At 61.7% G+C, this 56,758-nt stretch carries 58 protein-coding genes (2 of these 58 only partly in view); 52 read left to right on the forward strand and 6 right to left on the reverse strand.

What is annotated here, in order from left to right; genetic code table 11:
- The 50 genes from C9990_RS08600 to yegS all read left to right on the forward strand — a co-directional run.
- Window positions 1-589 carry the 3' portion of a flagellar basal body rod protein FlgF gene (locus C9990_RS08600; protein WP_065909780.1) on the forward strand. It extends 152 nt beyond the left edge of the window, so the window shows 589 of its 741 coding nt (coding positions 153-741); its start codon lies beyond the left edge, outside the window; its stop codon occupies window positions 587-589.
- A 60-nt stretch (window positions 590-649) separates the two neighbouring features.
- Entirely contained in the window at window positions 650-1,435 is a 786-nt protein-coding gene (flgG, locus tag C9990_RS08605) for a flagellar basal-body rod protein FlgG (protein ID WP_005790105.1), read from the forward strand.
- Between the two features lie 53 nt (window positions 1,436-1,488).
- Window positions 1,489-2,184, forward strand: a complete 696-nt coding sequence (gene flgH / locus C9990_RS08610) for a flagellar basal body L-ring protein FlgH (protein ID WP_106803031.1) — start codon at window positions 1,489-1,491, stop codon at window positions 2,182-2,184.
- A 27-nt stretch (window positions 2,185-2,211) separates the two neighbouring features.
- Entirely contained in the window at window positions 2,212-3,300 is a 1,089-nt protein-coding gene (locus C9990_RS08615; protein ID WP_106805614.1) for a flagellar basal body P-ring protein FlgI, read from the forward strand.
- Between the two features lie 4 nt (window positions 3,301-3,304).
- Complete coding sequence (flgJ, locus tag C9990_RS08620; RefSeq protein ID WP_065909782.1) at window positions 3,305-4,570, forward strand: flagellar assembly peptidoglycan hydrolase FlgJ; 1,266 nt, start codon at window positions 3,305-3,307, stop codon at window positions 4,568-4,570.
- Between the two features lie 10 nt (window positions 4,571-4,580).
- On the forward strand, window positions 4,581-6,635 hold the full coding sequence (gene flgK, locus C9990_RS08625) for a flagellar hook-associated protein FlgK (RefSeq protein ID WP_106803032.1): 2,055 nt from the start codon (window positions 4,581-4,583) through the stop codon (window positions 6,633-6,635).
- Between the two features lie 14 nt (window positions 6,636-6,649).
- On the forward strand, window positions 6,650-8,281 hold the full coding sequence (locus C9990_RS08630) for a flagellar hook-associated protein 3 (RefSeq protein ID WP_106803033.1): 1,632 nt from the start codon (window positions 6,650-6,652) through the stop codon (window positions 8,279-8,281).
- A 275-nt stretch (window positions 8,282-8,556) separates the two neighbouring features.
- Window positions 8,557-9,486, forward strand: a complete 930-nt coding sequence (locus C9990_RS08635; RefSeq protein WP_106803034.1) for a ketoacyl-ACP synthase III — start codon at window positions 8,557-8,559, stop codon at window positions 9,484-9,486.
- A 264-nt stretch (window positions 9,487-9,750) separates the two neighbouring features.
- Window positions 9,751-11,226, forward strand: a complete 1,476-nt coding sequence (locus C9990_RS08640; RefSeq protein ID WP_065909790.1) for a flagellin — start codon at window positions 9,751-9,753, stop codon at window positions 11,224-11,226.
- 74 nt (window positions 11,227-11,300) lie between these two features.
- A complete protein-coding gene (locus tag C9990_RS08645; protein WP_065909792.1) occupies window positions 11,301-11,651 on the forward strand; it encodes a flagellar protein FlaG in 351 nt (116 codons plus the stop codon).
- A gap of 80 nt (window positions 11,652-11,731) precedes the next feature.
- Entirely contained in the window at window positions 11,732-13,135 is a 1,404-nt protein-coding gene (gene fliD, locus C9990_RS08650; protein ID WP_065909793.1) for a flagellar filament capping protein FliD, read from the forward strand.
- Window positions 13,136-13,276: 141 nt separating this feature from the next.
- Window positions 13,277-13,681 (forward strand): flagellar export chaperone FliS, encoded by a 405-nt coding sequence (gene fliS, locus C9990_RS08655; protein WP_065909795.1) that lies wholly within the window; start codon window positions 13,277-13,279, stop codon window positions 13,679-13,681.
- A gap of 41 nt (window positions 13,682-13,722) precedes the next feature.
- Entirely contained in the window at window positions 13,723-14,019 is a 297-nt protein-coding gene (gene fliT, locus C9990_RS08660; RefSeq protein ID WP_028617332.1) for a flagellar protein FliT, read from the forward strand.
- A gap of 171 nt (window positions 14,020-14,190) precedes the next feature.
- Window positions 14,191-15,666 carry a sigma-54 dependent transcriptional regulator gene (locus C9990_RS08665; protein ID WP_065909797.1) on the forward strand — a complete coding sequence of 492 codons (1,476 nt, stop codon included), beginning with the start codon at window positions 14,191-14,193 and terminating at the stop codon, window positions 15,664-15,666.
- A gap of 110 nt (window positions 15,667-15,776) precedes the next feature.
- Entirely contained in the window at window positions 15,777-16,988 is a 1,212-nt protein-coding gene (locus C9990_RS08670) for a PAS domain-containing sensor histidine kinase (RefSeq protein ID WP_106805615.1), read from the forward strand.
- Window positions 16,989-16,994: 6 nt separating this feature from the next.
- The gene (locus C9990_RS08675) at window positions 16,995-18,371 is read left to right on the forward strand and encodes a sigma-54 dependent transcriptional regulator (protein WP_065909799.1); all 1,377 of its coding nucleotides are present in this window, start codon (window positions 16,995-16,997) and stop codon (window positions 18,369-18,371) included.
- Between the two features lie 132 nt (window positions 18,372-18,503).
- Window positions 18,504-18,833, forward strand: coding sequence for a flagellar hook-basal body complex protein FliE (gene fliE, locus C9990_RS08680; protein WP_065909800.1), 330 nt, complete (start codon window positions 18,504-18,506; stop codon window positions 18,831-18,833).
- 16 nt (window positions 18,834-18,849) lie between these two features.
- Entirely contained in the window at window positions 18,850-20,628 is a 1,779-nt protein-coding gene (fliF, locus tag C9990_RS08685; RefSeq protein ID WP_065909802.1) for a flagellar basal-body MS-ring/collar protein FliF, read from the forward strand.
- Entirely contained in the window at window positions 20,621-21,640 is a 1,020-nt protein-coding gene (fliG, locus tag C9990_RS08690) for a flagellar motor switch protein FliG (RefSeq protein WP_010208743.1), read from the forward strand. Before fliF ends, fliG begins: the two co-directional genes overlap by 8 nt.
- Before the next feature lie 10 nt (window positions 21,641-21,650).
- Window positions 21,651-22,415 (forward strand): flagellar assembly protein FliH, encoded by a 765-nt coding sequence (fliH, locus tag C9990_RS08695; protein ID WP_106803035.1) that lies wholly within the window; start codon window positions 21,651-21,653, stop codon window positions 22,413-22,415.
- On the forward strand, window positions 22,405-23,763 hold the full coding sequence (fliI, locus tag C9990_RS08700) for a flagellar protein export ATPase FliI (RefSeq protein ID WP_065909805.1): 1,359 nt from the start codon (window positions 22,405-22,407) through the stop codon (window positions 23,761-23,763). The genes fliH and fliI overlap by 11 nt, the downstream gene beginning before the upstream one ends.
- Window positions 23,764-23,766: 3 nt before the next feature.
- On the forward strand, window positions 23,767-24,216 hold the full coding sequence (gene fliJ / locus C9990_RS08705) for a flagellar export protein FliJ (RefSeq protein WP_065909807.1): 450 nt from the start codon (window positions 23,767-23,769) through the stop codon (window positions 24,214-24,216).
- Window positions 24,217-24,387: 171 nt separating this feature from the next.
- On the forward strand, window positions 24,388-24,693 hold the full coding sequence (locus tag C9990_RS08710; protein ID WP_106803036.1) for an STAS domain-containing protein: 306 nt from the start codon (window positions 24,388-24,390) through the stop codon (window positions 24,691-24,693).
- Entirely contained in the window at window positions 24,690-26,408 is a 1,719-nt protein-coding gene (locus C9990_RS08715) for a fused response regulator/phosphatase (RefSeq protein WP_065909809.1), read from the forward strand. The genes C9990_RS08710 and C9990_RS08715 overlap by 4 nt, the downstream gene beginning before the upstream one ends.
- A gap of 30 nt (window positions 26,409-26,438) precedes the next feature.
- Window positions 26,439-26,783, forward strand: coding sequence for an Hpt domain-containing protein (locus C9990_RS08720; RefSeq protein WP_065909810.1), 345 nt, complete (start codon window positions 26,439-26,441; stop codon window positions 26,781-26,783).
- A 145-nt stretch (window positions 26,784-26,928) separates the two neighbouring features.
- On the forward strand, window positions 26,929-28,269 hold the full coding sequence (locus tag C9990_RS08725; RefSeq protein WP_106803037.1) for a flagellar hook-length control protein FliK: 1,341 nt from the start codon (window positions 26,929-26,931) through the stop codon (window positions 28,267-28,269).
- 223 nt (window positions 28,270-28,492) lie between these two features.
- Window positions 28,493-28,993 carry a flagellar basal body-associated protein FliL gene (gene fliL, locus C9990_RS08730; protein ID WP_065909816.1) on the forward strand — a complete coding sequence of 167 codons (501 nt, stop codon included), beginning with the start codon at window positions 28,493-28,495 and terminating at the stop codon, window positions 28,991-28,993.
- A 9-nt stretch (window positions 28,994-29,002) separates the two neighbouring features.
- Window positions 29,003-29,971 carry a flagellar motor switch protein FliM gene (gene fliM / locus C9990_RS08735; protein ID WP_065909818.1) on the forward strand — a complete coding sequence of 323 codons (969 nt, stop codon included), beginning with the start codon at window positions 29,003-29,005 and terminating at the stop codon, window positions 29,969-29,971.
- 39 nt (window positions 29,972-30,010) lie between these two features.
- Window positions 30,011-30,478: a flagellar motor switch protein FliN gene (fliN, locus tag C9990_RS08740; RefSeq protein WP_003214557.1), complete on the forward strand. Its 468-nt coding sequence runs from the start codon at window positions 30,011-30,013 to the stop codon at window positions 30,476-30,478.
- Between the two features lies 1 nt (window position 30,479).
- The gene (fliO, locus tag C9990_RS08745; protein WP_065909820.1) at window positions 30,480-30,920 is read left to right on the forward strand and encodes a flagellar biosynthetic protein FliO; all 441 of its coding nucleotides are present in this window, start codon (window positions 30,480-30,482) and stop codon (window positions 30,918-30,920) included.
- Window positions 30,920-31,663 (forward strand): flagellar type III secretion system pore protein FliP, encoded by a 744-nt coding sequence (gene fliP, locus C9990_RS08750; protein ID WP_016976565.1) that lies wholly within the window; start codon window positions 30,920-30,922, stop codon window positions 31,661-31,663. The genes fliO and fliP overlap by 1 nt, the downstream gene beginning before the upstream one ends.
- 4 nt (window positions 31,664-31,667) lie before the next feature.
- Window positions 31,668-31,937: a flagellar biosynthesis protein FliQ gene (gene fliQ / locus C9990_RS08755; protein WP_003214552.1), complete on the forward strand. Its 270-nt coding sequence runs from the start codon at window positions 31,668-31,670 to the stop codon at window positions 31,935-31,937.
- Between the two features lie 4 nt (window positions 31,938-31,941).
- Window positions 31,942-32,727 (forward strand): flagellar biosynthetic protein FliR, encoded by a 786-nt coding sequence (gene fliR, locus C9990_RS08760; RefSeq protein WP_065909822.1) that lies wholly within the window; start codon window positions 31,942-31,944, stop codon window positions 32,725-32,727.
- 3 nt (window positions 32,728-32,730) lie between these two features.
- Entirely contained in the window at window positions 32,731-33,867 is a 1,137-nt protein-coding gene (gene flhB, locus C9990_RS08765; protein ID WP_065909824.1) for a flagellar biosynthesis protein FlhB, read from the forward strand.
- A gap of 387 nt (window positions 33,868-34,254) precedes the next feature.
- Complete coding sequence (locus tag C9990_RS08770; protein ID WP_065909826.1) at window positions 34,255-34,455, forward strand: DNA-binding protein; 201 nt, start codon at window positions 34,255-34,257, stop codon at window positions 34,453-34,455.
- A 271-nt stretch (window positions 34,456-34,726) separates the two neighbouring features.
- On the forward strand, window positions 34,727-36,841 hold the full coding sequence (gene flhA, locus C9990_RS08775; RefSeq protein WP_216864328.1) for a flagellar biosynthesis protein FlhA: 2,115 nt from the start codon (window positions 34,727-34,729) through the stop codon (window positions 36,839-36,841).
- 12 nt (window positions 36,842-36,853) lie between these two features.
- Window positions 36,854-38,170 carry a flagellar biosynthesis protein FlhF gene (gene flhF / locus C9990_RS08780; protein WP_065909827.1) on the forward strand — a complete coding sequence of 439 codons (1,317 nt, stop codon included), beginning with the start codon at window positions 36,854-36,856 and terminating at the stop codon, window positions 38,168-38,170.
- 106 nt (window positions 38,171-38,276) lie between these two features.
- Window positions 38,277-39,110, forward strand: coding sequence for a flagellar synthesis regulator FleN (gene fleN, locus C9990_RS08785; protein WP_003192912.1), 834 nt, complete (start codon window positions 38,277-38,279; stop codon window positions 39,108-39,110).
- Window positions 39,107-39,847 (forward strand): RNA polymerase sigma factor FliA, encoded by a 741-nt coding sequence (gene fliA / locus C9990_RS08790; RefSeq protein ID WP_065909829.1) that lies wholly within the window; start codon window positions 39,107-39,109, stop codon window positions 39,845-39,847. Before fleN ends, fliA begins: the two co-directional genes overlap by 4 nt.
- Window positions 39,848-40,017: 170 nt before the next feature.
- Window positions 40,018-40,392 carry a chemotaxis response regulator CheY gene (locus C9990_RS08795; protein WP_015885173.1) on the forward strand — a complete coding sequence of 125 codons (375 nt, stop codon included), beginning with the start codon at window positions 40,018-40,020 and terminating at the stop codon, window positions 40,390-40,392.
- Window positions 40,393-40,410: 18 nt separating this feature from the next.
- Complete coding sequence (locus tag C9990_RS08800; protein ID WP_065909831.1) at window positions 40,411-41,199, forward strand: protein phosphatase CheZ; 789 nt, start codon at window positions 40,411-40,413, stop codon at window positions 41,197-41,199.
- A gap of 11 nt (window positions 41,200-41,210) precedes the next feature.
- The gene (locus tag C9990_RS08805) at window positions 41,211-43,418 is read left to right on the forward strand and encodes a chemotaxis protein CheA (RefSeq protein ID WP_106803038.1); all 2,208 of its coding nucleotides are present in this window, start codon (window positions 41,211-41,213) and stop codon (window positions 43,416-43,418) included.
- Window positions 43,419-43,465: 47 nt separating this feature from the next.
- Window positions 43,466-44,596, forward strand: a complete 1,131-nt coding sequence (locus C9990_RS08810) for a chemotaxis response regulator protein-glutamate methylesterase (protein WP_106803039.1) — start codon at window positions 43,466-43,468, stop codon at window positions 44,594-44,596.
- On the forward strand, window positions 44,596-45,336 hold the full coding sequence (locus C9990_RS08815; RefSeq protein ID WP_010208778.1) for a flagellar motor protein: 741 nt from the start codon (window positions 44,596-44,598) through the stop codon (window positions 45,334-45,336). Before C9990_RS08810 ends, C9990_RS08815 begins: the two co-directional genes overlap by 1 nt.
- A gap of 63 nt (window positions 45,337-45,399) precedes the next feature.
- The gene (gene motD / locus C9990_RS08820; protein ID WP_065909838.1) at window positions 45,400-46,287 is read left to right on the forward strand and encodes a flagellar motor protein MotD; all 888 of its coding nucleotides are present in this window, start codon (window positions 45,400-45,402) and stop codon (window positions 46,285-46,287) included.
- Between the two features lie 51 nt (window positions 46,288-46,338).
- On the forward strand, window positions 46,339-47,127 hold the full coding sequence (locus C9990_RS08825; RefSeq protein WP_014719332.1) for a ParA family protein: 789 nt from the start codon (window positions 46,339-46,341) through the stop codon (window positions 47,125-47,127).
- Window positions 47,127-47,942 (forward strand): CheW domain-containing protein, encoded by an 816-nt coding sequence (locus C9990_RS08830; RefSeq protein ID WP_106803040.1) that lies wholly within the window; start codon window positions 47,127-47,129, stop codon window positions 47,940-47,942. Before C9990_RS08825 ends, C9990_RS08830 begins: the two co-directional genes overlap by 1 nt.
- Window positions 47,943-48,022: 80 nt before the next feature.
- Entirely contained in the window at window positions 48,023-48,505 is a 483-nt protein-coding gene (locus C9990_RS08835) for a chemotaxis protein CheW (protein WP_010564003.1), read from the forward strand.
- Entirely contained in the window at window positions 48,506-48,898 is a 393-nt protein-coding gene (locus tag C9990_RS08840) for a DUF2802 domain-containing protein (protein ID WP_065909843.1), read from the forward strand.
- A gap of 870 nt (window positions 48,899-49,768) precedes the next feature.
- Window positions 49,769-50,689, forward strand: a complete 921-nt coding sequence (yegS, locus tag C9990_RS08850; RefSeq protein ID WP_106803041.1) for a lipid kinase YegS — start codon at window positions 49,769-49,771, stop codon at window positions 50,687-50,689.
- Here the strand turns inward: yegS and C9990_RS08855 are convergent.
- The 3 genes from C9990_RS08855 to C9990_RS08865 all read right to left on the reverse strand — a co-directional run bounded on the left by C9990_RS08855 (window position 50,648) and on the right by C9990_RS08865 (window position 52,984).
- Window positions 50,648-51,307 (reverse strand): response regulator transcription factor, encoded by a 660-nt coding sequence (locus tag C9990_RS08855; protein WP_106803042.1) that lies wholly within the window; start codon window positions 51,305-51,307, stop codon window positions 50,648-50,650. The genes yegS and C9990_RS08855 overlap by 42 nt on opposite strands.
- Entirely contained in the window at window positions 51,304-52,197 is an 894-nt protein-coding gene (locus C9990_RS08860) for a sensor histidine kinase (RefSeq protein WP_106803043.1), read from the reverse strand. Before C9990_RS08860 ends, C9990_RS08855 begins: the two co-directional genes overlap by 4 nt.
- A gap of 337 nt (window positions 52,198-52,534) precedes the next feature.
- Window positions 52,535-52,984, reverse strand: a complete 450-nt coding sequence (locus C9990_RS08865) for a hypothetical protein (RefSeq protein ID WP_177343940.1) — start codon at window positions 52,982-52,984, stop codon at window positions 52,535-52,537.
- Between the two features lie 551 nt (window positions 52,985-53,535).
- Between C9990_RS08865 and C9990_RS08870 the strand changes: the two genes are divergently transcribed.
- Both C9990_RS08870 and C9990_RS08875 read left to right on the forward strand, forming a co-directional pair.
- The gene (locus tag C9990_RS08870) at window positions 53,536-54,471 is read left to right on the forward strand and encodes a chemotaxis protein CheV (RefSeq protein ID WP_065903528.1); all 936 of its coding nucleotides are present in this window, start codon (window positions 53,536-53,538) and stop codon (window positions 54,469-54,471) included.
- 39 nt (window positions 54,472-54,510) lie between these two features.
- Window positions 54,511-55,317 carry an MOSC domain-containing protein gene (locus C9990_RS08875; protein ID WP_106803044.1) on the forward strand — a complete coding sequence of 269 codons (807 nt, stop codon included), beginning with the start codon at window positions 54,511-54,513 and terminating at the stop codon, window positions 55,315-55,317.
- Between the two features lie 65 nt (window positions 55,318-55,382).
- On the opposite strand, the gene C9990_RS08880 is transcribed toward C9990_RS08875, so the two are convergent.
- The 3 genes from C9990_RS08880 to C9990_RS08890 form a co-directional block, all read right to left on the reverse strand.
- Window positions 55,383-55,667, reverse strand: coding sequence for a pyrimidine/purine nucleoside phosphorylase (locus C9990_RS08880; RefSeq protein WP_058424671.1), 285 nt, complete (start codon window positions 55,665-55,667; stop codon window positions 55,383-55,385).
- A gap of 152 nt (window positions 55,668-55,819) precedes the next feature.
- Window positions 55,820-56,362, reverse strand: a complete 543-nt coding sequence (locus C9990_RS08885; protein WP_065903525.1) for an exonuclease domain-containing protein — start codon at window positions 56,360-56,362, stop codon at window positions 55,820-55,822.
- A gap of 74 nt (window positions 56,363-56,436) precedes the next feature.
- On the reverse strand, window positions 56,437-56,758 hold the end of the coding sequence (locus C9990_RS08890; protein ID WP_106803045.1) for an acetyl/propionyl/methylcrotonyl-CoA carboxylase subunit alpha. The gene runs 1,601 nt beyond the window's last position; only the last 322 of its 1,923 coding nucleotides appear in the window; its start codon lies off the right edge, out of view; its stop codon occupies window positions 56,437-56,439.

The following is a 56,758-nucleotide window of genomic DNA, read 5'->3' on the forward strand; positions in this document are numbered from 1 at the left end:
TCCGGCGCGCGCCTTTGCCATGACCGAGCGCCCAGCCACCGACTTCAGCCCCGGCGCGATGATCGAAACCGGTCGCGACCTTGATGTGGCCGTCAACGGCAACGGCTGGTTGGCCGTGCAGACCCCGGATGGCAGCGAAGCCTACGTGCGCAGCGCCAGCATGAACGTCGATGCATTGGGCGTGCTGCGGGCCGGCAACGGTATGCCGGTGATGGGCAATGGTGGTCCGATCGCCGTGCCGCCGCAGCAAAAAATCGAAGTGGGTTCCGACGGCACCATCAGCATCCGCGCCATGGGCGAAGGCCCGCGTGTGATGGCTGAAGTGGACCGCATCAAGCTGGTCCAGCCGGACCTCAAGAATATGAATAAAGGCCTGGACGGCACTATCCACACCAAGGACGGCCAGCCGGCCCAGGCCGACGCGAACGTGACCCTGACCTCGGGTTTCCTGCAGGCGAGCAACGTGAATGCGGTGGAAGAAATGACCGCAGTGCTGGCGCTTTCCAAGCAGTTCGAGCTGCACATCAAGATGATGAACAGCGCTAAAGAAGACGATCAGGCCATGACTCGCGTCATGCAGATGAGCTGATAACAGCCCTAACTAATTTGTGATGCGGCGCCAACAAACAGGCGCACGAAGGAGAACAGCATGCTTCCGGCTCTATGGGTTGCCAAAACAGGCCTGTCCGCCCAGGACACCAACCTGACCACCATTTCCAACAACTTGGCCAACGTGTCGACTACGGGTTTCAAACGTGACCGTGCCGAGTTCCAGGACTTGCTCTATCAGATCAAGAAACAGCCGGGCGCCCAGTCGACCCAGGACAGCGAACTGCCGTCGGGCCTGCAACTGGGTACTGGTGTGCAGATCGTCGGCACCCAGAAGAACTTCAGCGCCGGTAACCTGCAGCAGACCGGCCAACCGCTGGACATGGCCATCAACGGCCGTGGCTTCTTCCAGATCCTGCAGCCGGATGGCACTACTTCCTACACCCGTGACGGTACTTTCCACCTGGATTCCAACGGCCAGATCGTGACGGCCAACGGTTTTGCCCTGGAGCCGGCTGTGGTCGTCCCAGCGGATGCCAAGACCTTCACCGTCGGCAACGACGGCACCGTGTCGATCACCGTCGCCGGCAACCCGGCGTCGCAAGTAATCGGCAACCTGCAGACCGCCGACTTCATCAACCCGGCCGGCCTGCAGGCCATGGGTAACAACCTGTTCCTGGAAACCGCCTCCAGCGGCGCGCCGCAAATCGGCACCCCTGGCCTCAACGGTTTCGGCACCACGCTGCAAAGCACCCTGGAAACTTCCAACGTGAGCACGGTTGAGGAGATGGTCAACATGATCACCACCCAGCGCGCCTACGAGATGAACTCCAAGGTGATTTCCACCGCCGACCAGATGCTTTCGTTCGTAACGCAGAATCTGTAATCAAGTCTATGGGGCGCTCTTCAGGGCGCCTGCAACACCGTGAGGTAAGGGTCATGAATCGCTATGTTTTCGTTCTGGCATTGAGTGGGATTGCCGTGCTCGCGGGCTGTGTCGCCCCGACGCCAAAACCCAATGACCCGTACTACGCGCCGGTGTTGCCACGCACGCCGCTGCCGGCGGCGGCCAACAATGGCTCGATCTACCAGGCCGGTTTCGAACAGAACCTGTACAGCGACCGCAAGGCGTTCCGCGTGGGTGACATCATCACCATCACCCTGAACGAGAAGACCCAGGCCAGCAAGAATGCCAACTCGCAGATCGGCAAGACCAGCAAGACCAGCATCGGCCTGACTTCGCTGTTCGGCGGCGTGCCCAACACCAACAACCCGTTGGGCAGCGGTGACCTGAGCCTTGACGCCGGCTACAGCGGCGACCGTGCCACCAACGGCAAGAGCGCGGCAGGGCAGGGCAACAGCCTGACCGGCTCGATCACCGTGACCGTGGCTGACGTGTTGCCCAACGGCATCATCGCCGTACGGGGTGAAAAGTGGATGACCCTCAACACCGGCGATGAGCTGGTGCGCATCGCCGGCATGGTCCGCGCCGATGATATTTCCACCGACAACACCGTGCCGTCGACGCGGATTGCCGATGCGCGCATTACCTACTCGGGTACGGGTTCGTTTGCTGATGCGAGTCAGCCGGGCTGGTTCGACCGTTTCTTCCTTAGCCCGCTGTTCCCTTTCTAGGTGGCCACTTTGAAACTCAAACAGCTGATGGCGGCGGCACTCCTGCTGTCCCTGAGCGCCGTCGCCCAGGCCGAACGCCTGAAGGACATCGCCAGTATTTCCGGCGTGCGTTCCAACCAGTTGATCGGCTACGGCCTGGTGGTGGGGCTCAATGGCACGGGTGACCAGACCACCCAGACCCCGTTCACCTTGCAGACCTTCAACAACATGCTCTCGCAGTTCGGCATCAAGGTGCCGGCGGGCTCGGGCAACGTGCAGCTCAAGAACGTCGCCGCCGTATCGATCAGTGCCGACTTGCCTGCGTTTTCCAAGCCGGGCCAGGTGGTAGACATCACCGTGTCGTCCATCGGTAACTCGAAAAGCCTGCGTGGCGGCACCCTGTTGATGACGCCCCTGAAGGGTATCGACGGCAACGTCTACGCCATCGCCCAGGGCAACCTGGTGGTCGGCGGTTTTGATGCCGAAGGTCGCGACGGTTCGAAGATTACCGTCAACGTGCCGTCGGCCGGGCGTATTCCCGGGGGCGCCACGGTCGAGCGGACCGTGCCGAGTGGTTTCAACCAGGGCAACAGCCTGACCCTGAACCTCAATCGCTCCGACTTCACCACCGCCAAGCGCGTGGTCGACAAGATCAACGACATGCTCGGCCCTGGCGTGGCCCAGGCCATCGACGGCGGCTCGATCCGCGTCACCGCGCCGCTCGACCCAAGCCAGCGCGTCGACTACCTGTCGATCCTGGAAAACCTGGAAGTTGATCCGGGCCAGGCCGTGGCCAAGGTCATCATCAACTCGCGGACCGGCACCATTGTGATCGGCCAGAACGTCAAGGTCTCGCCAGCGGCAGTGACCCACGGCAGCCTGACCGTGACCATCACCGAAGACCCGATTGTCAGCCAGCCTGGCCCGTTGTCCAACGGCCAGACCGCAGTGGTACCGCGTTCGCGCGTCAACGCCCTGCAAGAAGCCAAGCCGATGTTCAAGTTCGGCCCCGGCACCACCCTGGATGAGATTGTCCGCGCGGTGAACCAGGTGGGCGCAGCCCCCGGCGACTTGATGGCGATCCTCGAAGCACTGAAACAGGCCGGCGCCTTGCAAGCCGACCTGATCGTGATCTGAGGCCATGGCCATGGATATGCGCAAGAGCGGGATCAGCAGCACGGCGGACTCGGGGTCCTACTCCGACCTGAACCGGCTTAACCAGCTCAAGGTCGGTGACGACAAGAACAGCGAAGGCAACATGCGCAAAGTGGCGCAGGAGTTCGAGTCGCTGTTCTTGAGCGAGATGCTCAAGTCGATGCGCTCGGCCACTGAAGCGCTGGGCAAGGACAACCCGCTGAACACCCCGGCGGCCAAGCAGTATCAGGAAATGTACGACCAGCAACTGGCGGTCTCGATGTCCCGCGAGGGCGGCGGTATCGGCCTGGCCGACGTGCTGATGCGCCAGATGCAGAAAAACAAGCCGGTGGACGCCCAGGCGGCCACCTTGCAGGGCCCGGCGGCAGCCGAGCCGGTGAAGAAAGCCGCAGTGCCGACCGAGATTGCCGCCGGCACCCAGGCCGAAGGTCCGCTGGGCCGTTCCAATGGCCAGCGCCCACTCTGGGCTTACCGCGTGGCGGTCCCCGAAGGCGCCAGCGCGCATGCCAACGATATGGAACTGATGAACCAGCGCCGTATCGCCTTGCCGAGCAAACTGACCGATCGCCTGCTGGCCGGCATCGTGCCGAGCACCGACGCAACCACCGTGGCCCAGGCCGCGCCGCTGCGTAACAGCGCGGCTGCCGACAACGTGATCAACAGCAGCGCACGCACCTTTGCCGTGCCCAGCGGGCGCATGCAGGTGTACGGCCGCGCCGTCGCCCAGCCACCGTTGGCGCCGGCGAAGAAGGCCTTCAGCTCGCAGGATGAATTTGTCGCGACCATGTTGCCGATGGCCAAGGCGGCCGCCGCGCGTATTGGCGTCGACCCCAAATACCTGGTGGCCCAGGCCGCCCTGGAAACCGGCTGGGGCAAGTCGGTGATGCGCGCCGAAGATGGCAGCAGCAGCCACAACCTGTTCGGCATCAAGGCCGGCCAGAGTTGGCAGGGCGGCCAGGCGCGCGCAATCACCAGCGAGTTTCGGGATGGGGCGATGGTCAAGGAGACGGCACAGTTCCGTTCCTACAATTCCTACCAGGACAGCTTCCATGACCTGGTGACATTGCTGCAAAGCAATGATCGCTATAAAGAAGTTGTGAAGTCGGCCGACAACCCGGAACAGTTTGTACGCGAGTTGCAAAAAGCCGGATACGCAACCGATCCGGACTACGCCAGCAAGATTTCGCAGATCGCCAAAACGATGAATAGCTACCAGAACTACGCTGCCGCTGGCGCAACCACACATTTATAAGGTCTGAACCATGAGTTTGCTCAGTATCGGGATGTCAGGGCTTAACGCCGCTCAAGGATCGTTGTCGGTCTTGAGTAATAACATTGCCAACGCCAATACCGCGGGCTATTCGCGTCAGCAGACCACCCAGAGCGCCAATGCGTCGAACCCGTACGGCGGCGTGTTCATCGGCAGCGGCACGACCCTGGCTGACGTGCGTCGGGTGTACAACGAGTACCTGGACACCGCCTACCAGAACAGCACCGCGCTCAATAGCGATGCCGCGGCGTACCTGGACCAGGTCAGTGCCGTCGACAAGACGCTGTCGGACAAGACCACCGGCATGTCGGCCGTGCTCAGTTCGTTCTTCGCTGCCGTGCAGACGGCGTCGGCCAACCCCAACGATACGTCGGCCCGCCAGATTCTGCTCACCAACGCCCAGACCTTGAGCAACCGGTTCAACTCGATCTCCAACCAGTTGGGCCAGCAGAAAGAAACCATCAACAGCCAGCTGACCTCGATGGCCGACCAGGTCAATCAGCTGACGTCGTCGATTGCTTCCCTGAACAAGCAGATCAACCAGGTCCAGGGCTCGTCGAACACCACGCCGGCCAACCTGCTGGATGCGCGTGCCGAGGCCGTGCGCTCGCTGAACGAGTTGATTGGCGTGACCGCCAGCGAGAAAAACGGCGTGTTCAGTGTCAGCACCGGCAGCGGTCAATCGCTGGTGCTGGGTGACCAGTCCAACACGATTTCTGCAGTACCGAGCAAAGGCGACACCAGCCAATACACGATCCAGCTCAACATGGCCGGGAACACCGCCGTCGACCTGGGCAACGTGATCAGCGGCGGCAGCATCGGCGGCCTGTTGCGCTATCGCAGCGACGTGCTGATGCCGGCGATCAACGACCTGGGTCGGATTGCCATCGTCACCGCCGACGCGATCAACAGCCAGTTGGGCCAGGGCGTGGACCTCAACGGTGAATTCGGCGCCTCGATGTTCAAGGACATCAACAACGCAGCGTCCGTCGCCCTGCGCAGCCAGGCGGCACAAGGCAACACGGGTGACGCTAGCCTGGGCGTGACGATTGCGGACAGCAGCAAGCTGACCAATTTCGACTACAAGGTCTCGTTCAACGATGGCACCAACCTCAACAAGGTCACCGTGCTGCGTTCCGACGGCAAGGCCATGGGTACCTACGATCTGAGCGCCACGCCGCCGCCGGTAATCGACGGGGTTACCCTGACGATCAAGAACGGCGCGGCCGGGGTAAAAGAGGGTGACAGCTTCAAGGTCAGCCCGACCGCCAACGGCGCCAAGGAAATCGGCACCGTGCTGACCGACCCGAGCAAGATCGCGTTTGCCGCGCCGTTGCAGGGCGAGGCCGGCAAGAGCAACCAGGGCACCGGCACGTTCACGCCACCGACCCTGACGGTGCCCATCGACATCGAGGGCGGGGCTGACGCCGCGCAGCTGCGCGTCGGGATCGCCAACTCGATGCCGGTGAAAATGGTATTCGGCGACAAAGCCGCCGATGGCACCCAGAGCTACACCCTGAGTAACGCCAAGGGTGAGCCTATCGGCACGGGCACTATCGTTCCGGGCCAAGCCAACAAGATCACTATCAATGTGCCGATGCGCGATGCCAGCGGCACATTGCTCGTCCCGGCCAAGAGCTTCAGCTTCGACACCACCGTGGCCGGTTCGCCGACCAGCGGTGACAGCACCTCGTTCTCGTTCAATGCCACCGGCAAGTCCGACAACCGCAACGCCCAGGCGCTGATCGGTCTGCAGACCAAGGCGACCGTCGGTGTTGGGGCGGATGGCAGTGGCGGGCTCAGCCTGGTGGGGGCCAACAGCAAGTTGGTGTCGACCGTCGGCGCCAAGGCCGCTGCGGCCACCACCGACACCACGGCTACCACCGCGCTGTTGACGGCCAACAAGAACGCACGCAACTCGGTGTCCCAGGTCAACCTGGACGAAGAGGCGGGCGACATGATCAAGTTCCAGCAGTACTACACCGCGTCGTCGCAGATCATCAAGGCTGCGCAAGAAACCTTCAGTACGCTGATCAATAGTCTTTAAGGGAGCCTGGGACGATGCGCATTTCTACACAGCAGTACTTCGACACCAGTGCCACGCGCTATACGGATAACTACTCCAGCGTGGTCAAGGCGCAGCAGCAGGCGAGCTCCGGCGTGCGTGTGCAAACCGCCGCGGATGATCCCGTTGCCGCCCAGCGCCTGCTGATGCTGCAACAGCAGAAAGACATGCTGGCCCAGTTCAGCGGCAATATCACCAGCATTCAAAATACGCTGACCAACGAAGAAAGCGTCCTGACTGCGATCAGTAACACGATCCAGGCCGGTAGCCAGCTGGCACTGCGCGCCGGTGGCGTGACCAGTGATGCCGACCGCAAGTCGATTGCGGTCGAGGTGGGCGCGCTTGAAGATCAACTGCTGGGCTTGCTCAACAGCAAGGATTCGGCGGGCAACTACCTGTTCTCGGGCTCCAAGACCGATACACCGCCGTACTCGCGCAACAACGATGGCACTTATAGCTATCAGGGCGACGAAAACGAGCTGAGCCTGCAAGTCTCCGAGACGCTCAACGTGCGCACCGGCGACACCGGCAAGACCATCCTCGAAGGGGCGGTCAACACCAGTCGTACCCAGTCCAATTACCTCGCACCTGCGACTGCGCCTGTGCCGCCGGCGATTTCGCCGCCGCTGGTGGATGATCACAAGGTCGCGATTTCGGCGGGCCTGGTGGGTTCGGGCATCGACTACACCAAGCAGTTCGCCGATGGCCAGCCGTACAAGGTGACCTTTACCAGCAGCACCCAGTACGTGGTGACGGACAAGGACAACAACAACATTACCTCGCAGCTGCCAGGTAATGGTACGTTCGATTCAACCAAGGAAGGCAGTGCCAGCATCAACATCCGTGGGGTGAAGTTCGATATCACCGTCGACCTCACCGATACCGCCACCGGGCCTGACGCCGATGCGCTGGTCGCCGGGCGCGAATTCAGCCTGAGCGCCAAGCCGGACGCCTTCAACACCTCGCGGACCCCGAGCAACACCTCCTCGGCGCAATTGACCAATGGCCAGGTCAGTAGCGCGGCCGGCTACGCCAGCACCTTTCCGAACAGCGGCGTGTTGATCAAGTTCGATGACACCGACGCGACGGCATATAAAGTCTATGCCCAGCCGTACACCGCCAACAGCAAGTCGATTGGCGAGGGCGTGATCAACGCCGGCACTCCACCGGCTCCGAACACGATCACTGCGGCGGGGGTCACCTTCGAGGTGAGCGGCACGCCGAATGTGGGCGATCAGTTCTCGATCGGCAACAGCACCCAGAAAACCCAGAACGCCCTCGACACCCTGGGCCAACTCCGCCAGGCCCTGCAACAGCCGGCAGACGGTATCCCGGGCGCGCGGGTCAAGCTCCAGGACGCCTTGAATGCGGCGGTCGCCAACCTCACCAGTTCGTCCGACCAGGTCGACAACGTGCGCGGTTCCATCGGCGCGCGGCAGAACGCGCTGACGGTGCAGGCCAGCGAAAACACCAGCGTCGGCCTGGCCAATACCAGCACCATGAGTGCGCTGGCCAACGTCGACATGGGCGAGGCGGCGATCAACCTGACCTTGCAGCAAACCATGCTGGAAGCCTCGCAACTGGCGTTTGTGAAAGTCTCGCAGTTGAGCCTGTTCAACAAGATGTAAGCGCTGGCATGTCAAGCGGCCCAGCCTGGAAACAGGCTGGGCCGTTGTCGTTTCTGGGATTTAATTGTTTGAAGGTTTTGCATAAAGCACACAAAATTGAGTGACCTGTGAGTCATAAAGCGCATCTTCACTGTATCGTGTGAAAAGGATAAGTCGTCACAGGGTCCGTGCGGGGCGGCTTTCAGCGAGATTTTTATGGGGTTATCCCCTTTATTGTCAGCACCCCAGGCGTGGTCCGGGGGTGTTCTCCAGCTATTTAGTATTGGGAAGCCACAATGATTGGCATAAAAAGCATCGCCAGTTACGTGCCGGCAGACGGGATCGATAACTACGCCCAGGGTGCCAAATTCGCCAAGGATGAAGAGTTCATCATTGGCAAGATCGGTTCGGCCTTCCTGCCACGCAAGGAAGCGGCGCAGGAAACCTCTGACCTGTGTGTCGAGGCGGTCAACGCTTTGTTTGCCAACAACCCGGATTTGAAGCGCGAGTCCATCGACGCGCTGATCGTCGTCACCCAGAACGGCGACGAAGAGGGCCTGCCCCACACTGCCGCCATCGTCCAGGACAAACTGGGCCTGCCGACTCACGTCGCCGCCTTCGATATCTCCCTGGGCTGCTCTGGCTATGTCTACGGCATCTACGCGATGAAGGGCTTCATGGAAGCCGCTGGCCTGAAAAACGGCCTGCTGGTCACCGCCGACCCGTATTCGAAGATCGTCGACCCGGAAGACCGCAACACCACCATGCTGTTCGGCGACGCCGCCACCGCTACCTGGATGGGCGAAGACGCACCGTGGTTGCTCGGCAAGTCCAAGTTCGGCACCGACGGTTCCGGCGCGCCGCACCTGAAGGTCAGCGATGGCGTGTTCTTCATGAATGGTCGCCAGGTGTTCAACTTTGCCTTGCTCAAGGTGCCGGCGCATTTGCACGAGTTGCTCGATGAGTCGCAGCTCAAGGCCGATGACATCGATGCATTCTGTATTCACCAGGGCAGTGCGGCGATTGTCGACGCCGTGGCGCGTCGTTTCGAAGATGCGCCGGTGGACAAGTTCATCAAGGACATGGTCGAGACCGGTAACACCGTGTCGTCGAGCATTCCGCTGCTGTTGGAAAAGCACGTGATGGACGCTACCTGGAAACGCGTGGCCATCAGCGGTTTCGGGGTAGGCCTGTCGTGGGGTTCGGCGATTCTCTATCGCCCGTGACGCTTTAATAGCGACAAACAAAAACGCCGATGATCGAAAGATCATCGGCGTTTTTTATTTGGCGCCAGAAAAGCCAATGTTTGTTGGGTTTTGCGCAGGCGTAAACCCTTGAATTGCAAGGGATGGCACGGCGCCAGTAAAAAAATCAAAAAAAATCCTCAAGCAACTGCCCACCACGACGATAACTATTACGTAGGTTCTCAGGCCACACCCGGCGGTTGCCAGGGCCGGAAGCCGCAGTATCCATCCAACGAGGATTTCGTCATGGCTTTAACAGTAAACACCAACATTGCTTCGATCACTACTCAGGGCAACCTGAACAAAGCTGGCGGCGCCCTGGCCACTTCCATGCAGCGCCTGTCTTCCGGCCTGCGTATCAACAGCGCTAAAGACGACGCTGCCGGCCTGCAGATCGCTAACCGCCTGACCAGCCAAATCAACGGCCTGGGCCAAGCAGTAAAAAACGTGAACGACGGTATCTCCATCGCTCAGACCGCTGAAGGCGCGATGCAGGCTTCGACCGACATCCTGCAGAAAATGCGTACCCTGGCTCTGTCCTCCGCTACTGGCTCCCTCAGCGCTGACGACCGTAAGTCGAACAACGACGAATACCAGGCTCTGACTTCGGAACTGACCCGTATCTCCAACACCACCACCTTCGGTGGCCAGAAGTTGCTGGACGGTTCGTACGGTACCAAAGCTATCCAGGTTGGCGCCAACGCCAACGAAACCATCAACCTGAGCCTGGAAAACGTTGCGGCCAACAAAATTGGTTCTCAGCAGGTTAAAAGTTCTGACGTTGCTATCACCGAGAAAGGTTTGGCTGCAGGCGACATTACTGTAACAGGTAACGGCCAGACCAAAACCGTAAGCTACCTTGAAGGCGCTTCCGCAAAAAGCATCGCTGCCCAGCTCAATGGTTCGATCGGTGGCCTGACTGCAAGCGCCAGCACCGAAGTCAAACTGAAGGTTGATACCACTAAGACCACTGGTGCTACACCTCCTGCTTCTGCCAACTTCAAGCTCACCGTTGGTGATGGCAAAGAAGTAAGCTTCATCGGTGTTACTGATAACGCCAGCCTGGCTGACCAGCTGAAATCCAACTCCGCTAAACTGGGTATCAGCGTCAACTACGATGAAGTTAACGACACCCTGGAAATCAAATCCGATTCTGGCGAGAACCTGGTATTTGGTGCTGGTACCGGCGCTGACGCTGTTTCGGTTAACGCCAAAAACGGTAAGGGTGAGTACACGTTCGATACCGCTACTCCACCTGCTGAGAAGTTCACTGCCCTGTCTGCTACCGTAGCATCTACCGTTACCGGTCAGGTATCGCTTGATTCGGCTAAAGGCTACTCCCTGGCTGCCGGTACTGCTGATGGTGTAACTGGTCTGTTCGGTAAAGCCAGCGTTGTGGCAGAGAAGACCACCATCTCTGACACCACCGTGACCGACGCTTCTTCTGCCCAGAACGCCCTGGCTGTAATCGACAAGGCCATCGGCACCATCGACAGCGTTCGTTCGGGCCTGGGTGCTACCCAGAACCGTCTGACTACCACTGCAGACAACCTGCAGAACATTCAGAAGAACTCCACCGCTGCACGTTCCACCGTTCAGGACGTCGACTTCGCTTCCGAAACCGCCGAACTGACCAAGCAACAAACCCTGCAGTCGGCTTCCACCGCGATCCTGTCGCAGGCTAACCAGCTGCCATCCGCTGTACTGAAACTGCTTCAGTAATCCCAGCGCTTGGTAACTAACGGAAGGGCGCGTCTACGTGCCCTTCCGTTTTTTCGGTTTAGAGGAGATTGGACATGGACATGAGTGTAAAGCTGAACCAGTCTTATCCGCCGGTTGCACCTCAGAGCGCGCCTGTTCAGGTGGCAGCCGACAAAAGCACCACCCAAGTCCAGGAAGCCCCCGCCATCGGCAAACAGCCTGAGCGTGCGGACCTGGAAAAAGCGGTAACCGATATTCGCGAATTCGTACAAGCTGCCCAGCGCAGCCTGGATTTTTCCATTGATGACACGACTCACCGTGTGGTGGTCAAGGTCATCAATACCGACAATGGTGAAGTGATTCGCCAGATTCCGTCGGAAACGGCATTGAAACTGGCACAGAGCCTCTCCAGCGCAAGCCACGTGTTGTTTGACGACAAGGCTTGAGCTGGCATGAAACTTGTTGCTGAGTTGTCTTGAGGCGTAATAAGTCAAGATAACGGCAGCCACCGAACAGGAGATAGATGATGGCGGGTTCAACGGTAAGTGGTATCGGTTCGAACATCGATACGCAAGCGATCGTGACATCCTTGGTCAACGCCGAAAAGGTGCCCAAGCAGACGCAGATCAATACCGCGTCCCAGAAGGCGACCACCACGCTGTCTTCGATCGGCAAGATTCAGGCGGCGCTGGATGCGTTTCGTGGTGCGCTGGATACTATGACGGCGAGTTCCAGTTTCACGGGTTTGACCGGTTCGTCTTCGGATGAAAAAGTTGCGACCATGACGGCGAGCAACACGGCTTCCAACGGCAGCTTTCGGTTGATTGTCAGTCAGCTTGCCCAGGCCTCGAAGCTGTCGACCCAAAACTTCAAGGGCGGCACATCGACGGTGGTGAATACCACTGACAAGCCGACGACATTGACTATCAGCCAGTCCGGCAAGAACTACGACGTCAGTATCCCCGTTGGCGCAACCTTGCAGCAGGTGCGTGACTCGATCAATACCCAGTTCGGCACATCGGGTTTGAGTGCGAACATCCAGACCGACTCCAACGGCTCGCGGTTGATCCTGACCTCGACCACCATGGGCACGGGATCGGACCTGAAGTTGTCGGGTAATTCGGGATTGGACACTGGCTCGACGGTCGTTGATAAACCATTGGATGCGCTGTACACCATTGACGGCGTTGCGTCTGTTTCCAAAACCAACAACATCGAAGGCGCGTTGAGCGGTGTGAATATCAAGTTGGTATCGGTTTCGGCGCTCAAGACTGCGGGGGATACCAGTACAAACCCTGAGCGAAACGCGACCCTCATCACCGTCAGCACCAACAACACCGCGCTCAAGTCTGGGGTCAAGGGTTTCATCGACACCTACAACGCCCTGATCACCGCCATGAACGCCGAAACAAAGGTCACCACCAACCTCGATGGCAGCACCACGGGGGCGACCCTGACGGGCGACTCCACCATGCGTTCGCTCCAGGCGGCGATTCGTAATGAGTTCAACGCGCTGTCGGGCACTGGTCAGTTCAAGTCCCTGGCTCAATTCGGTGTGGTCACCAACTCGAGCACCAGTCTGCTGAGCATCGACGACAAAAAGTGGGACGCAGCGGTAAAAACCAACGCTGCCGATATCAACAGCATGTTCACCGGCCCAAGCGGCATGCTGGCGCGCATGAAAAGCGCCACCGACGACTACGCCAAGTCCACCACCGGCATCCTGGCAACGCGTTCCACCTCGTTGTCCGACACGCTCAAGGACCTGACCAAGCAACAGTCCTCCCTGGACGAGCGCATGGACCTGCTGACCAAGAGCCTCTCGGACAAGTACAACGCCATGGACACCTTGGTTGCCCAGTTGCGCCAGCAAAGCACCAGTGTGATGACCACGCTCAATGCGCTGAACAACCCAAAGACCAATAGTTGATCGCTGCGAATAAAAAAAGGCCAGGCAACCTGCCTGGCCTTTTTTTATCGAGAGACGACTGGTGCTAAAGCTTTTTGCGAACCCGTCGACATATTGGTTACTGAAACCCCTTTTCGCTGTCGCCTGTCACGAGGTAGAAACATGAATCCCATGAGAGCCCTTCGCCAATACCAGAAGGTCAATTCCCATGCTCAGATCTCCGAAGCCAGCCCTCATCGCCTGGTGCAGATGCTGATGGAAGGCGGGCTGGACCGCATGGCCCAGGCCAAAGGTGCACTGGCGCGTGGTGACATCGCGCAGAAGGGCCTGATGCTCGGCAAGGCTATCGATATCGTGATCGGGCTGCGTGACGGCCTGGATGCAGAAAAAAGTGATAACCCGGCTTACGTCCAGCAGTTGGAAAGTCTGTACGCGTACATGACCAACCGCCTGATGGAGGCGAACCTGCATAACGACGCCGACATGATCGACGAAGTGGCGCGTTTGTTGATTACCGTGAAAGAAGGCTGGGATGCCATCGCCGCGCCACAGGCTGTAACCGAGTAAGGCGCAGCAGAGAAGGGCCTGAGGGCCTTGAGGACTATGTGATGAGCCAAGCACTGCAACGCATTGATGAAACCCGTGAGGCGCTGATGGGCGCGCTGGCGGACCGTAACTGGGACGCGATTGGCGAGCTCGACATGGGGTGTCGCGACGTGATCGAGCAGGTGCTCAGCGAGGCGCCGGTCGACGAGGATGCGTTGCGTGAGAAGCTTGAGAGCCTGCTCGCGGTTTACCAGCAATTGCTTGAGGTGACGACGGGCGAGCGGCAGGCGATTTTCGAAGAGATGTCGCAGATCAACCAAGCGAAAAATGCGTCAAAGGTTTACCATCTGTTCGGCTGAATGAGCTCAGTTAATCCGAACGGCGCGTCATATATTTGACTGTGCCAGCATTTTTGACTTAACTAGTGCTGTTTTCAGATTTCAGACGTCTAGTAAGGCATGAAGTCTTACAGGCGTCTCGATTGCCCTCACTCTTGGGGCAGAGCGTTTTACTAGGGAAGTTGCTATTGCATGTGGCGTGAAACCAAAATTCTGCTGATTGATGACGATAGCGTCCGCCGCCGCGATTTAGCGGTGATTTTGAATTTTCTTGGCGAAGAAAATTTGCCCTGCGGCAGCCATGATTGGCAGCAGGCGGTCAGCTCATTGTCATCGAGCCGTGAAGTCATTTGTGTGCTGATCGGGACGGTGAACGCTCCTGGCGCTGTTTTGGGCTTGTTAAAGACACTGTCAACCTGGGATGAGTTCCTTCCGGTGTTGCTGATGGGCGATATTTCTTCCATCGACCTGCCTGAAGACCAGCGCCGCCGCGTGCTGTCCACCCTGGAAATGCCGCCCAGCTACAGCAAATTGCTCGACTCCCTGCACCGTGCCCAGGTCTATCGCGAGATGTATGACCAGGCGCGCGAGCGCGGTCGCCACCGCGAACCCAACCTGTTCCGCAGCCTCGTCGGCACCAGCCGTGCGATCCAGCACGTGCGCCAGATGATGCAGCAAGTGGCCGACACCGACGCCAGCGTGCTGATCCTCGGCGAGTCGGGCACCGGCAAGGAAGTGGTCGCACGCAACCTGCACTATCACTCCAAGCGCCGCGACGGGCCTTTTGTGCCGGTCAACTGCGGGGCGATCCCGGCCGAGCTGCTGGAGAGCGAATTGTTCGGCCATGAGAAGGGCGCCTTTACCGGGGCGATCACCAGCCGTGCCGGGCGTTTCGAACTGGCCAACGGCGGCACGCTGTTCCTCGACGAAATCGGCGACATGCCGCTGCCGATGCAGGTCAAGCTGCTGCGCGTGCTGCAGGAACGTACCTTCGAACGTGTGGGCAGCAACAAGACCCAAAGCGTCGACGTGCGCATCATCGCGGCCACCCACAAGAACCTCGAAAGCATGATCGAGGTGGGCAGCTTCCGCGAAGACTTGTACTACCGCCTCAACGTATTCCCGATCGAGATGGCCCCGCTGCGCGAGCGCGTGGAGGACATCCCGCTGCTGATGAACGAACTGATCTCGCGCATGGAACACGAAAAGCGCGGCTCGATCCGTTTCAACTCGGCGGCGATCATGTCCCTGTGCCGCCACGGCTGGCCGGGTAACGTCCGCGAGCTGGCCAACCTGGTGGAGCGCATGGCGATCATGCACCCCTACGGCGTGATCGGCGTGGTCGAGTTGCCGAAGAAATTCCGCTACGTCGACGATGAAGACGAGCAACTGGTCGACAGCCTGCGCAGTGACATGGAAGAGCGGGTCGCCATCAACGGCCACACCCCGGACTTCGGCTCCACCGCCATGCTGCCGCCCGAAGGCCTTGATCTCAAGGACTACCTCGGCAACCTCGAACAGGGGCTGATCCAGCAGGCGTTGGACGACGCCAATGGCATCGTCGCGCGGGCTGCCGAGCGCCTGCGCATCCGCCGAACCACCCTGGTTGAGAAGATGCGCAAGTACGGCATGAGCCGCAAAGAAGGTGATGAACAGGCGGATGATTGACGCCTGTTTTCCAAACCGCTGAAATTTCAGCGGTTTTTTTTCGGCACAACTATTGCTACAGCCCTCGCAACGTTCCGTTTAACTGACGGTCAGCCAAGCGAGAGAGCATGATGCCCCACGCCGCCCAACTATCTTCGGTCCCTGTCCTGCAGGGGCCTGCCCCGTCTGTAGAAGAACTCAGCCGCAATGGCCTGGAGCAGGCCTTTTCGCTGTTCAACCAGATGTCGAGCCAATTGACTGACTCCTACAGCCTGCTGGAAGCCCGGGTCTCCGAGCTTAAAGGCGAGCTGGCGGTGGTCAGTGCCCAGCGCATGGAAGAGCTGGCCGAGAAAGAGCGCCTGGCCAACCGTCTGCAAAACCTGCTGTCGCTGTTGCCGGGCGGCGTGATCGTGATCGACGATCAGGGCCGTGTGCGCGAAGCCAACCCGGCGGCCTGCGACATGCTCGGCCTGCCGCTGGAAGGTGAGTTGTGGCGCCATGTCATCACGCGCTGCTTTGCGCCGCGCGAAGACGACGGCCACGAAATCTCCCTGAAGGACGGGCGCCGCTTGTCCATCGCCACCCGTTCCCTGGATGCGGAGCCGGGCCAGCTGGTGCTGCTCAACGACCTGACTGAAACCCGTCACCTGCAAGACCAGCTGGCGCGCCACGAGCGTTTGTCGTCGCTGGGGCGGATGGTCGCTTCTTTGGCGCATCAGATCCGCACGCCCCTGTCGGCGGCGTTGATCTACGCCAGTCATTTGACTGATGAGCAATTGCCCGCTGCCACCCACCAGCGATTTGCCGGGCGCCTCAAGGAGCGCTTGCACGAGTTGGAGCACCAGGTGCGCGACATGCTGGTGTTTGCCCGTGGCGAATTGCCGCTGACTGACCGCATCACTCCGGCCGCGCTGATGCAGGCCCTGCAGGCTGCAGCCGCCACGCATATTCAAGACGTCCAGGTGCGCTGGCAGTGCGACAGCCATCTCGGTGAGCTGCTGTGCAACCGCGACACCCTGGTCGGCTCGCTACTCAACCTGATCGAAAACGCCACCCAGGCCAGTGGCCCCGGCGCGCGTCTCAAGGTGCACCTGTACAGTCGCGAGCAAACTCTGCGCCTGTGCATCAGCGACAGCGGCAGCGGTATCGACCCGGTCGTATTGCAGCGCCTGGGCGAGCCGTTTTTTACCACCAAGACCAACGGTACCGGCCTCGGCCTGACCGTGGTCAAGGCGGTGGCACGTGCCCATCAGGGAGAATTGCAACTGCACTCCCGGGTCGGGCGTGGCACCTGTGCATTGATGACCTTGCCGCTGTTTTCATGCGCGGCAGGCGCGGAGTAAAAAGTAATGGCTATCAAGGTTCTGTTGGTGGAAGACGATCGCGCCCTGCGTGAAGCATTGGCTGACACGCTGTTGCTGGCGGGCCATGACTACCGGGCGGTCGGTTCTGCCGAGGACGCCTTGGAGGCGGTCGAGCAGGAAACCTTCAGCCTGGTGGTCAGCGACGTGAACATGCCCGGCATGGACGGCCACCAGTTGCTCGGCCTGCTGCGTGCGCGCCAGCCGCAACTGCCGGTGTTGCTGATGACCGCCCATGGCGCCGTTGAGCGCGCGGTGGATGCAATGCGCCAGGGCGCGGCGGATTACCTGGTCAAGCCTTTCGAACCCAAGGCCCTGATCGAACTGGTGGCGCGGCATGCCCTGGGCGTGATCACGGCCAGTGACAGCGAGGGCCCGATTGCCTTCGAGCCGGCCAGTGCGCAGTTGCTGGAATTGGCGGCCCGCGTGGCGCGCAGCGATTCGACCGTGTTGATTTCCGGCGAGTCCGGTACCGGTAAAGAGGTGCTGGCGCGCTATATCCACCAGCAATCGACGCGCGCCAAACAACCGTTCATCGCCATCAACTGTGCAGCGATCCCCGACAACATGCTCGAAGCCACGCTGTTCGGCCACGAAAAGGGCTCCTTTACCGGCGCCATCGCGGCCCAGGCGGGCAAGTTCGAGCAGGCGGACGGCGGCACCATTCTGCTCGATGAGATCTCGGAGATGCCCCTGGGCCTGCAGGCCAAGCTGCTGCGGGTGTTGCAGGAGCGTGAAGTGGAACGTGTGGGGGCGCGCAAGCCGATCCAGCTGGATATCCGCGTGGTAGCCACCACCAATCGAGACCTTGCCGGTGAAGTGGCGGCGGGGCGCTTCCGTGAGGATCTGTTCTACCGCCTCTCGGTGTTTCCGCTGGCCTGGCGTCCGTTGCGCGAACGGCCGGCGGATATCATTCCACTGGCCGAGCGCCTGCTGAACAACCACGTCAAAAAAATGAAGCATGCCCAGGCGCGGCTCTCGGCCGAGGCCCAGGCGTGCCTGATCGGCTATCCATGGCCGGGCAACGTGCGCGAATTGGACAACGCCATCCAGCGCGCGCTGATTTTGCAGCAGGGCGGCTTGATCCAGCCCCAGGATTTCTGCCTGGCCATGGGCAGTGGCGCGGCGCCGCTACCGACCCTGGCGCCGGTGCCGGTGGTCGCCGAAACCGAGACCGCCGGGGCCCTGGGCGATGACCTGCGTCGCCGCGAATTCCAGATGATCATCGACACCCTGCGTGCCGAGCGCGGCCGCCGCAAGGAAGCCGCCGAACGCCTGGGGATCAGCCCACGCACGCTGCGCTACAAGCTGGCACAGATGCGCGACGCCGGGATGGATGTCGAGGCTTATCTTTTCGCCACCTGATCGGTAACAAGGCGGACAAGCTTTGTCGCCTTTTCTTACGAGTTGCTACAGAGCTGGCACCCTTGTTGCTACCTCCCCTAGTAATTGCTGCGTAGTGTCAAAAATTTGCGGGTTGTCGGGAGAGAGAAGGTCATGAGCCAGGGTATTGAGTTCAATCGGTTGATGTTGGATATGCGCTCCATGCAAATGGATGCCATGGCTCAACCGAAATCCGTCGCGCCAGCGCCGGAATTGGGCCAAAGCAGCTTCGCCGACATGCTCGGCAAAGCCATCAACAAAGTCAGTGATACCCAGCAAGCCTCCAACCAGTTGGCCAATGCGTTCGAGATCGGCAAAAGCGGCGTGGACCTCACCGATGTGATGGTCGCCTCGCAAAAGGCCAGCGTCTCGTTCCAGGCCCTGACCCAAGTGCGTAACAAGCTGGTTCAAGCCTACCAAGACATCATGCAGATGCCGGTTTAAGGACGAGATTTAAGTCATGGCAGAAGCAGTCGTGGACAACGTACCCGCCAAGGCAGACGGCAAGCCGCCGCTGTTTGGCCTGTCGTTCCTGGAAAACCTCTCGGAAATGACCATGTTGCGTCAGGTGGGCCTGATGGTCGGCCTGGCTGCCAGCGTGGCGATTGGTTTTGCCGTGGTGTTGTGGTCGCAGCAACCCGATTACCGGCCGCTGTACGGCAGCCTGGCGGGCATGGATTCCAAGCAGATCATGGAAACCCTGTCGGCTGCCGACATTTCCTACACTGTGGAGCCCAACTCCGGCGCTCTGCTGGTCAAGGCCGACGACGTGGCCCGGGCGCGGATGAAACTCGCGGCGGCTGGCGTGACCCCGTCCGACAGCAACATCGGTTTTGAAATCCTCGACAAAGACCAGGGCCTGGGGACCAGCCAGTTCATGGAAGCCACTCGCTATCGTCGTGGCCTCGAAGGCGAACTCGCCCGCACCATCTCCAGCCTCAACAACGTCAAGGGCGCCCGCGTGCACTTGGCTATTCCGAAAAGCTCGGTGTTTGTGCGCGATGAGCGCAAGCCAAGCGCCTCGGTACTGGTCGAACTGTTTTCCGGCCGCTCCCTGGAGCCTGGCCAGGTCCTGGCGATCATCAACCTGGTGGCCACCAGCGTTCCTGAATTGAGCAAGTCGCAAATCACCGTGGTCGACCAGAAGGGCAACCTGCTGTCCGACCAGGCTGAAAACTCCGCGCTGACCCAGGCCGGCAAGCAGTTCGACTACAGCCGCCGCATGGAAAGCATGCTCACCCAGCGCGTGCATAACATCCTGCAACCGGTGCTGGGCAACGACCGCTACAAGGCTGAAGTGTCTGCCGATGTGGACTTCAGCGCCGTCGAGTCGACCTCCGAGCAGTTCAACCCTGACCAGCCGGCCTTGCGCAGCGAGCAGTCGACCAGCGAACAACGCACCGCCAGCAATGGCCCGCAAGGTGTGCCGGGTGCCCTGAGCAACCAGCCACCGGCACCGGCCACCGCGCCGCAAACCACTGGTGGCGCTGCCGCGACTGCTGGTGCAGTGCAACCTGGGCAGCCGCTGCTGGACGCCAACGGCCAGCAGATCATGGACCCGGCCACCGGCCAGCCGATGCTCGCCCCGTACCCGGCGGACAAGCGTAACCAGTCCACCAAGAACTTCGAACTCGACCGTTCCATCAGCCACACCAAGCAGCAGCAGGGCCGTGTCAATCGCCTGTCGGTGTCGGTGGTGGTCGATGACCAGGTCAAGGTCAACCCGGCTGACGGTGCGGTTACCCGTGCGCCCTGGAGCGCCGACGAATTGGCGCGCTTCACTCGCCTGGTGCAGGACGCCGTCGGTTTTGACGCCAGCCGTGGCGACAGCGTCAGCGTGATCAACATGCCGTTCTCCGCCGAGCGTGGCGAAGTGATCGCCGACCCGGCGTTCTACACGCAGCCGTGGTTCTGGGACATCGTCAAGCAAGTGCTGGGTGTGTTGTTCATCCTGGTGCTGGTGTTCGGCGTGCTGCGTCCGGTGCTCAACAACATCACCGGCAACGGCAAGAAACAACTCGCGGCCTTCGGTGGCAGCGACGTCGAGTTGGGTGGCATGGGCGGCCTGGATGGCGAACTGGCCAACGACCGCGTCAGCCTCGGCGGCCCGCAAAGCATCCTGTTGCCAAGCCCGAGCGAAGGCTATGACGCTCAGCTGAATGCAATCAAGAGTCTGGTGGCAGAAGACCCGGGCCGTGTGGCCCAGGTCGTGAAAGAGTGGATCAACGCAGATGAGTGATAATCGAGCCGCTGTTGCCAAGCTCACCAAGGTCGACAAAGCCGCTGTATTGCTGCTGTCGCTGGGTGAAACCGACGCCGCCCAAGTGCTGCGCCACATGGGCCCTAAAGAAGTCCAGCGGGTTGGCGTGGCCATGGCGCAGATGCGCAATGTGCACCGTGAGCAGGTCGAGCAGGTGATGAGTGAGTTCGTCGAGATCGTCGGCGACCAGACCAGCCTGGGCGTCGGCTCCGACAGCTACATCCGCAAGATGCTCACCTCGGCCCTGGGCGAAGACAAGGCCAACGGCCTGATCGACCGCATCCTGCTGGGTGGCAACACCAGCGGCCTCGACAGCCTCAAATGGATGGAGCCGCGCGCCGTCGCCGACGTGATCCGCTACGAGCACCCGCAGATCCAGGCGATCGTCGTGGCGTACCTCGACCCGGACCAGGCCGGTGAAGTGCTTGGCCACTTCGACCATAAGGTGCGCCTGGACATCATCCTGCGCGTGTCGTCGCTGAACACCGTGCAGCCGGCGGCCTTGAAAGAACTCAACACGATTCTCGAGAAGCAGTTCTCGGGCAACTCGAATGCCTCGCGTACCACCCTGGGCGGTATCAAGCGCGCGGCCGACATCATGAACTTCCTCGACAGCTCGGTCGAAGGCCAGTTGATGGACTCGATCCGCGAGATCGACGACACCCTGTCCGGCCAGATCGAAGACCTCATGTTCGTGTTCAACAACCTCTCCGATGTCGACGACCGTGGCATCCAGGCGCTGCTGCGCGAGGTGTCCTCCGACGTGCTGGTGCTGGCGCTCAAGGGCTCCGACGAGAACGTCAAGGAGAAGATCTTCAAGAACATGTCCAAGCGTGCTTCCGAGCTGCTGCGCGACGACCTCGAGGCCAAGGGCCCGGTGCGCGTCAGCGACGTGGAAACTGCGCAGAAAGAGATCCTCACCATTGCCCGCCGTATGGCCGAAGCCGGAGAAATCGTTCTCGGCGGGAAGGGCGGCGAAGAAATGATTTAAGGCGCCACTCATGTCGAACAAAGATGGGGCTCCCAGCGATCTGATTCGCGCGCGGGATGTCGGCGGGTTCGACATCTGGTCGTTGCCCAGCTTCGATCCGCATGTGCCGGAGCCCGAGCCGGAACCGGTGGAAGAGCCGCCTGCGGAAATGGAAGAAGTGCCGCTGGAAGAAGTCCAGCCATTGACCCTGGAAGAGTTGGAGAGCATCCGCCAGGAGGCCTACAACGAAGGGTTTTCCGCCGGTGAAAAAGACGGTTTTCGCAGCACCACCCTCAAGGTGCGCCAGGAGGCCGAGGCGGCGCTCGCCGTCAAGCTGGCCAGCCTGGAGCGCTTGATGGGCGGCTTGTTCGACCCCATCGCCGAGCAGGATTCGCAGATCGAGAAAGCCATGGTCGGCCTGGTGGAGCATATCGCCCGCCAGGTGATCCAGCGTGAGCTGGTGCTCGATTCCAGCCACATCGAAAGCGTGATGCGCGAAGCGCTCAAGTTGCTGCCGCTGGGCGTCGGCAATGTGCGGCTGTACATCAATCCGCAGGATTTCGAACAGGTCAAGGCCCTGCGCGAGCGCCATGAAGAAACCTGGCGCATCGTCGAGGACGCCTCCCTGCAGCCAGGGGGTTGCCGCGTCGAGACCGAGCACAGCCGCATCGATGCGACGGTGGAAACCCGTATCAGCCAGATCATGGCCAAGCTGTTCGACCAACTCCACGAACAAGTCCTGCACCCGGCCGAGCCTGACCTGAGTGTGGACCTGGACGCCCCTGATGCGCCTTGATCGCACCAGCTTCGCCAAACGCCTGGGTGGTTACGCCGAAGCCACTGAATTGGCTGGCCAGCCGATCCTCGAAGGGCGCCTGTTGCGCATGGTCGGCCTGACCCTGGAGGCCGAGGGCCTGCGCGCGGCCATGGGCAGCCGCTGCCTGGTGATCAACGACGACAGCTACCACCCGGTGCAGGTCGAAGCCGAAGTCATGGGCTTTTCCGGCAGCAAGATTTTCCTGATGCCCGTCGGCAGCCTGGCCGGCATCGCCCCCGGTGCCCGCGTGGTGCCGTTGGCTGATACCGGTCGCCTGCCCATGGGCATGAGCATGCTCGGCCGCGTGCTCGACGGCGCCGGTCGCGCGCTGGACGGCAAGGGCGGGATGAAGGCCGAAGACTGGGTGCCGATGGACGGCCCGACCATCAACCCGCTGAACCGCAACCCGATCAGCGTGCCGCTGGACGTGGGCATTCGCAGCATCAACGGATTATTGACGGTCGGTCGCGGCCAGCGTCTGGGCCTGTTCGCCGGTACCGGCGTGGGTAAGTCGGTGTTGCTCGGCATGATGACCCGCTTTACCGAGGCCGACATCATTGTGGTGGGGCTGATCGGCGAGCGGGGTCGTGAGGTCAAGGAGTTCATCGAGCACAGCCTCGGTGAAGAAGGCCTCAAGCGCTCGGTGGTGGTCGCGTCCCCGGCCGACGATGCGCCGCTGATGCGTTTGCGCGCCGCGATGTATTGCACACGCATCGCCGAATATTTTCGCGACAAGGGCAAGAACGTCCTGTTGCTGATGGACTCGCTCACACGTTTTGCCCAGGCTCAGCGGGAAATCGCCCTGGCCATCGGTGAGCCGCCGGCCACCAAGGGCTATCCGCCGTCGGTGTTTGCCAAGCTGCCCAAATTGGTGGAGCGCGCCGGTAACGCCGAAGCCGGTGGGGGCTCGATCACCGCGTTCTACACGGTGTTATCCGAAGGCGATGACCAGCAGGACCCGATTGCCGACTCGGCGCGGGGTGTACTCGACGGCCACATCGTACTGTCGCGGCGCCTGGCGGAAGAGGGGCACTATCCGGCCATCGACATCGAGGCGTCGATCAGCCGGGTGATGCCGGCCGTGGTCACGCCGGAGCACATGGCGCGCGCGCAGCATTTCAAACAGTTGTGGTCGCGCTACCAGCAGAGCCGCGACCTGATCAGTGTCGGCGCCTATGTGGCCGGTGGTGATCGCGAGACCGACCTGGCGATCGCCCTGCAACCGCAGTTGGTGACCTACCTGCGCCAGGGCCTCAACGACAAGATCAGCATGGGTGAAAGCGAAGCTCACCTGGGCTCGATCTTCGCCCCGGCGCCAGGCGGCTAAGCCATGGCCAGCACGCGTTCCTCACGTCTGGCCCCGGTGGTGGACATGGCCGAAAAGGCCGAGAAAACCGCCGTGCAGCGCCTGGGGTATTTCCAGGGCCAGGTGCGCCTGGCGGAAAGCAAGCTGGGCGACCTCGAGCGTTTTCGCAGCGAATACCAGCAGCAATGGATCGAACGCGGCAGCAAGGGCGTTTCCGGCCAGTGGCTGATGGGCTACCAAGGCTTTCTCAACCAGTTGGAAACCGCCGTCGGCCAACAGCGCCAGAGCCTGGCCTGGCACCAGAACAATCTCGATAAAGCCCGCGAGAGCTGGCAAGCAGCGTTTGCGCGGGTCGAAGGCCTGCGCAAACTGGTGCAGCGCTACATCGACGAGGCGCGGGCCATCGAAGACAAGCGTGAGCAGAAGCTGCTCGACGAACTGTCCCAGCGTCTGCCGCGTCAATCCCAATTCTAAAAATGTGGCAGCGGGCTTGCTCGCGAAGGCGGTATGTCAGTCTGCATCTGTGGTGGCTGACAGACTGCTTTCGTGAACAAGCCCGCTCGCACATTTGATTCGCTGTGTTGCTCAGATCCGCTTCGCCTGCTAAACCTTGTTGCACATTGCCAATGACAAGGAAGCAGTCGTATGTCAGTCGAGTCAGAAGTATCCCTGGATGGGACGAAGTTGACGATTACCATCAAGGGGCGGTTCGATTTCGGTAGCCACCAAGCCTTTCGTGATGCCTACGAGCGGTTTTACAAAGTGCCCGAGATCTATGTGGTGGACTTGAAGCACACCACTTATATGGACAGCTCGGCCCTGGGCATGCTCCTGCTGCTGCGTGACCATGCGGGTGGCGATAACGCCGAGGTCCAGGTGATCAACAGTAATTCTGACGTGCGCAAGATCCTCGCCATTTCCAACTTCGACAAATTGTTCGACCTCACTTGAGCGTCCTGGCCCCGGTTCCTGAAGCGCTGAGCATATTGATCGCCGAAGACAGCGCCGCCGACCTGTTGTTGCTGTCGACGATCATCCGGCGTCAGGGCCATCAGGTGCTGACCGCCACCAACGGCGCGCAAGCGGTTGAGGTGTTCGCCCGCGAGCGGCCGCAGCTGGTGCTGATGGACGCGCTGATGCCGGTGATGGACGGCTTTGAGGCGGCCCGCCGCATCAAGCAACTGGCCGGCGAGGCGCTGGTGCCGATTATCTTCCTCACCTCCCTGCGCGAAAGCGAAGCGCTGGCCCAATGCCTGGATGCCGGCGGTGACGACTTCCTGCCCAAGCCCTACAACCAACTGATCCTGGCCGCGAAGATCAACGCCATGGACCGCCTGCGCCGGTTGCAGGCCACCGTGTTGCAGCAGCGCGACCTGATCGCCAGGCACCACGACTATCTATTGCATGAGCAGCGGGTCGCCAAGGCCGTGTTCGACAAGGTCGCCCATTCCGGCTGCATCAATGCCGCGCCGAACATTCGCTACCTGCAATCGCCCTATGCGTTGTTCAACGGTGACTTGCTGCTGGCGGCCTACACGCCGTCCGGCGACATGCACGTGCTGCTCGGCGACTTCACAGGCCACGGCCTGCCGGCAGCGGTGGGCGCGATGCCGCTGGCGGAAGTGTTCTACGGCATGACCGCCAAGGGCTACGGCCTGGCGCAGACCCTGCGCGAGATGAACGCCAAGCTCAAGCGCATCCTGCCGGTGGACATGTTCTGCTGCGCCACCCTGTTGTGCCTGAGCACGCAGCGCCGCGTGGTGGAGGTGTGGAACGGCGGCATGCCCGATGGCTATGTGCATGAAGTCGCCAGTGGCCAGCGCACGCCGCTGCAGTCGCGGCATTTGCCGTTGGGCGTGCTTTCGGCCGACGCTTTTGATGATCGCACCGAAGTCTGGCCCATGGCCTTGGGCGACCGCGTGTTCCTGCTGTCCGATGGTGTGCTGGACACCGCTGACGCGAATGATCAATTGTTTGGCGCCGAGCGTTTGCAGCAGGTGTTCGCCGCCAATCGCGAGCCGGATCGGCTGTTCGAGGACATTGAACAGGCGCTGGCGGCCTTTCGCGGCGAGGCGCGGGATGACGTGAGCATGGTGGAAATCACCCTGCAGCCCGGCCAGTCGTTGCGCGCGACCGGGCCGTTGTATGCCGACAGCGGCCAGTCGTGCCCGCTGGATTGGTCGGTGAGTTTCGAGTTTCGCGCCGAAACCCTCAAGCGCTACAACCCGTTGCCCTACCTGCTGCAGCTGTTGCTGGAGATCCACGGCCTGCGTGAGCAGAGCGGGGCGCTCTACAGCGTGATGGCCGAGCTGTATTCCAACGCGCTGGAGCATGGCGTGCTGGGCCTGGACTCGCGGCTCAAGCGCGATGCCCAGGGGTTTACCGAGTATTACCGTCAGCGCAACGATCGCCTGGCGCAGCTGAACAGCGGTTATGTGCGCGTGCACGTGCAGGTGGTGCCCACCGAAGCGGGCGGCAAGATGACCTTGCGCCTGGAAGACAGCGGGCCGGGGTTCGACGTCGAACAGGTGCTGGCCCGGCCGTTGGATATCGACCGTCTGTCCGGCCGCGGGCTGAGCCTGGTCCGCCAGTTGAGCAGCGATGTACGCTGGTCCGATGGCGGGCGCAGTGTCTGCGTGGAGTTTTGCTGGGGGGCTCTGGCATAATCCGCCGATTCTTGATCAAGGAGCGAGCAAGTGGTTGATATTCATCTGGACCCTGACGTGTTGTCGGGTTTGCAGGAAGTCATGGAAGGCGAGTACCCCAAGCTGCTCGATACCTTTCTCGATGATTCCCAGAAGCGCGTCGAAGCCCTGCGCAAGGCCCGCGACGACGCCAAGGCGCTGGGGCGCATCGCCCATAGCTTCAAGGGCAGCAGCGGCAACCTCGGCGCGGTGCGTTTGGCGCAGTTGTGCCAGCGGCTGGAGGTCGAGTCGGTTGAGTCCTCGGCGGACCTGGGGGCGCTGGTGGATCAGATTGATCACGAGTTTGCGTTGGTGAAGCCGTTGTATGAGTCCGAGCGGCAGCGGTTTGGCGTGTAGTTGGGGGGGTGTACGTATCCCTCAGCCGTTACCTGAATAACGGATAGGTACACAACAAAACCAAGCCCAAGTAAAACCTGGCCCGACTCTTGCTCTATCTCCCGATACTGCATCCCCGATCCCCATGCAGTGGAGACCTTTACCTATGCCAGTCGCCCCTAATTCGCTCCTTCAGGCTGCCCCCGCGGCCAAGCCTCAAGCGTCCGCCGCCCCGCAGCCGGTTGCGGATGCGGACCCACGGGACAAGGGCCCTGGCTTCGCACAGGTGTTCGCCAACCAAGGCGCCAAGCCCGCGATCAAGGCCGACGACAACTCGGCCAAGCCCACACGGGACAAGCCTTCCGACAACTCTGCCAAGCCTGTCGCCAGCAGCGACAAGCCTGCCGCCAGCACGCCAGCGGTTGCCGATAGCGGCAATACCTTGCCTGCCACGCCGCCGGCCAAGTCCGATGACAGTGCCAGCACCGATGACGACGCGCCGGTCGATCCAACCCTGGTGCAGCAGCCCCCGACCGACCCGGTGGTCGATCCGGCGTTGATTGCCACGGTCACGCCGGTGGTTGTGCCGGTACCGGTGCAAACCCCGGCACCGGCGGCAGCCGCCCAGGACGACAGCGCCCAGCCGGTGGTTGCGGCGCCGATCGCGGCCACCGAGGAAGCCAAGCCGGCGTTCGACCCCGAGGCCGATCCACTGGATGCGATGCCGGCCGTGCGCCTGGCGATGGAGCAGGGCGGGCATGTGTCGGCCAGCAGCCAGGCACCGGCAAAAACCGCCCCGGCGCCGACCCAGGACCAGCCGACGGCCGCGCAGAACTTTGCCGCCGGCCTGGCCAATATGGTCGACCAGCAAGCCACCAAGGACAGCACTGACTCCGGCGGCGAGAAGGCCTTCAGCGGGCTGATCGAAGGCGGTCTCAAGGACCTCAAGGAAGCCAGCAGCGACACGCGCGTCGATGACTTCGCCAATCGCCTTGCCGCGCTGACCCAGGCCGCCACGCCGAAAACCGCCAATGCGCTGCCGCCCACGACCAATGCGCCGCTGGCCATGCACCAGAGCGGCTGGACCGACGAAATCGTCAACCGCGTGATGTACCTCTCCAGCGCCAACCTCAAGTCGGCAGAGATCCAGTTGCAGCCGGCCGAACTCGGCCGCCTGGACATCAAGGTCAACATGACGGCCGACCAGCAGGCCCAGGTCAACTTCATGAGCGCCCACCCGGTGGTGCGTGAAGCGCTGGAAAGCCAGTCCGGCCGCCTGCGGGAGATGTTCGCCCAGCAAGGCATGGGCCAGGTCGACGTCAACGTGTCCGACCAGTCCCGTGGCCAGGAGCAGCAGCAACAGCAGGCCCAGACCCGTGGCGTGAGTGGCACGGGTGGGCGCGGCGGCGACAACGGCGACAATGCCAGTCACGGCGATGTAGCTGAGGCCGTCGCGCCGGTGACGTCTACCGTGATCGGCTCCAGCGCCGTCGACTACTACGCCTGATCCTGAGCCTGGCACAGGCCAAAATGTGGGAGCGGGCTTGCTCGCGAAGGCGGTGTGTCAGTTTGCATGTGTGCTGACTGACACACCGCCTTCGCGAGCAAGCCCGCTCCCACATTTGATTTGCAGTGTTCTCTCTTCCTGAATTACCAGACAACTCTGGCATAACACTTGCTCTTGCCTTTCCGTAGATCTATGAATCCCCGAATAGTGACGGATTATTGGCATGGCGAAGAGCGACGACGCAGCAAAAGCACCCGCAGGCAAAGGAAAGCTCAAGCTTATCCTGTTGATAGTCCTGGGCCTGCTCCTGGCCATCGGCGCCTCGGTGGGTGGCACCTGGTACATCATGCACAGCAGTGCAAGCAAACCGGCACCCGCCGCCGAAACCGCCAGTAACGTCAAGCAACCGGCAATCTTCGAGCCGATGCTCCCGGCCTTTGTCGCCAACTTCAACCAGAACGGGCGTCAACGCTACCTGCAGGTGAGCATCACCTTGCTGGCGCGTAACCAGGCGGACCTGGATGCCCTCAAGGTGCATATGCCGGTGATCCGCAACAACCTGGTGATGCTGTTCTCCGGACAGAGCTTCGACACCCTGGCCACCCCGGTGGGCCAGGAAATGCTGCGCCAGAAGGTCACTGCCAGCGTGCAGGAAGTGGCCCAGAAAGAGCTCGGCAAAGTGGTGGTCGAACAGGCGCTCTTCACTAACTTCGTATTGCAGTAGGATCACGACATGGCCGTGCAAGACCTGCTGTCCCAGGATGAAATCGACGCGCTGCTGCATGGCGTGGACGATGGTCTGGTACAGACCGAAATGGCTGCCGAACCCGGCAGCGTCAAAAGTTATGACCTCACAAGCCAGGATCGCATCGTCCGTGGACGCATGCCGACCCTGGAAATGATCAACGAGCGTTTTGCCCGCTACACCCGTATCAGCATGTTCAACATGCTGCGCCGCTCGGCGGACGTGGCGGTGGGCGGCGTGCAGGTGATGAAGTTCGGTGAATACGTGCACTCGCTGTACGTGCCCACCAGCCTCAACCTGGTCAAGATCAAGCCGCTGCGCGGCACCGCGCTGTTCATCCTCGACGCCAAGCTGGTGTTCAAGCTGGTGGACAACTTCTTCGGCGGCGACGGCCGTCACGCCAAGATCGAAGGCCGTGAATTCACCCCGACCGAACTGCGGGTGGTGCGCATGGTGCTGGAGCAAGCCTTCATCGACTTGAAGGAAGCCTGGCAGGCGATCATGGAAGTCAATTTCGAGTACATCAACTCGGAAGTGAACCCGGCCATGGCCAACATCGTCGGCCCCAGTGAGGCCATCGTGGTGTCGACCTTCCACATCGAACTCGATGGCGGTGGCGGCGACCTGCACGTGACCATGCCGTACTCGATGATCGAACCGGTGCGCGAGATGCTCGATGCGGGCTTCCAGTCCGACCTCGACGACCAGGACGAACGCTGGGTCAAGGCCCTGCGCGAAGACCTGCTCGACGTCGACGTGCCCCTGAGCGCCACCGTGGCCCGTCGCCAGTTGCGTCTGCGAGATATTTTACACATGCAGCCGGGGGACGTGATCCCGGTCGAGTTGCCGGAAGAAATGATCATGCGCGCCAATGGCGTGCCGTCGTTCAAGGTCAAGCTGGGGTCCCACAAGGGCAACCTGGCTTTGCAAGTGGTTGAGCCGATCAACCGTCGCTGATCCCTAATTTATGAATGTTTGCTCCGCCGAGGACATGTAATGGCTACCGAACACGAAAACACTTCCGCCGAAGACCAGGCCCTGGCTGACGAATGGGCAGCTGCCCTGGAAGAAACCGGCGATGTTGGCCAGGACGATATCGACGCACTGCTGGCGGCCGACGCGGCCACCGCACCGGTCGGCAATCGCCTGCCGATGGAAGAATTCGGCAGCGTGCCGAAGAACAACGACCCGGTGACCCTCGATGGCCCGAACCTGGATGTGATCCTCGACATCCCGGTCTCGATCTCGATGGAAGTCGGCAGCACCGAAATCAACATCCGCAACCTGCTGCAGCTCAACCAGGGCTCGGTGATCGAGCTCGACCGCCTGGCCGGTGAGCCCTTGGACGTGCTGGTCAACGGCACGCTGATCGCCCACGGCGAAGTGGTGGTGGTCAACGAGAAGTTCGGCATCCGCCTGACCGACGTGATCAGCCCGAGCGAACGCATCAAGAAGTTGCGCTGAGATGAAGTATTCGATGGCGGGACTGTTGTCGGCGCTGCCATTGAGCGCCTTGGCGGCTGAGCCGGTCGCGCAAGCGGCGGCTGCGGCGCCAGTGGTGAGCAGCGGCATCGGCGGCCAGTTGACCCAGTTGGTATTGGGGTTGTTGCTGGTGGTCGGGCTGATCTTCGTGCTGGCCTGGCTGATGCGCCGCGTGCAGAACGTCGGGCCGGGCAACGCCCAGGTGATCGAAATGATCGGCTCGCGCGCCCTCGGCCCGCGTGATCGGCTGGTGCTGGTGCAGGTCGGTGGGGAACAGATCCTGCTGGGCCTCACCCCCGGCCGCATCACCCCGTTGCATGTGCTCAAGACGCCGGTGGACGTGGCCCAGACCCAGGCCACCACACCGGAATTCGCCCAGCGCCTGATGGAGTTGCTGGGCAAGGATCAGAAGGATAAGAAGTAATGCGCGTTTTGTTGACGCTCATGCTGTTGCTGGCCGCGCCACTGGCGTTCGGCGCCGACCCGTTGTCGATCCCGGCGATTACGCTGGGCACCAACGCGGCGGGGGCCCAGGAGTATTCGGTCAGTCTGCAGATCCTGCTGATCATGACCGCGCTGAGCTTTATCCCGGCGTTCGTGATGCTGATGACCAGCTTCACGCGGATCATCATTGTGTTCTCGATCCTGCGCCAGGCCCTGGGCCTGCAGCAGACGCCGTCGAACCAGATCCTCACCGGCATGGCCTTGTTTCTGACGCTGTTCATCATGGCGCCGGTGTTCGATAAGGTGAACCAGCAAGCCCTGCAGCCTTACCTGGCGGAAAAAATGACCGCCCAGGACGCGATCGACAAGGCCCAGGGCCCGATCAAGGACTTCATGCTGTCGCAGACCCGCTCCAGCGACCTCGAGCTGTTCATGCGCCTGTCCAAGCGCACTGACATCGCCACCCCGGACCAGGCGCCGCTGACCATCCTGGTCCCGGCGTTTGTCACGTCGGAGCTGAAGACCGCGTTCCAGATCGGCTTCATGATCTTTATCCCGTTCCTGATCATCGACCTGGTGGTGGCGAGCGTGCTGATGGCCATGGGGATGATGATGCTGTCGCCGCTGATCATCTCGTTGCCGTTCAAGATCATGCTGTTTGTGCTGGTGGACGGCTGGGCGCTGATTATCGGCACCCTGGCCGGCAGTTTCGGCGGAGTGTAGGGCCATGACCCCAGAAGTTGCCGTCGACCTGTTCCGTGAAGCGCTGTGGCTGACCACCATGATGGTCGCCGTGCTGGTGGTGCCGAGCCTGTTGGTCGGCCTGCTGGTGGCGATGTTCCAGGCCGCGACCCAGATCAACGAACAGACCTTGAGCTTCCTTCCGCGCTTGCTGGTGATGCTGATCACCCTGATCGTTGCCGGTCCCTGGCTGGTGCAGACCTTCATGGAATACATCCTGCAGTTGTACGGCAGTATTCCGCAGTTGATCGGCTGACCCGATGCAGTCTTTGCTGGCATTGACCGACACCCAGATCAGCACCTGGGTGGCCTCCTTCATCCTGCCGCTGTTTCGCGTGACGGCGGTGCTGATGAGCATGCCGGTGTTCGGCACCACCCTGGTCCCGCGTCGCGTGCGCCTGTACTTCGCGGTGGCGATTACCGTGGTGATCACGCCGGGCTTGCCGGCCATGCCGCCGGTCAATGCGCTGGACCTCAGTGCGCTGATGTTGATCGCCGAGCAGATCCTGATCGGCGCGTTGCTGGGCTTCTCCCTGCAGCTGTTCTTCCAGGCATTCGTGATTGCCGGGCAAATCATCTCGATCCAGATGGGCATGGGCTTCGCGTCCATGGTCGACCCCACCAACGGCGTGTCGGCAGCGGTGATCGGGCAGTTCCTGACCATGCTGGTGACGTTGCTGTTCCTGGCCATGAATGGCCACCTGGTGGTGTTCGAGGTGCTGACCGAAAGCTTCACCACCTTGCCGGTGGGCTCGGGCCTGGTGGTCAATCATTTCTGGGAAGTGGTCGGGCGCCTCGGTTGGGTGCTGGGCGCCTCGCTGTTGCTGGTGCTGCCGGCAATCACCGCGTTGCTGGTGGTCAACATCGCGTTCGGCGTGATGACCCGCGCGGCGCCGCAACTGAACATCTTCTCGATCGGCTTCCCGTTGACCCTGGTGTTGGGCATGGGGATTTTCTGGGTCGGCCTGGCTGACATTCTCAATCAGTATCAACCGCTGGCGACCGACGCCCTGCAGTTCTTACGTGATCTGGCACGGGCGCGCTGAGCCATGGCCGAGAGCGAGAGTGGTCAGGACAAAACAGAAGACCCCACGGAGAAACGCAAAAAGGACTCCAGGGAAAAGGGCGAGATTGCGCGCTCCAAAGAGCTGAATACCGTTGCGACCATGATGGCCGGCGCGGGCGGCTTGCTGATTTACGGCGGCGGCCTGGCGTTGGACTTGCTGGAGTTGATGAAGCACAACTTCACCTTGCCACGCGAGGTGCTGCTCAATCCCGATTCGATGGGTCAATACCTGCTGCACTCGGGCAAAATCGCGATCCTGGCGGTGCAGCCGATTCTGATCACTTTGCTGCTGGCCGCCTTGATCGGCCCGGTCGCCCTGGGCGGCTGGTTGTTCGCCGCCGGCAGCATGGCGCCCAAGTTCAGCCGGATGAACCCGGCGGCCGGGCTCAAGCGCATGTTTTCCGCCAAGGCGCTGGTGGAGCTGCTCAAGGCGTTGGCCAAGTTCATCCTGATTCTATTCGTGGCCTTGACGGTGTTGTCGTCGGATATCGACGATTTGCTGCGCATCGCCCACGAACCGCTGGAGTCGGCAATCATCCACAGTGTGCAGGTGGTCGGCTGGAGTGCGCTGTGGATGGCGGCCGGGTTGATCATCATCGCGGCGGTGGATGCGCCGATCCAGCTGTGGGAAAGCCACAAGAAACTGCTGATGACCAAGCAGGAAGTCCGCGACGAGCACAAGGACCAAGAGGGTCGTCCCGAGGTCAAGCAGCGCATTCGCCAGCTGCAGCGGGAAATGTCGCAGCGCAAGATGATGGCCTCGGTGCCCGACGCCGACGTGGTCATCACCAACCCGACGCACTACGCCGTGGCCCTCAAGTACGACCCGGAGAAGGGCGGCGCGCCGATGCTGCTGGCCAAGGGCAGCGACTTCACCGCGCTTAAAATCCGCGAAATCGCCGTGGCCAACGACATCCTGCTGCTGGAATCGCCGGAGCTGGCACGATCGATCTTCTACTCCACCGACCTCGACCAGGAAATCCCCGCCGGGCTGTACCTGGCCGTGGCCCAGGTGTTGGCGTATGTCTATCAGATTCGCCAGTACCGCGCGGGCAAGGGCAAGCGGCCCGATCCGCTCAAGGACCTGCCCATTCCGCCGGAGCTGCGCCGCGATTCCTGACTGCTCGGCTGATGCGCTCTTTGTGGTGAGCGGGCTTGTTGTGGGTAGCGGGCTTTTTGTGGTGATAAGGCTTGTTGTGGGTCGCGGGCTTTTTGTGGCGAGCGGGCTTGCCCCGCGTTGGAGTGCGAAGCGCTCCCAATCCAGCCACCGCGGTCCAACAGTCAGACCGAGTCGCCAGGTTTCAGGGCTGCTTCGCAGCCCAGCGCGGGGCAAGCCCGCTCACCACAGTGAATGCGTTCGCTACAACAAGCCTGCCCGCTTCGACCGCTACCACTCGTCGGCAACCCTCGTCTACCTGTCAACTTTGACAGTAGCCAGCGCCGTCCTCTCGCGCTTCCATGGCTCCCTACTGTGCACAGGTCATCCAGCGATGCAGAGGGCGTAGTGATGGAAGCGGTGACGGGAACGATCAAATCCTACAGCCGAAAAACCGGAAAAGGCCTGATTGCGCTGGATGGCGACGACGAGCCGGTGCATGTGGATCGCACCGGCTCAGCCGGCATCTGGCTCAAGAAAGGCTTGCGCGTGCAGTTCGTGAGGATCCATTGCCCTCAAGGGGTGTATGCGTTCCATATCAAACTTATCTAGCGGCATGCATGCCTGGCTGTTGGCGGTGTGTCCACCGACCAATAATGTGGGAGCTGGCTTGCCTGCGATGACTGAGCTCAGCCTGGCCCTTCAGGTGACCGGTACACCGCCACCGCAGGCAAGCTCCTGCATTTGAAACGCGTTCCCCTCGACGATCGTCGCCCTGAAACCAAAGTTGGAAGGCTTCTTGCAATACCGCCTCCAGGACGCCTCCCGGCGTCAAAAGTTTGCTTCAAGGAAACGAGGAATACCGGTGGTGGATCGCTCTCAAATGCTCGGCACGGCCCGTACGACCCTGACTGACCTCTCGCGGGGCAATCTGGGTGTGCCGTTGTTGTTGCTGGTGATGCTGGCAATGATGATGTTGCCGATGCCGCCGTTCCTGCTGGACGTGTTCTTCACCTTCAACATTGCCCTGTCCGTGGTGGTGTTGCTGGTCTGCGTATACGCTCTGCGACCGCTGGATTTTGCGGTATTCCCGACCATCCTGCTGGTGGCGACCCTGTTGCGCCTGGCGCTCAACGTGGCGTCGACGCGCGTGGTGATGCTCCACGGCCAGGACGGCCACGCCGCCGCCGGTAAGGTGATCCAGGCCTTCGGTGAGGTGGTGATCGGCGGCAACTACGTGGTGGGTATCGTGGTCTTCGCGATCCTCATGATCATCAACTTCGTGGTGGTGACCAAGGGCGCCGGGCGTATTTCCGAGGTGAGCGCGCGCTTTACCCTCGACGCCATGCCCGGCAAACAGATGGCCATCGACGCCGACCTCAACGCCGGCCTCATTGACCAGAACCAGGCCAAGTCGCGCCGTCTGGAAGTGGCCCAGGAAGCCGAGTTCTACGGCTCCATGGACGGTGCCAGCAAATTCGTGCGCGGTGACGCCATCGCCGGCCTGCTGATTCTGTTCATCAACCTGATCGGCGGCATGGCGGTCGGGATCTTCCAGCACGGCATGACCTTCGGCGATGCCGGCAAGGTGTACGCCTTGCTGACCATTGGTGACGGTTTAGTGGCGCAATTGCCATCACTGTTGTTATCCACAGCTGCCGCGATCATGGTGACCCGTGCTTCGGGCTCCGAAGACATGGGCAAGCAGATCAGTCGCCAGATGTTCGCCTCGCCCAAGGCCCTGGCCGTGGCGGCGGGCATCATGGCGATCATGGGCATCGTGCCGGGCATGCCCCACGTGTCGTTCCTGAGCATGGCGGCCATGGCGGCCGGCGGTGCCTACCTGTTCTGGAAGAAGCAGAACGCGGTCAAGGTCCAGGCCCAGCAGGAAATCGCGCGCCAGCAGGAACTGCTGCCGTCGCCGGCCCGGGCCCAGGAAACCAAGGAGTTGGGCTGGGACGACGTGACTCCAATCGACATGATCGGCCTGGAAGTCGGCTACCGCCTGATCCCGCTGGTCGACCGCAACCAGGGTGGCCAATTGCTCGCGCGGATCAAGGGGGTGCGCAAGAAGCTCTCGCAGGACCTGGGCTTCCTGATGCCCACCGTGCATATCCGCGACAACCTCGACCTGGCCCCCAGCGCCTACCGCCTGACCCTGATGGGGGTGATCCTGGCCGAAGCCGAGATCTACCCGGATCGCGAACTGGCGATCAACCCGGGGCAGGTATTCGGCAGTCTCAACGGCATTACCGCCAAAGATCCGGCTTTTGGCCTGGACGCGGTGTGGATCGAAATCAGCCAACGCAGCCAGGCGCAGTCCCTGGGCTACACCGTGGTGGACGCCAGTACCGTGGTCGCCACCCACCTCAACCAGATTCTGTACAAGCACTCCCATGAGCTGATCGGCCACGAAGAAGTCCAGCAATTGATGGGTTTGCTTGGCAAAGCCTCGCCAAAACTCGCCGAAGAACTGGTGCCGGGCGTGCTGTCGCTGTCGCAACTGCTCAAGGTGCTGCAGGCGCTGCTGGCCGAGCAGGTGCCGGTACGCGATATCCGCAGCATTGCCGAGGCTATCGCCAACAATGCCGCCAAGAGTCAAGATACTGCCGCCCTGGTGGCTGCGGTGCGCGTCGGATTGTCGCGCGCAATCGTCCAAAGCATTGTAGGGCTTGACTCTGAGCTGCCTGTGATCACCTTGGAACCAAGGTTGGAACAAATATTGCTCAATAGTATTCAGAAGGCAGGACAAGGCCAGGAAGAGGGCGTTCTGCTGGAGCCAAGCATGGCTGAGAAGCTGCAGCGTTCGTTGATCGATGCCGCGCAGCGCCAGGAAATGCAGGGCCAACCAGTGATCCTGCTGGTGGCCGGCCCCGTCCGGGCGATGTTGTCGCGGTTTGGGCGCCTGGCAGTACCGAATTTGCACGTTTTGGCTTATCAGGAAATTCCTGACAACAAGCAAGTGACTATCGTCGCGACAGTAGGGCCCAACGGCTGAGGGTAGTGGGTTATGCAAGTTAAGCGTTTTTTCGCCGCCGATATGCGTCAGGCCATGAAACTGGTTCGTGATGAGCTGGGCGCCGACGCCGCGATTATCGGTAACCGTCGTATTGCCGGCGGTGTCGAGCTGACGGCTGCCCTGGATTACACTCCCCAGGCCCTGGCCCCGCGCGTCCCGAACATGGAACTCGAAGACGAGCTGCGCAAGACGGCCTCGCGCATTGTCTCGGCCCAGGCCGAACTGAGCATGCGTGGCGACAGCGACGCCACCACCAACCGCCAGTTGTTCGCCGGCCTGCCGCTGACCGCTGCCGAGCCGCTGGTCGAGCCGACCTTCGTTGAACCCCCGCGTCCTGCAGCGCCGGCCCCGGCCGCCGCAGTCGACCAGCGCGTGTTCGACTCGATGCGATTTGAACTCAATGGCCTGCGCGAGCTGCTGGAAGTGCAACTCGGCTCCCTCGCCTGGAACCAGCTGCAAGGCAGCAAGCCGCAACAGGCCAACCTGTGGCGTCGCCTGCAACGCATCGGCCTGTCCGGCCCGTTGTCGCGCGACCTGCTGGCCCTGACCACTGAAATCGAAGAACCTCGCCAGGCCTGGCGCATGTTGCTGGCCCACTTGGCGCGGATGATCGTCACCCCGGAAATCGAGCCGCTGGAAGAGGGCGGTGTGATCGCCATGGTCGGCCCTGCCGGCATGGGCAAGACCACCACCCTGGCCAAGCTGGCCGCCCGTTACGTGCTCAAGTACGGCGCGCAGAATATCGCGCTGGTGAGCATGGACAGCTACCGTATCGGTGCCCAGGAGCAGCTCAAGACCTTGGGTCGGATCCTCAATGTGTCGGTGACCCATGTCGACCCGGGCCAATCCCTGGCCAACGCCCTCGACCCGCTGCTGCGCAAGCGCGTGGTGCTGATCGATACCGCCGGCCTGCAAGCCAGCGACCCGGCGTTGCGCATGCAGCTGGAAAGCCTGGCCGGGCGCGGCATCAAGTCGAAAAATTACCTGGTGCTTGCAACCACCAGCCAGAAACAGGTTCTTACCGCTGCGTACCATAGCTACAAACGCTGCGGCCTGGCCGGCTGCATCCTCACCAAGCTCGACGAAACCGCGAGCCTGGGCGAGGTGTTGAGCCTGGCCATCAGTCATGAGTTGCCGGTCGCCTACCTGACCGACGGCCCGCGGATTCCGGATGATCTGCATCTGCCGCGCCGTCATCAGTTGGTCAGCCGTGCAGTCAGCGTGCAAATGCAAGAAGAGCCTAGCGAGGAAGCGATGGCCGATATGTTCGCCGACCTCTATCACAGCCCGGCAAAGCGGGTGGGTTGAGGGCAGGATGAACACCGTGAAATGTACCTACATCGATGGTCTGCAAGCGATTCACGCGGCCAAGCCATGTAGCCTGCGTCTAAGCAAGACAAGGTAAAGAAATAAAATGGGCAGCATGCATCCCGTACAGGTGATCGCGGTGACCGGCGGCAAAGGTGGCGTCGGGAAAACTAACGTGTCAGTGAATTTGTCCCTGGCCCTGGCAGAGCTTGGCCGTCGCGTCATGCTGCTGGATGCTGACCTGGGGCTGGCGAACGTCGACGTTCTGCTGGGGCTGACGCCCAAACACACGCTTGCCGATGTGATCGAAGGGCGCTGCGAGCTGCGCGACGTGCTGCTGCAGGGCCCTGGCGGTATCCGCATCGTGCCGGCCGCCTCCGGCACCCAGAGCATGGTGCACCTGAGCCCGGCGCAGCATGCCGGCCTGATCCAGGCGTTCAGCGATATCGGCGACAACCTCGACGTGCTGGTGATCGACACCGCCGCCGGGATCGGCGAGTCCGTGGTCAGCTTCGTGCGCGCTGCGCAGGAAGTCCTGTTGGTGGTCTGCGATGAACCCACCTCGATCACCGACGCCTATGCCCTGATCAAACTGCTTAACCGTGACTACGGCATGAACCGCTTCCGCGTGCTGGCCAACATGGCCCAGAGTCCACAGGAAGGGCGCAATCTGTTCGCCAAGTTGACCAAGGTCACGGATCGCTTCCTCGATGTCGCCTTACAATACGTCGGCGCAGTTCCCTACGACGAGTGTGTACGCAAGGCTGTGCAAAAGCAGCGTGCAGTCTACGAAGCGTTCCCTCGTTCCAAATGCGCCTTGGCGTTCAAGGCTATTGCCCAGAAGGTCGATACCTGGCCGTTGCCTGCCAACCCTCGGGGGCATCTGGAGTTTTTCGTCGAGCGATTGGTGCATCAGACGAGCGCAGGACCGGTGCTATGACATCCAGCGGCTACAACCTTTACAAGAAATCGGCACGTGACAGCCAGGGTGAATTGATCGAGCGCTATGCGCCGCTGGTCAAGCGCATCGCTTATCACTTGCTGGCACGCCTGCCCGCCAGCGTCCAGGTCGAAGACCTGATCCAGGCGGGCATGATCGGCCTGCTCGAAGTGTCGACCAAATACGACGCGAGCAAGGGCGCGAGTTTCGAGACGTATGCGGGTATCCGCATCCGTGGCGCGATGCTCGATGAAGTGCGTAAAGGTGACTGGGCGCCGCGTTCGGTGCATCGCAATACGCGCATGGTCAGTGACGCAATTCGCGCAATTGAAGCAAAAACCGGTCGCGACGCTAAAGATCACGAAGTTGCGGCCGAACTCCAATTGAGTCTCGACGATTACTACGGGATTTTGAACGATACCTTGGGCAGCCGCCTGTTCAGTTTCGACGACCTGTTGCAGGACGGCGAACACGAAGGGCTGCACGAGGACGGCGCGAGTGCTCATCTGGAGCCGTCGCGCGACCTGGAGGATGAACGCTTCCAGGGTGCGTTGGCGGACGCGATTGCCAATTTGCCGGAGCGTGAGCGACTGGTGTTGGCGCTGTACTACGATGAAGAGCTGAACCTCAAGGAAATCGGTGAGGTCCTGGGAGTCAGCGAATCGCGGGTCAGCCAGTTGCACAGCCAGTGCGCAGCCCGCTTGCGGGGGCGTTTGGGAGAGTGGCGAGCGCGCTGACAGGCAGTGTTGGGGAGCACTGCAAACCACACCGCGAGGGTGATTGACCCTCGCGGGATCGGCCCGTGGTGCCCCCGGCAGTCCTTTTTGTGTAATGCCTGTTGATTGAAATGGCGCGTCCAGGTGCTGGGCGCGTTTAAGACTGCTTGGAGGTCGAATTGGACAAGAACATGAAAATCCTCATCGTTGATGACTTCTCAACGATGCGGCGGATCATAAAAAACCTGTTGCGTGACCTTGGGTTCACTAACACGGTCGAGGCGGATGACGGCATTACGGCGATTCCGATCCTCAACAGCGGGAGCATCGACTTTCTGGTAACGGACTGGAACATGCCGGGCATGACCGGTATCGACTTGCTGCGCCATGTGCGCGCCGACGAAAAACTGCGCAGCCTTCCCGTGCTGATGGTGACCGCCGAAGCCAAGCGTGAGCAGATCATCGAAGCCGCCCAAGCCGGGGTCAACGGTTACGTGGTCAAGCCATTCACTGCATTGGCCTTGAAAGAGAAGATCGAAAAAATCTTCGAACGCATCCACGGCTAATGCCATCGCGGGGGAGCTATGGAGCATAAAGAAACGTCACAGGGAGACTTTGAGTCGACCCTGAAAAAGCATGCTCACCAGTTGGTCGACAGCCTTGAAAAAGGCCAGTTCGGCGACGCGGTGCAGTTAATCCATGAGCTCAACCAGACCCGTGACCGCGGCCTGTATCAGGAAGTGGGCAAGCTCACACGCGAGCTGCACAGTGCGATTGTCAATTTCCAGATTGACCCGCACATGCCCCAGGCCGAAGAAATTTCGCAAATCACCGACGCGACCGAACGCCTGTCCTATGTGGTCAGGCTGACTGAAGCAGCGGCCAATCGCACCATGGACCTGGTGGAAAACGCCACGCCCCTGGTCAATGGCATGGCCACCGAAGCCCAGGCCCTGAGCCACGATTGGGGCCGCTTCATGCGCCGCGAGGTGGGGGCTGAGGAATTTCGGGAACTGGCGCGTCGGGTCGACGGATTCTTGTCACGCAGCGAGCAGGAAAACCGCACGGTTTCCAGCAACCTCAATGACATTCTGCTGGCCCAGGATTACCAGGACCTCACCGGCCAGGTGATCAAGCGTGTGACCCAGTTGGTCACCGAAGTGGAAAGCAACCTGCTCAAACTGGTGCTCATGGCCGGCCAGGTAGACCGTTTTGCCGGCATCGAACATGACCGTGAAGCGATCCTCTCGGAAAAAGATCCACAAAAACATCTCGCCAAGGGTGAAGGTCCGCAGATTCATGCCGATAAACGTGAAGACGTTGTGTCAGGTCAGGATGACGTAGATGACCTGTTATCCAGTTTAGGCTTCTAAGGAGCACCCACATGAGCTTCGGCGCCGATGAAGAAATCCTTCAGGATTTCCTTGTAGAGGCCGGCGAAATTTTAGAGCAACTGTCCGAGCAACTGGTCGAGCTGGAAAGCCGTCCGGATGATGCGAACCTGCTCAATGCAATTTTTCGCGGTTTTCACACTGTAAAAGGGGGCGCCGGCTTCCTCCAGCTCCATGAGCTGGTGGAGTGCTGCCACATCGCCGAGAACGTGTTCGACATCCTGCGCAAGGGTGAGCGTCACGTTGACTCGGAATTGATGGACGTGATTCTCGAAGCACTGGATGCGGTCAACGGCATGTTCAGCGAAGTCCGCGAACGTGCCCCGATCACTGCGGCCACCCCGGAACTGCTCGCCGCCCTGGCGCGCCTGGCAGAGCCGGCCGACACCTCGGCAGCGCCCGTGGCGCAGGCTGAGCCTGCGCCTGTGGCAGAGCCTGAAGCGGATGTGACGGACAGCGAGTTCGAGCAGTTGCTCAACTCCCTCAACGCGGTGAAAGCCGAGGCTGAAGCGCCTGCTGCAGCCGCGCCACAAGCGCCGACCAGCGAAGACATTACCGACGCAGAATTTGAATCCCTGCTCGACCAGTTGCACGGCAAAGGCCAGTTTGCGGCCGACGCCGTGGCCCCTGCCGCCGCTGTGGATGCGCCTGCCGCGTCGACCAGCACCGACATCACCGATGACGAATTCGAAGCACTGCTCGACCAACTGCATGGCAAAGGCACCTTCGCGGCCGACGCCTTGCCGGAAGTCGCCGCGACTGCCACTGCGCCGTCCGCTGCGGCAGAACCTGCGGGCGACGGTCTGATCAGCGACCACGAGTTCGAATCCCTGCTCGACGAATTGCACGGCAAGGGCAAGTTCAGCGAAGTGGCTCCGGCAGCTGCCGCGACCGCCACCCCGGTGGCGGCCAAACCGGCGCCGGCCAAGGCCGCTGCACCTGCTGCTGCCAAGCCGGCCCCGGCACCTGCCGCCGCCCCGGCTGCTGCTCGCGCGCCGGCCGCTGCCGTGGCCGAGAAGCCGGCCAGTGAAGCCGAAACCACCGTGCGCGTCGATACCGCGCGCCTGGACGACATCATGAACATGGTCGGCGAACTGGTGCTGGTGCGTAACCGCCTGGTGCGCCTGGGCCTGAGCAGTGGCGATGAAGCCATGCAAAAGGCCGTGTCGAACCTCGACGTGGTCACCGCCGACCTGCAGACCGCCGTGATGAAGACGCGGATGCAGCCGATCAAGAAAGTCTTCGGGCGCTTCCCGCGCCTGGTTCGCGACCTGGCACGCCAGCTCAAGAAAGAGATCAACCTGGAACTGGTGGGCGAAGAGACCGACCTCGACAAGAACCTGGTCGAGGCCCTGGCCGATCCGCTGGTCCACTTGGTGCGCAACGCCGTCGACCACGGCGTCGAAACCCCGGAAGAGCGCGAAGCTTCGGGCAAGTCGCGCAACGGCAAAGTGATTCTGGCGGCCGAGCAGGAGGGTGACCACATCCTGCTGTCGATCACCGATGACGGCAAGGGCATGGACCCGACCATCCTGCGCAATATCGCGGTCAAGCGTGGCGTGATGGACAAGGACGCCGCCGACCGCCTGACCGACACCGAGTGCTACAACCTGATCTTCGCCCCGGGCTTCTCGACCAAGACCGAGATTTCCGACGTGTCCGGCCGTGGCGTCGGCATGGACGTGGTGAAGACCAAGATCAGCCAGCTCAACGGCTCGATCAACATCTACTCGACCAAGGGCCAGGGTTCGAAGATCGTCATCAAGGTGCCGTTGACCCTGGCGATCATGCCGACCCTGATGGTGATGCTGGGCAACCAGGCCTTCGCCTTCCCGCTGGTCAACGTCAACGAAATTTTCCACCTCGACCTGTCGCGCACCAACGTGGTGGACGGCCAGGAAGTGGTGATCGTGCGCGACAAGGCGTTGCCACTGTTCTACCTCAAGCGCTGGCTGGTGGCATCGGCCAAGCATGAAGAGCAGCGCGAAGGCCATGTGGTGATTCTCTCCGTGGGCACCCAGCGTATCGGCTTCGTGGTCGATCAACTGGTGGGCCAGGAAGAAGTGGTTATCAAGCCTTTGGGCAAAATGCTGCAGGGAACCCCGGGCATGTCGGGTGCGACCATCACCGGTGACGGTCGGATCGCGCTGATTCTGGATGTTCCGAGCATGCTCAAGCGTTACGCCGCTCGGCGTATTTGATTCTGGTGGGGCAGGGCGGTTTGCCCGCCCCGTCTAACGGAGTGTTTATGGTAGTCAAGGTCCTGGTGGTGGACGATTCGGGTTTCTTCCGCCGCCGCGTCTCGGAAATTCTTTCCGCCGATCCAACGATTCAAGTGATCGGCACGGCCACCAACGGCAAAGAGGCGATCGATCAGGCTATCGCGTTGAAGCCCGACGTGATCACCATGGACTACGAGATGCCGATGATGGATGGCATCACGGCTGTCCGTCACATCATGCAGCGCTGCCCGACCCCGGTGTTGATGTTCTCCTCGCTCACCCACGAAGGCGCCCGGGTCACCCTGGATGCGCTGGATGCCGGCGCGGTGGACTTCCTGCCGAAGAATTTCGAAGACATCTCGCGCAACCCCGAGAAGGTCAAGCAACTGCTGTGCGAGAAAGTCCACAGCATTTCCCGCAGTAACCGTCGCAGCCTGTTCAGCACGCCTGCACCTGCACCTGCACCGGTTGCGGCGCCGGCCCCGGCCCCTGCGTTTGGTCGACCTGCGCCTGCGCCCGCCCCGGTGGCTCGGCCTGCCGTGGCCCCGGTCCGCGCTCCGGCGCCCAGCGCCCATTCGCCCGCGCCCAAGCGCAAGGCCTACAAGCTGGTCGCCATCGGTACTTCCACCGGCGGCCCGGTGGCCTTGCAGCGCGTGTTGACGCAATTGCCGGCCAACTTCCCGGCGCCGATCGTGTTGATCCAGCACATGCCGGCGGCCTTCACCAAGGCCTTTGCCGAACGCCTGGACAAGCTCTGCCGCATCAGCGTCAAGGAAGCCGAGGATGGCGACATCCTGCGTCCAGGCCTGGCGCTGCTGGCGCCGGGTGGCAAGCAGATGATGGTCGACGGGCGTGGTGCGATCAAAATCCTGCCGGGCGACGAGCGCCTCAACTACAAGCCGTGCGTGGACATCACCTTCGGTTCGGCGGCCAAGTCCTACGGCGACAAAGTTCTGGCGGTGGTGCTCACCGGCATGGGCGCCGATGGCCGTGAAGGCGCACGCCTGCTCAAGCAGGGCGGCAGCGCGATCTGGGCCCAGGACGAAGCCAGCTGCGTGATCTATGGCATGCCGATGGCGATCGTCAAGGCTGACCTGGCCGACGCCGTCTACAGCCTGGACGAGATCGGCAAGCATCTGGTGGAGGCCTGCCTCTGATGGATGTATTGAGCCTGATCGGCATCATCATGGCGTTTGTCGCGATCATCGGCGGCAACTACCTCGAAGGCGGCCACCTCGGCGCCCTGGCCAACGGCCCGGCGGCCTTGATCGTGATCGGCGGCACGGTCGGCGCGGCCCTGTTGCAGTCGCCCTTGAGTTCGTTCAAGCGCGCCATGCAGATCCTGGTGTGGATTATTTTCCCGCCACGCGTGGACCTGCCCGGCGGCATCGACCGCGTGGTCAACTGGAGCCTCACCGCCCGCAAGGAAGGCCTGCTCGGCCTGGAAGGCGTGGCCGATGCCGAGCCCGACAGCTACGCGCGCAAAGGCCTGCAACTGCTGGTGGACGGCGCCGAGCCGGAAGCGATCCGCAGCATCCTGGAAGTGGATTTCTACACCCAGGAAAGCCGCGACATCAACGCTGCCAAAGTCTTTGAAAGCATGGGCGGCTACGCGCCGACCATCGGCATTATCGGTGCGGTGATGGGCCTGATCCACGTGATGGGCAACCTGGCCGACCCGTCGCAACTGGGCAGCGGCATTGCAGTGGCGTTCGTGGCCACCATCTACGGTGTCGCGAGTGCCAACCTGGTGCTGCTGCCGGTGGCCAGCAAGCTCAAGTCCATCGCCATGCGCCAGTCGCGTTACCGCGAGATGTTGCTCGAAGGCATCCTGTCGATTGCCGAGGGTGAGAACCCGCGGTCGATCGAATTGAAGCTCCAGGGCTTCATGGATTGATGAACATGGCTATCGACTTGTGGCGAGCGGCCACATGATTTACGTACAGAGAGGTGTCAGCCTGTGAGCCGTCGCCGTCGCGAGCCTGAAGAGCACGTCAACCACGAACGCTGGCTGGTGTCCTACGCGGACTTCATCACCTTGCTGTTCGCGTTTTTCGTGGTGATGTACTCCATCTCGTCGATCAACGAAGGCAAGTACAAAGTCATTTCCCAGGCGCTGATCGGGGTGTTCAACGACGCCGACCGTGCCCTGAAGCCGATCCCCATTGGCGAGGAACGGCCCAAGACCGTGACCCCGGCCAAGCCGCTGGTCAATGACAGCGATGAAACCGCCGCCGGCGTGGGCGGCACCAGCGACCCGCTGAAAAGCATCGCCGACGACATCAGCGCCGCGTTCGGCGACCTGATCAGTTCCAACCAGATGACCGTGCGCGGCAATGAGTTGTGGGTGGAGATCGAACTCAACTCCAGCCTGCTGTTCGCCAGTGCCGATGCAATGCCCAGCGACCAGGCGTTCACCATCATCGACAAGGTGGCGGCGATCCTCAGGCCGTTCGAAAACCCGATCCACGTGGAAGGCTTTACCGACAATTTCCCGATCAGCACCGCGCAGTACCCGACCAACTGGGAGCTGTCGTCGGCGCGGGCCGCGAGCATCGTGCGCATGCTCGCGATGCAGGGCGTGAACCCCGGGCGCCTGGCCTCCGTGGGCTATGGCGAGTTCCAGCCGGTGGCCAACAACGCCACGGTGGAAGGCCGCGCGCGCAACCGCCGGGTGGTACTGGTGGTCTCGCGCAACCTGGATGTGCGCCGCAGCCTGACCGGTACCGGCACCGCCAATGCAACACCGGACGCGGCCTTGAAGCGGGCTGGCACACAAACTGCACCGGCCCCTGCAAAGCCGCCGGTGCGTCAGAGTGCCGTCAATTCTCCGTCGCCGGCTCAATAACCTTATGCAATGTCTCGGTCGCGCCTGTGCCTGCCGGGAGGAACCATCCGAATGAGAGTCTGGGCAGTTGCCAATCAAAAAGGTGGAGTCGGCAAGACCACCACCTCCATCGCCTTAGCCGGTTTGCTGGCCGAGGCGGGCAAGCGTGTGGTCGTAGTGGACCTGGACCCGCATGGCTCCATGACCAGCTATTTCGGCTACGACCCGGATGCGCTGGAGCACAGCTGCTACGACCTGTTCCTGCACAAGGGCAGCGTGCCGGCCGACCTGCCCGGGCAACTGCTGTTGCCCACCAGCAACGAGAGTATTTCCCTGCTGCCGTCGAGCACCGCGCTGGCCACCCTCGAGCGCCAGTCGCCGGGGCAGAGCGGCCTGGGCCTGGTGATCGCCAAGACCCTGGCGCAACTGTGGCAGGACTTCGACTACGCGATCATCGACAGCCCGCCGTTGCTCGGCGTGCTGATGGTCAACGCCTTGGCGGCCAGCCAGCAACTGGTGATCCCGGTGCAGACCGAGCACCTCGCGGTCAAAGGCCTGGAGCGCATGGTCAGTACCCTGGCGATGATCAACCGCTCGCGCAAGCAGGCGCTGCCGTTCAGCATCGTGCCGACCCTGTTCGACCGTCGCACCCAGGCGTCGCTGGGCACCTTGCGCGTGCTGCGCGATGCCTACCCGGACACCATCTGGAATGGCTACATCCCGGTGGACACGCGCCTGCGTGACGCCAGCCGCGCCGGCCTGACCCCGTCGCAGTTCGACGGTAAAAGCCGTGGCGTGCTGGCTTACCGCGCGTTGCTCAAGCACCTGCTGTCCCAGCAGCTTGTCGCGCAGGTGGCGTGATGAACCGTCCCATCGAACTCAAGACCCGGCCGCAACTGGCACTGGAATCCTACCTGGATGCCCTGCTGCAGGATGCGACCGAGGAAGAGCAGCCGATACTGGTATTGGAACCGGCCCTGGCGCCGGAAAGCACCCTGGATGAATTCCAGTTGGCGGTGCTGGAAGAGCAGGCCCGCGATGCGCAGGTCGTGACCGCGCCGGTGGTGGTGCCGATCGCCCCGGCAGTTGTCGTGCCCGTGGTGGTCGAGCCGGTGGTCGTTGCCCCTGTCGTGGTCGAGCCGGTGGTGGAAGTGCACCTGCCGCCCAGCATCACGCCGCCGCCGGTGGCCGGCGATGATCGCCCGGCCTGGGCCGCCGAGCCGTTCGAATGCCTGTTGTTCGACGTCGCCGGGTTGACCCTGGCGGTGCCGCTGGTGTGCCTGGGCTCGATCTATTCCCTGGAAGGCCAGGAACTGACGCCGCTGTTCGGGCAACCGGAATGGTTCCTCGGCATCCTGCCCAGCCAGGCCGGCAACCTCAAGGTGCTGGACACCGCGCGCTGGGTGATGCCCGACCGCTACCGCGATGATTTTCGCCAGGGCCTGCAATACGTGATCTCGGTGCAGGGCTACGAGTGGGGGCTGGCGGTGCATCAGGTCAGCCGCTCGTTGCGCCTGGACCCGAATGAAATCAAATGGCGCAGCCACCGGGGCCAACGGCCTTGGCTGGCGGGCACCGTGATCGAACACATGTGCGCGTTGCTCGACGTCGCCGAGCTGGCCGAGTTGATCGCCAGCGGCGCGGTCAAGACGCTGCCGGTGAATAAACGCAGTTGATTGAACAATAAGGGCCGCGCGGTTGCGCGGTCAGCGAAGCACACACGCCGTGTGAAGCGGCATTTGAAGGGGTCAGGGGTATGAATAAGTCAGCGTCCGCACAAGGTTTGGATGATCCGATCCTGCAATGGGTTACCTTCAAACTGGACAACGAGTCCTATGGCATTAACGTGATGCGCGTGCAGGAAGTGCTGCGCTACACCGAAATCGCGCCGGTCCCGGGTGCGCCAAGCTACGTGCTGGGTATCATCAACCTGCGCGGCAACGTGGTGACGGTGATCGACACCCGCCAGCGTTTCGGCCTGGTACCGACCGAAGTCAACGACAACACCCGTATCGTCATCATCGAAGCCGACAAGCAAGTGGTCGGGATCATGGTCGACAGCGTGGCCGAAGTGGTTTATCTGCGCCAATCGGAAGTGGAAACCGCACCGAACGTGGGTAATGAAGAATCCGCCAAGTTCATCCAGGGCGTGTGCAACAAGAACGGCGAGCTGCTGATTCTGGTTGAGCTGGACAAGATGATGAGCGAAGAAGAATGGTCGGAACTGGAGAGCATCTGATTGTTCCTTGAGGCCGCAGTGATCATCCTGGCCCTGTTGTGGGCCGGGACCTTGGCATTCCTGCTGCGCTATGTGCGCCAGCAGCGTGAGTCGGTGGTGCAGCAGGCCGAGCGGGATGCCGTGCGTGACCGGCGCATCCTGGAGCTGGTCAAGCGTGTCGACCATTTCCAGCAGAGTGCAGTGAAGGTGGGGGACGAGGTGCATGAACTGCGCGCGATCCTCGGGCCGTTGCCGGACAAGCTTGCGCAGCTGGAGCAGCGTGATCCTTCGAGCCTGTCGTTTGCCCAGGCTGCCAAGCTGGTGGGGATGGGGGCTACGGTGGATGAGTTGACGCAGTCGTGTGGGTTGACCCAGGCTGAGGCGCAGTTGATGAGTAAGTTGCACAAGGGCTGACTTCCTGGGGTATATCCGGATTTGGGGTCGTGGCTGACATTGGTTCCGCCCTTACGGCGGGTCACTTTTGAACAGCGCAAAAGTAACCAAAACGCTCTTGCCCCAACACTCGGCACCTCGCCTAGGCTCGGTGTGCCCTCACTCCGGCTTGAATCCGTGGGCCGCCGCAATGGGCCATCCCTGGCCCAGTGCGGCTAACCCGGCGTCCTGCCGGGTTACCCACGGCTTCAAGCCTGCGTTCGGCCAGCGTGTTTAATGGGGCGCCTAGGATCAAGATCAAAAGCGGCTCGCTTCGCATCGTAGGTACGCTTTTTGATCTCCGTAGGAGCCGGCTTGCCGGCGAAAAACACGTGTGCGCCGCGTACATTCTGATGTTTCCGCGTCATCGTTAACGACCATCGCAGGCAAGCCAGCTCCCACACGTATCCGCTTTTGATCTAACCACTCAGGTCGGCTTTAAGGCCGCCGTGCTTTTGCTTTTGATCTTGATCTTGATCTAGGCGCCCCATCAAACACGCTGGCCGGAATTCGATATTGATTTGGGGGGTAAACCGGCAGGGATGCCGGTTTAGCCGCCCCGCGCCATGGATGGCGCGTGGCGGCGGCCCCCCAAATCAATGTCGGATTACGGGCACACCGAGCGTAAGCGAGGTGCCGAGTGTTGGGGCAAGAGCCCTTTTGGTTACTTTTGGGGCTTTTCCAAAAGTGACCCGCTGTAAGAGCGGAACCATAAGTCGCCGTTACCGCAAAAACGGATATGCCCCCCAACCCCCCAACCCCCCCCAAATTATTTCCACCCTCCACTGACTTTTTCCTCCCCACCAAAGGTCAACATCCTTCAAGCACCTCAGAACCCAGGAGACCCCCCCCATGACCACCCACAAGGCACTGTTGATCCTCCACGGCAAGCAAGCCCTCAACGAGGACGTGCGCGCGGCCGTGCAGGCCCGGCGCGACCTGGGCTGGGAACTGGCGGTGCGGGTCACATGGGAAGGCGGCGACGCCCAGCGCCTGGTCAATGAAGCGCTGGACGGCGGCTACCCGCACATCATCGCCGGCGGTGGCGACGGCACCTTGCGCGATGTCGCCGAAGCCATGGCCCAGGCCAACACCGATGCCAGCCTGGTGCTGATGCCCCTGGGCACCGCCAACGACTTCGCCCGCGCCGCCGGGGTCCCGCTGGAACCTGCCCAGGCCCTGGCATTGCTGGACGTGCCGCCCAAGGCAATCGACCTCGGCCGGGTCGGCGGGCAAATCTTCCTCAATATGGCCACCGGCGGCTTCGGCAGCCAGGTCACCGCCAACACCTCCGAGGACCTGAAGAAGGTGCTCGGCGGTGCGGCGTACCTGTTCACCGGCTTGACCCGTTTCAGCGAGTTGAAGGCCGCCTATGGCGAGCTGGAAGGCCCGGATTTTCACTGGAAAGGCGAACTGCTCGCGCTCGGAATCGGCAACGGGCGCCAGGCCGGGGGAGGGCATGTGCTATGCCCGGAGGCATTGGCCGATGATGGCTTGCTGGACGTCAGCATCCTGCCGGCACCCCAGGAGGTGGTCGGCACCCTGCGCGAGCTGATGACCAACGGCTGGGGCCTGGACACCATGTTCGTCCGCGCGCGCCTGCCGTGGGTCAATATCAAGGTTGCACAGGGCCTGTACATCAACCTCGACGGCGAGCCGCTGGAAGGCGACGACTTGCACTTCGAGGTCGTGCCCAAGGCCTTGCGCGTGCACCTGCCGGTGAATTCGCCGTTAGTCGTCCAGGCTGATGATCTGCTCGCGCACCGCGAATAACACCAGGCCCGCCACGTCGAAAATCTGCAGGCGCTTCATGATTTGCGAACGGTGCGCTTCCACGGTCTTGATGCTCAGGCCCAGGCCATGGGCGATTTCACGGGTGGACTTGCCGCGCACGATCAAGCGCAGGATCTCCAACTGCCGGGCGGTGAGGTTATGGCTGTGGCCGGCGGGCGTGGTGGCGCCCTGGCCGCGCACCAGCGCCTGGTTGATCACGGTGTGGGCGATCGCCGGGCTCAGGTAGCGCTCGTTGTTGCGCAAGGCCAGCAGCGCGTGTTCCAGCTCGTTGGCGGTGGTGTCCTTGAGCAGGTAGCCATGGGCGCCGGACTCCAGCGCGCACATGATCAGTTCCGGGTCGGTGTGCATCGACAGGATCAGCACTTTGCTCTTGGGGTAGCCGCGCTTGAGTTGCTGCAAGGCATCCAGGCCGCCGGTGTGCTTCATCGACAGGTCCAGCAGCACGATATCCGGCAACAGCGCGCTGAACTGCTCCAGCAGTTGTGCGCCATCGCTGGCTTCGCCGATCACCGTATAACCGGGTATGTCCTGGACCAGCGCGCGTACGCCGGCCCGGATCAGTGCATGGTCATCCACCAGGAGTAATTTGCAGGTCACTCGAGAACCTTAGGGGAACTGGCCCGTTCGAGGGCGCGTGGCGCCCAGGGGAAGAGCGCGTCGATCCGTGTCCCTTTGCCTGGCTGGCTGCTGACGGACAAGGTGCCCCCCAGCTGATCAATCCGCTCCGACATGCCGGCCATGCCCCGTTGACCTTCCAGGCCGGGGTTGATGGCAGGCGAAAAGCCCAGGCCGTCATCGCTGATAAACAGCGACAGGCCTTCGGGCAGGCGTTGCAGGCGTACCAGCAAATTGCGCGCCTGGGCGTGGCGTAGCATGTTGGTCACCGCTTCCTGGGTAATGCGAAAGGCCGCCACGGCCATTTCTTCCGGGATGCCGGTCAGCCGTTGCTGGCATTCCAGGCTCCAGTGAATCGGGGTGTTTTCCAGGGTCTTGAGCAGGTGCGCGCGCAGGCTCGCTTCCAGGCCCAGGCTGGCCAGCTGGCGCGGGTTGAGGATGGCGGAGACGTCACGCACCTTGGCCAGGGTTTCGTTGAGGGTGTTGCACAGCACCGTGCATTGGCTCTGCAGGTCTTCCGGCAGGCGGCGTTTGAGCCACTCGCTTTGCAGCTTGGCGGCGGTCAGTAGCTGGCCGATATCGTCATGCAGTTCGCGGCTGAGGCGGTGGCGCTCGTTTTCCTGCACCTGCAGCAGGCGGTCGGCAAGTTCCTGGGGCTGGAACTTGATGGACTTGCGTGAGCGCCACTGCTGCAGGCCAACCACCACCACGATCGCCAGGTTCAACAGCAGCACCACCAGCGGCATCGGCTCGGCGCGCGCGAAGGTCCACAGGCTGAGCAGCAGCGAGACAAGGCACAAGGCGAGGACCAGGCGTCGAGCATGGCTGCGGGACACGGACCTGGCGAGGAGTGACTTGAAGTTGGCGTACATAGCGGATGGAGCCAATGAGGGTTCGCTGCGGGAAGACCGGTCACGGCGGCTGACAGGGCTTTGTGTGGAATGCGTGGCCGAATCGTTTTTATACATGATGAAGTTGAGTTACTTCGAGCGGGGCATAGTATCACCCCTGTAACCGTTGGTCGCCTGGCACTTTGCTTTTGCCGTGCCTATATCCAGGCAAATACCCGGGCGGTAACCACAGAGTTTGGAACAGTGGGAAGTTGTATTATCGAAGTTGGTTTGTATCGATATGTCCGTTAGTGGCTATTTGATATTTATTCCGGTCGTTTTTAGATAACTCAGGGTGCGAATACGACCTGTCATTGGTTCAGGACGTGTGATGCATTCGTTGTTGCGGTTTGGTGCTGAAGTCTTTTTGTGGGATCTGCAGGATGACCGTGGCAATCAAGGTCGTTTGCTCGGTTTCATCCAGGGTCAGTTGGCCGGTCTTGGCGTCGATGAGTTCCAGCTGCCAGGCCAGTAACGTCAGGCAATCATGCAGCGCATCCAGGGCCTGGTCATGCAGGTGCAGAGGGTTTTCGGCATTCGCGATCAGGTACTGGATGTGCCGCGAGAACTCGCTGATGGCCTGCAGCGCCAGGGCGTCGGCCTTTTCGGCCAGCTTGATCAGGCTGATTTTCATGCAGTCGATCGCGTCGCTGTCATTGCGGATCATATGCAGATGACTGAGGCACTCTTCGGACTTGGCCAGTAGCTTCTCGGCTTCATGCAGAAACTCGGGAAGTGCAAGTTGCCACTCGTTACCGTCGTTCATCATGCAAGTCTCCACAACTTAAGGTCGGGTGATGAGATGTCGCACCGGGTGAATGGCTTAAAACTAGCGCTGAAATATGACTGAAATCTGTAGGTCGCTTCTGAGATTTCAGTAGGGCGCTTATTTGAATGATGGCGACGGCGGTGCGTGGCCCTCATGAGCGGGGTCCGTTGCACACCTTCAGTTACCCTCGCGTGGAGGTCTGGAAGGCCCGTGGGCCGAGGGCTTGGGATGGCAAACAAAAGCCTGACTCCATTCATGCATTGAGAATGGCGTCACATTAATGGCTATTAGATATTGCGAATATCAGGTTGGGCCCGATTGTGTCTAAGGGAATCCCTTAGATAGCGGAACCTTGCGTCGATTTGAATGTCGCGCAACGTGGCTGCACCGCCTCTGGAGCGGCGTTCGCAGTAAACCATGATGTCAGTGTGACATCAATGAATTTACATGGCATTTTACCAGGGTCAAGGTCTGGCGCTCGCCGCCGATAACCTCTCCATGCAATGCACTCACCCTCGCGCCACACTTTCAGCGCACACCAGGAGCTTTTAATGGCCGGCATTCTCGACACGGTAGACCAACGCACGCAACTGGTGGGTGAGAATCGCCTGGAAATCCTCATGTTTCGCCTGGCCGGGCGCCAGCTGTTCGCGATCAACGTGTTCAAGGTCCAGGAAGTCCTGCAACTGCCCAAGTTGACCTTGATGCCCCAGCGTCATCCGTTCGTGTGCGGCGTGGTCAACCTGCGTGGCCAGACGCTGCCGGTGATCGACCTGTCCCAGGCGATTGGCATGCGCCCCTTGGTGCCTGGGCCGAACAGCACGATTATCGTCACCGAGTACAACCGCTCGGTGCAGGCGTTCCTGGTGGGCGGCGTGGACCGCATCGTCAACATGAACTGGGAGGCTATCCTGCCGCCGCCGACCAGCGCCGGGCGCCAGCACTACCTCACCGCCATCAGCAAGGTCGATGACCAGTTGGTGGAGATCATCGACGTGGAAAAAGTCCTCGCCGAAATCGTGCCATACAACGCCAAGGTCTCCCGAGAAAAACTCGACGATCCGGTGCTCGAACGTGCGCGTGGTCGCGAAGTGCTGCTGGTCGACGACTCCAATGTGGCCTTGTCGCAACTGCGCGACACCCTCGGCCAGTTGGGCGTGAAGATGCACATCGCCAGTGACGGCCTCAAGGCGCTGAACATGCTCAAGGCCTGGGCCGACAGCGGCCAGGTAATGACCGACAAACTGCTGATGATCTTCACCGACGCCGAAATGCCCGAGATGGACGGTTACCGCCTCACCACCGAGATCCGCAACGACCCGCGCCTGCGTGGGCTGTATGTGGTGTTGCACACGTCGCTGTCGGGCAGCTTCAACGATTCGATGGTGAAGAAGGTCGGTTGCGACAACTTCCTGTCCAAATTCCAGCCCGACAAACTCGTCGATGTGGTGCGTCAGCGTCTGATGCTGGACGAAGTGCCGGCTTGACCTTAGGGTGACGGCTTTGCCCCTCAGGAATGCAGGCCCATGCTTCGTCTCAGCGCGTTGTACCGTTACCCCTTGAAGTCCGGCAAGGCCGAGAGCCTGCAACACATCGGCCTGGATAAACTGGGGCTGGACGGGGACCGACGCTGGATGCTGGTGGACGAGGCCAGTGGGCGTTTCCTCACGCAGCGGGCCGTGGCGAAGATGAGCCAGTTGTCGGCGCTGTGGAGCAGCAGCGGTGGCCTGAGCTTGAGTTCGCCCGGGTATGCGCCGCTGGACGTGGCGTTGCCGACCGGCGACGCCGCGTTGCGCGGTGTGACCATCTGGCGCGACACCCTGCGCGTGCCGGACGCAGGCGACGAAGCGGCGGCGTGGGTCAGTGACTTTATCGGCAAGCCGACCCGGCTGGTGCACATTCCCCTTGAACGTGCGCGTACCACCGAAGCGGGCTACGGGCGCGATGACGACCAGGTTGCGTTCGCCGATGGTTACCCGTTGCTGCTGATCGGCCAGGCCTCCCTGGACGACCTCTCGCAACGCATCGGCCGGCCCATGGAGATGCTGCGCTTTCGCCCCAACCTTGTGATCGAAGGCAGCGCCGCCTTTGCCGAAGACGGCTGGAAGCGCCTGCGCATTGGCGACGTCGAATTCCGCGCGGTCAAGCCGTGCTCACGGTGCATCCTCACCACCATTGACCCGCACACCGGCGAACGCAGTGCCGACCGCGAGCCTTTCGCGACCCTCGAGGCGTATCGAAAGACCGAAAACGGCGCGATTTTTGGCCAGAACCTGGTCAATGACGGCGTGGGCCGGCTTGAAGTCGGCATGCCGGTGACGCTGCTTGAATAGGGTGCCGCGCGCATAAAAAATGCCCGTCTCGCAGGAGACGGGCATTTTTTTGACCGGTCGACGGCTTAGCCGCGGTATTCGCACAGGTAAGCGGTGTCCACGGCGACCTTCAGCTGGAACTTGCTGTTGGCCGGTACGTTGAACTGGCTGCCGGCGGCGAAGGTTTCCCAGTCGCTGGCGTCGGGCAGCTTGACGGTCAGCGCGCCGGACACCACGTGCATGATTTCACGCTGGGCGGTGCCGAATTCGTATTCACCCGGGGCCATGACGCCGATGGTCGCCGGCCCTTCAGCGGTGCCGAAAGCGATCGACTTGACGGTGCCGTCGAAGTACTCGTTGACTTTAAACATGGGCGATTCCTCGGAAAGTGGATTAAGGCTTCCTGCTTCCTGCAGGCGCCCGATGCAAGGCTTGAGGGCCTCATCGGCGGCAAGCCGGTGCCTGCAGGAAGAGCAGATTACGGAAAAAGGCTGGCCAGTATGCCCAAGCCTTCGGGAGCTGCCTAGACCGGCAAAATCAGCGGCAGCAGCCGGGCGGTGTTGCGCGCGTCTTCCAGGGCCCGATGTTGCTGCCCATGGAACTGCATTCCCGCCAATTGCAGGGCGGCGTTGAGCCCCAGCGGCTTGTCCAGGCGCCGGGCCTTTGCGAAGCGCTGCTTGAGGTTTACATGGGGCGTGTGGGCGAGTGCACTGGCCAGCTCATGGCGCTGCCATTCCAGTTCCAGTTGCACACGGTCGTAGTCACCCCAGCTGGCCCAGCCTTCCAGGCGTGCCTGGTGCTGGCCCAGCCAGCGCTCGAACAGCGACCACACCTCGATCATCGGCAACGCGCTGTCGATATTCGCCTGGGTGATATGGGTCAGCTTGCGGCAAAAGGGCGTCAACAAGGGCCGACGCAGGGGCCGTACGAAGCGCTGGAAGTGGTCCAGCTCGCGGCCCTGGCGGTTCACCAGGCTCGCGCCGATCTCGATGACTTCCATCTCCGTCACGGGCCAGCCGCCGTCATCCGTCGTGGCTTCAAGGTCAATAATCAGCCAATGAGGCATTTTGCAGCTTCCCGTACTCATCCCTTACTGATGGGGATAGAGCGTAGCCCGGCCCTGTAGTTCCCGCCCAGCGCTTATTCGATCTCCAGCAAAACCTGGCGATTGCGCACCTGATCGCCGGCAGTCACCTGCACGCCCTTGACCACGCCGTCCCTGTCGGCCTTCAGCGGGTGCTCCATTTTCATCGCCTCCAGCACCAGCAACAGCTGGCCTTTGCTCACGCTGTCGCCGGCGCTGACCCGCACATCGACGATGGCACCATCCATCGGCGCCTTGACCCGGCCGCTGCCGGCGTCCGCCTGGCGCTCGACGACCTGCTGGGTGCGGTTGGTCACGGTGATGCCGGGCAGCCACAGCTGGTCGCCATCAAGCTGATAGGCGATACGCCGGCGGATG

It is taken from the genome of Pseudomonas sp. S5D5 (genome assembly GCF_003013355.1).
GTDB lineage: Bacteria > Pseudomonadota > Gammaproteobacteria > Pseudomonadales > Pseudomonadaceae > Aquipseudomonas > Aquipseudomonas aylmerensis.

Bases quoted from the DNA above. Each gene is read 5' to 3' on its own strand.
- C9990_RS08805 (WP_106803038.1), top strand. From the start codon at position 41,211: ATGAGCTTCGGCGCCGATGAAGAAATCCTTCAGGATTTCCTTGTAGAG.
- C9990_RS08880 (WP_058424671.1), bottom strand. From the start codon at position 55,667: ATGTTTAAAGTCAACGAGTACTTCGACGGCACCGTCAAGTCGATCGCT.
- C9990_RS08670 (WP_106805615.1), top strand. From the start codon at position 15,777: ATGCCCCACGCCGCCCAACTATCTTCGGTCCCTGTCCTGCAGGGGCCT.
- C9990_RS08825 (WP_014719332.1), top strand. From the start codon at position 46,339: ATGAGAGTCTGGGCAGTTGCCAATCAAAAAGGTGGAGTCGGCAAGACC.
- fleN (WP_003192912.1), top strand. From the start codon at position 38,277: ATGGGCAGCATGCATCCCGTACAGGTGATCGCGGTGACCGGCGGCAAA.
- flgK (WP_106803032.1), top strand. From the start codon at position 4,581: ATGAGTTTGCTCAGTATCGGGATGTCAGGGCTTAACGCCGCTCAAGGA.
- C9990_RS08640 (WP_065909790.1), top strand. From the start codon at position 9,751: ATGGCTTTAACAGTAAACACCAACATTGCTTCGATCACTACTCAGGGC.
- fliD (WP_065909793.1), top strand. From the start codon at position 11,732: ATGGCGGGTTCAACGGTAAGTGGTATCGGTTCGAACATCGATACGCAA.
- C9990_RS08615 (WP_106805614.1), top strand. From the start codon at position 2,212: ATGGCGGCGGCACTCCTGCTGTCCCTGAGCGCCGTCGCCCAGGCCGAA.
- C9990_RS08645 (WP_065909792.1), top strand. From the start codon at position 11,301: ATGGACATGAGTGTAAAGCTGAACCAGTCTTATCCGCCGGTTGCACCT.
- C9990_RS08725 (WP_106803037.1), top strand. From the start codon at position 26,929: ATGCCAGTCGCCCCTAATTCGCTCCTTCAGGCTGCCCCCGCGGCCAAG.
- C9990_RS08710 (WP_106803036.1), top strand. From the start codon at position 24,388: ATGTCAGTCGAGTCAGAAGTATCCCTGGATGGGACGAAGTTGACGATT.
- flgJ (WP_065909782.1), top strand. From the start codon at position 3,305: ATGGCCATGGATATGCGCAAGAGCGGGATCAGCAGCACGGCGGACTCG.
- fliJ (WP_065909807.1), top strand. From the start codon at position 23,767: ATGGCCAGCACGCGTTCCTCACGTCTGGCCCCGGTGGTGGACATGGCC.
- flgH (WP_106803031.1), top strand. From the start codon at position 1,489: ATGAATCGCTATGTTTTCGTTCTGGCATTGAGTGGGATTGCCGTGCTC.
- C9990_RS08835 (WP_010564003.1), top strand. From the start codon at position 48,023: ATGAATAAGTCAGCGTCCGCACAAGGTTTGGATGATCCGATCCTGCAA.
- fliS (WP_065909795.1), top strand. From the start codon at position 13,277: ATGAATCCCATGAGAGCCCTTCGCCAATACCAGAAGGTCAATTCCCAT.
- fliT (WP_028617332.1), top strand. From the start codon at position 13,723: ATGAGCCAAGCACTGCAACGCATTGATGAAACCCGTGAGGCGCTGATG.
- C9990_RS08815 (WP_010208778.1), top strand. From the start codon at position 44,596: ATGGATGTATTGAGCCTGATCGGCATCATCATGGCGTTTGTCGCGATC.
- C9990_RS08635 (WP_106803034.1), top strand. From the start codon at position 8,557: ATGATTGGCATAAAAAGCATCGCCAGTTACGTGCCGGCAGACGGGATC.
- C9990_RS08800 (WP_065909831.1), top strand. From the start codon at position 40,411: ATGGAGCATAAAGAAACGTCACAGGGAGACTTTGAGTCGACCCTGAAA.
- flhA (WP_216864328.1), top strand. From the start codon at position 34,727: ATGCTCGGCACGGCCCGTACGACCCTGACTGACCTCTCGCGGGGCAAT.
- C9990_RS08665 (WP_065909797.1), top strand. From the start codon at position 14,191: ATGTGGCGTGAAACCAAAATTCTGCTGATTGATGACGATAGCGTCCGC.
- fliE (WP_065909800.1), top strand. From the start codon at position 18,504: ATGAGCCAGGGTATTGAGTTCAATCGGTTGATGTTGGATATGCGCTCC.
- fliM (WP_065909818.1), top strand. From the start codon at position 29,003: ATGGCCGTGCAAGACCTGCTGTCCCAGGATGAAATCGACGCGCTGCTG.
- C9990_RS08885 (WP_065903525.1), bottom strand. From the start codon at position 56,362: ATGCCTCATTGGCTGATTATTGACCTTGAAGCCACGACGGATGACGGC.
- C9990_RS08860 (WP_106803043.1), bottom strand. From the start codon at position 52,197: ATGTACGCCAACTTCAAGTCACTCCTCGCCAGGTCCGTGTCCCGCAGC.
- C9990_RS08875 (WP_106803044.1), top strand. From the start codon at position 54,511: ATGCTTCGTCTCAGCGCGTTGTACCGTTACCCCTTGAAGTCCGGCAAG.
- flgG (WP_005790105.1), top strand. From the start codon at position 650: ATGCTTCCGGCTCTATGGGTTGCCAAAACAGGCCTGTCCGCCCAGGAC.
- C9990_RS08865 (WP_177343940.1), bottom strand. From the start codon at position 52,984: ATGATGAACGACGGTAACGAGTGGCAACTTGCACTTCCCGAGTTTCTG.
- fliA (WP_065909829.1), top strand. From the start codon at position 39,107: ATGACATCCAGCGGCTACAACCTTTACAAGAAATCGGCACGTGACAGC.
- fliO (WP_065909820.1), top strand. From the start codon at position 30,480: ATGAAGTATTCGATGGCGGGACTGTTGTCGGCGCTGCCATTGAGCGCC.
- C9990_RS08870 (WP_065903528.1), top strand. From the start codon at position 53,536: ATGGCCGGCATTCTCGACACGGTAGACCAACGCACGCAACTGGTGGGT.
- fliI (WP_065909805.1), top strand. From the start codon at position 22,405: ATGCGCCTTGATCGCACCAGCTTCGCCAAACGCCTGGGTGGTTACGCC.
- flhB (WP_065909824.1), top strand. From the start codon at position 32,731: ATGGCCGAGAGCGAGAGTGGTCAGGACAAAACAGAAGACCCCACGGAG.
- fliR (WP_065909822.1), top strand. From the start codon at position 31,942: ATGCAGTCTTTGCTGGCATTGACCGACACCCAGATCAGCACCTGGGTG.
- C9990_RS08675 (WP_065909799.1), top strand. From the start codon at position 16,995: ATGGCTATCAAGGTTCTGTTGGTGGAAGACGATCGCGCCCTGCGTGAA.
- fliG (WP_010208743.1), top strand. From the start codon at position 20,621: ATGAGTGATAATCGAGCCGCTGTTGCCAAGCTCACCAAGGTCGACAAA.
- fliL (WP_065909816.1), top strand. From the start codon at position 28,493: ATGGCGAAGAGCGACGACGCAGCAAAAGCACCCGCAGGCAAAGGAAAG.
- C9990_RS08830 (WP_106803040.1), top strand. From the start codon at position 47,127: ATGAACCGTCCCATCGAACTCAAGACCCGGCCGCAACTGGCACTGGAA.
- fliQ (WP_003214552.1), top strand. From the start codon at position 31,668: ATGACCCCAGAAGTTGCCGTCGACCTGTTCCGTGAAGCGCTGTGGCTG.
- fliH (WP_106803035.1), top strand. From the start codon at position 21,651: ATGTCGAACAAAGATGGGGCTCCCAGCGATCTGATTCGCGCGCGGGAT.
- fliF (WP_065909802.1), top strand. From the start codon at position 18,850: ATGGCAGAAGCAGTCGTGGACAACGTACCCGCCAAGGCAGACGGCAAG.
- C9990_RS08795 (WP_015885173.1), top strand. From the start codon at position 40,018: ATGAAAATCCTCATCGTTGATGACTTCTCAACGATGCGGCGGATCATA.
- C9990_RS08770 (WP_065909826.1), top strand. From the start codon at position 34,255: ATGGAAGCGGTGACGGGAACGATCAAATCCTACAGCCGAAAAACCGGA.
- C9990_RS08810 (WP_106803039.1), top strand. From the start codon at position 43,466: ATGGTAGTCAAGGTCCTGGTGGTGGACGATTCGGGTTTCTTCCGCCGC.
- fliN (WP_003214557.1), top strand. From the start codon at position 30,011: ATGGCTACCGAACACGAAAACACTTCCGCCGAAGACCAGGCCCTGGCT.
- yegS (WP_106803041.1), top strand. From the start codon at position 49,769: ATGACCACCCACAAGGCACTGTTGATCCTCCACGGCAAGCAAGCCCTC.
- C9990_RS08630 (WP_106803033.1), top strand. From the start codon at position 6,650: ATGCGCATTTCTACACAGCAGTACTTCGACACCAGTGCCACGCGCTAT.
- flhF (WP_065909827.1), top strand. From the start codon at position 36,854: ATGCAAGTTAAGCGTTTTTTCGCCGCCGATATGCGTCAGGCCATGAAA.
- fliP (WP_016976565.1), top strand. From the start codon at position 30,920: ATGCGCGTTTTGTTGACGCTCATGCTGTTGCTGGCCGCGCCACTGGCG.